Origin of the sequence: Collinsella sp. CLA-AA-H302, from assembly GCF_040093305.1 — a bacterium.
GTDB lineage: Bacteria > Actinomycetota > Coriobacteriia > Coriobacteriales > Coriobacteriaceae > Collinsella.
In genome coordinates this window covers 229,828-287,498 of sequence record NZ_JBBNJW010000002.1, presented here as the reverse complement: position 1 = coordinate 287,498, position 57,671 = coordinate 229,828, and the positions used below count along the sequence as shown (strand labels likewise).

Genomic DNA, 57,671 nt, shown 5'->3' with positions numbered 1-57,671 from the left:
TTTCCAGTTGATGTATGAAACAGGGACGTTACACTGTCCCTAGATACCAAGCAAGCAGGGAAGGCCAAAACCTCCCCTGCTTGGGATCAAAACCGCTCTATGTAAGGCGGTCTATTAGGCCTGTACGTACTTGCCGTCGGTGATGACGTACGCCGTGGGGTCCTTCTGGACCTGACCCTTATCGTTCCAGGTGAGCTTGCCGGTCAGACCGTCAACGGTAATCTTGAGCATAGCCTTAGGCAGCTTCTCGGCGACCTCGGTCGGGTCGGCGTCGACACCAAGACCGGCCTCCTCGAGGGCCTCGGCCACCGCGTGCACGCCGTCGTAAGCGTCGGCGGCAAACTGGTCCGGAGTCTCGCCATACTTATCCTTGTAAGCGTTGACGAAGTCGGCGTTCTTCTCGTCGTCGGCGGAGAACGGGGTCATGAGCAGCAGACCCTCGGCAAGAGAGGTGTCGAAGCCCTCAACGCCCAGGATGCCGTCCATGCCGTCGCAACCCATCATCTTGACGTCGTAGCCCATGTCCTTGGCGTTCTTGAGCAGGACGGACGCTGGCGTGTAGTAGATCGGCGCAAAGATCATGGTGGCGCCGGCCTGCTTGGCCTTGGTCAGCTGGTTGGTAAAGCTCGTGGCGGAGTCGTCCTTAAAGGTCTCCTCGTCAACAATCTCGAGCTTGGATTTAGCGGCCTGAACCTTAAAGGAATCTGCGATGCCCGAAGAATAGGCGTCGCCGGAGTTATAGAACAGTACGAACTTCTCGTCCGCATACTTATGCGCCAGGAACTTGGCAGCGTTGACGCCCTGGTTGGGATCGGTAAAGCAAACCTGGAAGACGCAATCCTTGCCCTTGGTGACGTCCTCGGAGGACGCGGACGGAGTGATCATGAACGTCTCGGGGTCGTTACCGCACTCGGCGGCAACGGCCACCGACGCGCCTGTGGTGGTCGGGCCGACGAGGGCCTGCATGCCCCAGTCGAGCAGGGTGTTAAAGGCGTTGACGGCCTTCTCGCCGTCGGCCTGATCGTCCTCAGCCTTGCTGGCAAGCGGCAGCTCCTTGGTCGAGAAATCCTTGCAGCCAAGCTCGACACCCTGGGTAACGGACTTGCCGTAGGACGCGTTGGCGCCGGTCAGCGGGCCGATGGTGCCGATCTTAAACGAAGCGTCGCCCGAAGCGGAACCGCTGTCGCCGCCGTTGGAGGAGCAGCCAGCTAGAATGGACATCGCCCCCAGACCTGCTGCGCTCGCGATAACGCTCCTGCGATTCATAACAGGGTTCAATGACTTACCGGTGAGGCTCGACATGCGGCTCTCCTCTCAAATCTCGTCGGGTTTCGGTTACCCAACAGGCCATCCTTCGCCGTGTTCGGCGTTCGCAAAATAGTAGACGCTTTAGTTGAGAAAAGTGGCGATTATTTCAACTATTCTTTTGTTTTGTCCGTTTATCCATAATTATGCGTATTTCTATTGGTTTATGCAGTTTAGCCACTTTATTGTGTGAAAGTAATGTTTCCATTCTGTTACAAGCTTCCCTGTCCTGATTAAAACGGCCTCACCGGTAGCGCTTTATACGCACTTAGGCGGCGATGTACTTGCCGTCCTGGATCACATAGGCTGTAGCGGGCTTCTCGACTTGGCCCTCGTCGTTCCACGTGAGCTCGCCCGTCAGGCCCTCGATCTTGATCTTGCGCATGGCCTTGGCAAGATCGCCGGCAATGTCGGCGCCGTCGGCCGTAATATCGATGTCTGCCTTATCGATAGCCTCGACAATCGCATGGACGCAGTCATAGGCATCGGCGGCAAACTGGTTGGGCGTCTCGTCGTAGGCGTCCTTATATGCCTTGACGAAGTCGGCGTTCTTCTCATCGTCGGCAGAGAACGGGGTCATGAGCAGTACGCCCTCGGCAAGGGAGGTGTCGAAGCCCTCAACGGAGAGCAGGCCGTCCATGCCGTCGGTACCCATGAGGGTCATGTCGTATCCCATGTCCTTGGCGTTCTTGAGCAAAACGGACGCCGGCGTGTAGTAGATCGGCGCAAAGATGAGCGTGGCGCCGGCCTCCTTGGCCTTGGTGAGCTGGTTGGTAAAGCTCGTGGAGGAGTCGTCCTTAAAGGTCTCGGTATCGACGATATCATGTTTGGACTCCTTGGCCTGCTCGGCAAAGGCATCGGCAACACCCGAGCTGTACGTATCGCCGGAGTTGTAGAACAGGGCGATCTTGGCGTCTGCATACTTCTCGGCCAAAAACTTGGCAGCACTCGCGCCCATGGTGGGGTCGGTAAAGCAAACCTGGAAAACCGTGGTCTTGTCCTTGGTGACGTCGAGGGACGAAGCAGAGGGCGTGACCATGAGCATATCGTCGGCGATCTCGCCCGAGACAGCGACGGCGGCACCAGTCGTGACGGGGCCGACGAGCGCCTGCATGCCCCAGTCGCACAGGGTATTGAAGGCGTTGATAGCCTTCTCGCCGTCGGCGACGTCATCCTCGGACTTAAGCAAGAGTTTGAGGTCCTTGGTCGAGAAATCCTTGGCGGCAAGCTTGGCACCCTTCTCGGCCGAAACGCCATAGGTTGCCGCGGCGCCGGTCAGAGGGCCGATGACACCGATCTTGAAGGTCTTGCCGTCATCGGCGGTGCCGCCGTCCGAGCCACCCGACGAGCAACCAGCGAGTGCGGCGGTGCTGCCGAGCGCCGCAGCGCCGGCGAGAAAGTTCCTACGGCTGAGCGTGCTGTTGATGTTGAACATGGTGTCCCCCTTTTTCGCTGGCCGCGGTGCGGCCGTCTTGCGGTACAGGGCAAACCTTATGGCGCAAACGTTGACAGTTTGTTACGGAAGTCCGTTTGTAGCGAGCGTGTTTCCAATGTTTCCGCAGCGTTTCGGGGGTGCCGTTTTGTGCGGCTCCTGTTGCCTGGCGAGCACGCGCCCCCGGTTCACGCTAGAATGCACTCAACCTTTAAGCGGTTTATCCATCCATAAGATGCACGAAGGAGTTATCTATGAGCGAACCCCTGCGCACCGTGAACGTCGGTCTGATCGGTCTGGGAACCGTCGGCGGCGGCGTGGCCCGTCTGATCAAGAGCCACCACGATGAGTACCTGGCAGCCTACGGTATCGACCTTAAGCTGACCCGCGCCTGCGCGCTTGCTTGGGAGCAGGCCGAGGCGGCAGGCATTGAGCGCGAGGCCTTTACGAGCGACTGGCACGATGTCGTCACCGACCCCGCCGTCGACATCGTCGTCGAGCTGATTGGTGGCGAGCATCCCGCAACCGAGATCTTCACCACTGCCTTCGAGAACGGCAAGCATGTCGTCTCCGCCAACAAGGCCCTGCTGGGCCGCCATGTCGAGACGCTTGCCGAGAAGGCGCGTGCGTGCGGCGTGCAGATTAAGTGCGAGGCCAGCTGCGGTGGCGGCATCCCCATTGTCAGCACACTCGAGCACGACCTGGTGGGTAACAAGATCCTGACCATCGCCGGCATCCTCAACGGCACCACCAACTACATCCTGTCGCGCATGGACGCCGAGGGCGCCGATTACGCTGACGTGCTCGCCGACGCACAGGCTAAGGGCTATGCCGAGGCCGACCCGTCCGCCGACGTCGACGGCTTCGATGCCGCCAGCAAGACGGCCATCCTCGCCTCCATCGGCTTTGGCACCCGCGTTACCACCGATGATGTGTACCAGCAGGGTATCCGCACCATCGGCGCCGAGGACATCGCCCAGGCCCGCGAGCTCGGCTACACCATCAAACTGCTCGGCATCGCCCGCAACACCGACGCTGGCGTCGACGTTCGCGTGCATCCCACGCTGATCCCCGCAGACCATATGCTCGCCAAGGTCAACGGCGCCATGAACGCCGTCTACGTGGTAGGCGACGCCGTGGGCGAGACCATGTTCTACGGCGCGGGCGCAGGCTCCTTCCCCACCGCGAGCGCCGTCGTGGGCGATATCCTGTCGCTCTCCGAGCAGATCAGCCGCGGCGTGGCTCCGCTGCCCGAGATTGAGCCCTATGGCCACAACCTCACCTTTAAGCCCATGGACGAGCTCCAGACCAAGTACTATGTGCGCCTGAAAGTCGCCGACCGCGTGGGCGCCCTGTCCGAGACGGTCGACATCTTTGCCAAGCACAACATCTCGATCTCGCTCATCAACCAGGTCGAGGACGGCAAATCGGGCGTCAGCGATGCCTGCTCGGTCATCTTCCTGACGCACCGCGCGCTCGAGAAGGACGTCCAGGCTGCCGCCGCCGAGCTTGCCAGCGTCGGCTGCGTGGCCGAGGTCGCCAACGTCCTGCGCATCGAGGACGTTGAGGCTTGGACCGAAGGCGTCATGGCGAACTAGCCCAACGCTCGCCTAGCAATACGCGCCTTGAGGGCTCCCGTCCGATGTGGGACGGGAGCCCTTTTGTCACCTGCCCTAAGCACAACGGCAAAGCATATTTGCGCGAGCCGCTCATCGGTAACGCGGGCTACCGTTCACCGATATGCAAACGCGGCCGATTCCGACTACCGCTACGCTGTGCTGCGAATGTCCGCCCGCGATGAGAGGAAGCACCATGTTGCTCGAGGGCAAGAAAGCAATCATCACCGGAGGCACACGCGGTATCGGCTATGCCATCGCCTGCCGTTTTATCGAGGAAGGCGCTGCCGTCACCGTCTTTGGCTCGCGCCAGGAGACTGCCGACACGGCCGTTGAGAAGCTGACAGCCGCCTATCCCGACGCCAAGGTCTGGGGTCGCTCCTGCGATCTCACCTCGCTCGAGGCCGTGACTGAGGCCTTTACACAGACTGCAGCCGACATGGGCGGCTTGGACACGGTCGTCAACAATGCCGGTATCTCCCAGCGTTCACCCCTCTTGGACTACACGGCCGAGGAGTTCGCCAAAGTTATGGACCTCAACGTCGTCGCCGTCTTTAATGGCCACCAGGCTGCCGCCAAGATCATGACCGAGGCCGGCCACGGCGGCACCATCACTACCACAAGCTCGATGGTCGCCAAGTACGGCCAGCCCTCCGGCGTCGGTTACCCCACGTCCAAGTTTGCCGTCAACGGTATGGTCCAGTCGCTCTCGCGCGAGCTCGCTCCCATGGGCATCCGCGTCAACGCCGTCGCCCCCGGCGTGACTAAGACCGACATGGTCGCCAACCTGCCCGAAGAGGTCATCAAGCCCATCATCGCCACCATTCCGCTGGGTCGCATGGGCGAGCCCGAGGATGTCGCCAACGCCTTTGTTTTCCTGGCGAGCGACATGTCCTCCTATGTCACGGGCGCCGTGCTCCCCGTCGACGGAGCCGCCCGCTCCTAAGGAGCCACAAGCTTTGGCTTCAAGCTTCAACATAGCTCAACCAAAAAGGCGCGCCGTCTGAATCAACTGCAGACAGCGCGCCTTCTCCTGTTATGAAAGGGAAACTATGTCCCAGTATTTCGGATCAGAACGGGGCACGGTTTCCCCCAGGACCTCCTTGCGGAAACTGCATCCCACTCTGAGCGCCCATTCCGGGACACAGCTTCCCAACGGCCCCCGTTTCGGAAACCACATCCCGTTCCGAGCCTTCAAAGCGGGACGCGGCTTCCCCGAGAAAGTATCGACTACTTACCGTCGTCGTCTTCGGCTTCTTCGCGCGCATAGAGCTCCAGCATGCGGCGGCGGTATTCGCGCACAGCGAGCTTGGCGCGCTCCAGGCGGCGGCGCTCACGCGGAGTCAGCTCGGACGGGTCGACCTCGTCTCCATAGGTCTTATCGGCAAGCAGGTGCGCCGCGTCCACGATGCGGGCATCGATGTGGCCGCTCGCTGCCTCGGCGGAAAGACGCTCGGCAATCGTATCGAGCGTAGGCAGGCCCTCGAATACGCGACCATGGCCATGCGAGGTCAGCAGCTCGTGCTCGCGCGCGAGCAAGCTCGCTAGGTCGTGGTGGGCGCGCAAGATGTCGAGCGCATCGGATGGATGCTCGGCAACCTCTGCCACGGCGGCGACCGGTGCGGCATCCACCACGCGGTAGAAGAGCTGCGCGAGCAATGGCATCAAGAACACCGTGATGGCACCGGCGGCAACCATGACCGACGCAATATCTTGCGACAGCGCGCCCGCGTTGACGGCAACGCTCGTAACGGCAACGATGATCGGCAGCGCCGTGGTGCAGTACAGGGCCACGGTAATGCGACCATACGCCGACACATCGCGCGTCGCAGGACAAATGCTCATGGAAATAAGAATGGGCACGGCACGAATAATCAACAACGCCACGATAAAGCCCGCGAGCAAGCCCGGGCGCGACGCCACGGCCGTCAGGTCGATCTTTGCGCCCGACACGGTAAAGAACACCGGAATCAAAAAACCGTAGGCCAGACCGTCGAGCTTGGTCTCGAGCGTATGGTTGCCCTCGGGGATGATATAGCGCAGGACAAAGCCAGCGGCAAAAGAACCCAACACGATGTCGAGATCAAAGACAGCCGAGAATGCCACGAGCGTGACCAGGATGAGCACCGTCAGGCGCACGAAGGTCTGCGACGTGGTATCGGCGCGCTCCTCAACAAATGCAAAGAAGCGGCTGCCGACGCGCTTGGAGCGGCTCGGGACCACGGCCAGCAACACGCAAACCACCGCAAACAAGCCAAGGATAACGAGCGTTTGGATGCCAGTGCGGGCAGACAACAGCACCGACATGGCGAGCACGGGACCGAGCTCGCCCCAAGTGCCATACGCGAGAATCGAGTCGCCCACGCGCGTGCCGGTGAGCGAGCGCTCACGCATGATGGGCACAAGCGTACCGAGCGCCGTCGAAGTGAGGGCAAGCGTCACGGCGATACCGTCGAAATGACTGACTGAGAACCACGGGGTAAAGCGCACGGCAAGCCAGGCGATACCAAACGTGACGACCCACGTCGCCAAGCCGTAGCGCCCCTCGACGCCCGTGATGCTCTTGGGGTCGATCTCAAAGCCGGCAAGCAGGAACAAAAAGGCCAGGCCCAGCTCGGACACCAGCGAGACCTCGGCATCTACATGGATGACGCCGAGCATATGGGGTCCCAGTACCGCGCCGAGCACGAGCAAAAAGACCGTCTCGGGAACGGGTTTTCCGGGAATCGCCGAGGCGATAAAAGGACTCGCAAAGGCCACGAGTGCGATGATGGCGAGCGAAACGAATGCCATGTGATGCCTTTCTCTTGTTTGCGCTTCACTGTAGCACCCTCGCCGTCCTCAACGCGCCGCGAGCTGTCGTATCATAGTGAGGTTTACAAACATGTGGCTCAAGGCGACCGCAGGGCAGACCCCGCAAACCGACCGCTGCCGCATACCGTACCGTACGCCCAACCGATCAGGAAGGCAGGAACCAATGGTCTCTCGTATCTACGTGGAGAAGAAACCCGGGTTCGACGTCGAGGCTCAGCAGCTCAAGGGCGAGCTGACCGAAATTCTCGGCATCAAGGGCATCGAGGCCCTGAGGATTATCAACCGCTACGACGTCGAGGGCATCGACAAGGAGCTTTTCCGGTCCTGCGTGCCGACCGTCTTTAGCGAGCCCCAGGTCGATGTGACCTACGACGAGCTCCCCGCAAGCGATGGCGCCGTCTTTGCCGTCGAATTCCTGCCTGGCCAGTTTGACCAGCGCGCCGACTCCGCCAGCGAGTGCGTGCAGCTCATCAGCCAGGGCGAGCGCCCCGCCGTGCGCTCCGCCAAGGTCTATATGATCTCGGGCGCTCTGGACGAGGCCGCCATCGATGCCATCAAGCACTACGTGGTGAACCCCGTCGAGGCGCGCATCGCCTCGCTCGACCTGCCCGAGACGCTGTACATGGAGACCCCCGAGCCCCAGCCCGTCGAGGTGCTCGACGGTTTCCGCGAGCTCGACGAAGCCGGCCTTGCCGCCTTTATTTCCGAGCGCGGCCTTGCCATGGACGAGGCGGACATCGCCTTCTGCCAGCAGTACTTCCGCGATGAGGATCGCGACCCCACCATCACCGAGATCCGCGTGATCGACACCTACTGGTCCGATCACTGCCGCCACACCACCTTCGGCACCGTCCTGGACGACGTGACGATCGACGACGCCGTGGTGCAGCAGGCCTTCGACCGCTACATGGAGATGCGCCACGAACTCGGTCGCGACACCAAGCCCGTCTGCCTCATGGACATGGGCACCATCGGCGCCAAGTACCTCAAGAAGACCGGCGTCATGACCGATGTCGACGAGTCCGAGGAGATCAACGCCTGCACCGTCAAGGTGAAGGTCGATGTCGACGGCGAGGACCAGGACTGGCTGTTCCTCTTTAAGAACGAGACCCACAACCACCCGACCGAGATCGAGCCCTTCGGCGGTGCCGCCACCTGCGTGGGCGGTGCCATCCGCGACCCGCTTTCGGGCCGCAGCTACGTGTACCAGGCCATGCGTGTCACCGGCGCCGGCGACCCCACCGTCCCCGTGTCCGAGACGCTCGAGGGCAAGCTGCCGCAGCGTAAGCTCGTGACCACTGCTGCCGCCGGCTACTCCAGCTACGGCAACCAGATCGGCCTTGCCACCGGTCAGGTCAACGAACTCTATCACCCCGGCTACGTCGCCAAGCGCATGGAGGTCGGCGCCGTCGTGGGCGCTACCCCGGCAAACCACGTGCGTCGCGAGTGCCCCGCCCCCACCGACAAGATCATCCTGTTGGGCGGCCGCACCGGCCGTGACGGCATCGGCGGTGCCACCGGCTCCTCCAAGACCCAGAACACCGAGTCCATCGAGACATCGGGCGCCGAGGTCCAGAAGGGCAACGCCCCGGTCGAGCGCAAGCTGCAGCGCCTGTTCCGCCGCGGCGATGCCTGCCGTCTGATCAAGCGCTGCAACGACTTTGGCGCCGGCGGTGTCTCGGTCGCCGTAGGCGAGCTTGCCGACGGCCTGTATGTCGACCTTGATACCGTGACCAAGAAGTACGACGGTCTTGACGGCACCGAGCTCGCCATCTCTGAATCCCAGGAACGCATGGCCTGCGCCGTCGCCGACGGTGACGTCGAGGAGTTCATGGGCTACGCCGCCGAGGAGAACCTCGAGGCGACCGTTATCGCCGAGGTTACCGCCGAGCCGCGCATGCGCATGGCCTGGAACGGCGTCGCCATCGTCGACCTGTCCCGCGAGTTCCTCAACTCTAACGGCGCACCCAAGCACCAGGTCGCCCACGTGTGCGCCCGTAGCGTGTGGCAGCCCAGCTGGGCCGGCACCACGCTTGCCGAGCGCATGACCTCGCTCGTCACCGACCTCAACGTCGCTTCTAACAAGGGCCTTTCCGAGCGCTTCGACTCCACCATCGGCGCCGCGACCGTGCTCATGCCCTTTGGCGGCAAGACGCAGCTCACCCCCAGCTCGGCCATGGTCGCCAAGTTCCCCGTGGACGGCGAGACCACCACGGCGAGTGCCATGGCATGGGGCTTCAACCCTTATCTGATGGAGGCCGACCAGTTTGCGGGCGCCTACCTGTCCGTGGTCGAGTCCATCGCCAAGCTCGTGGCTGCCGGCTTTGAGCACAAGCGCGCCTATCTCTCCTTCCAGGAGTACTTCGAGCGTCTGCGCACCGAGGCCGAGCGCTGGGGCAAGCCCACGGCAGCCGTCCTGGGCGCCCTCATGGCCCAAGTCGACCTGGGTGCCGGCGCCATCGGCGGCAAGGACTCCATGAGCGGCTCGTTTGAGGACGAGGCCGGCGAGCTCAACGTTCCGCCGACCCTGATCAGCTTCGCTGTCGCCGTGGGCAAGGCGGCCCGCGCTGTCTCCCCCGAGTTCAAGGGCCTCACACACCGCGTCGTCCGTATCGCCCCCGCCACCTATGGCGAGGACTACCGCCCCGATGCCCAGCAGCTGCTCGCCGCGTTTGACGCCGTCGAGGCGCTCACCGCTACCGGCGACGCCCTGGCCGTCTCCACGCCCGGCTACGGCTGCGGCGCCGAGAGCCTCTTTAAGATGTGCGTCGGTAACCAGATCGGTATCGAGCTTGCCGAGGACGTGGACGTGGAGAGCCTCTTCACCCCGCTCTACGGCAGCTTTATCGTCGAGCTCGCCGAGGACGCCGAGCTGCCCGAAGTCGCCGACGGCGTTGTCGTCGAGCCCCTGGGCACCACCGTCGAGGGCTATGTCATCGACACCGGCTCCGAGGTCATCGAGCTCGCCGAGCTCCAGGAGGCCTGGGAGAGCGGCATCGAGGGCGTCTTCACCTACCGCAGCGCCGGCGAGACCCCCGAGGTCGAGACCATCGACTTCCGCGCCAAGGATATCCACGTGTACGGCGGCGCCAAGATCGCCCGCCCGCGCGTGATCATCCCCGTGTTCCCCGGCAACAACTGCGAGTACGACAGCGCCCGCGCCTTCCGTGCCGCCGGTGCCGAGGCCGACACCTTCGTGATCAACAACCTCACGCCCGAGGCCGTCGCCGAGAGCACCCACGAGCTTGCGCGCCGCATCCGTGCAAGCCAGATCGTTATGATCCCCGGCGGCTTCTCGGGCGGCGACGAGCCCGACGGCTCTGCCAAGTTCATCACGGCGTTCTTCCGCGCTCCCGAGGTCACCGAGGCAGTCCGCGACTTGCTCAAGGCCCGCGATGGCCTGATGCTGGGCATCTGCAACGGCTTCCAGGCCCTGATCAAGCTCGGCCTGGTGCCCTATGGCGACATCGTCGACGCCACGCCCGATGCGCCCACGCTGACCTTTAACACCATCGGCCGCCACCAGAGCCGTCTGGTGCGCACTCGCATCTCGTCCAATCTGTCCCCGTGGCTGTCGCAGTGCAGCCTGGACGACCCCTACACCGTCGCCATCAGCCACGGCGAGGGCCGCTTTGTCGCCAACGACGAGGTACTCGCCCAGCTGATCGCCAACGGCCAGGTCGCCACGCAGTACGTGGGCGAGGACGGCAAGCCCAGCATGGATCTTTCCGTCAACCCCAACGGCTCCGTACTCGCCATCGAGGGCATCACGAGCCCCGACGGCCGCGTCCTGGGCAAGATGGGCCATGCCGAGCGCCGCGGCGACAACCTGTACCGCAACGTGCCCGAGCATGTCCCCGGCGATAAGTTCATGCCGATCTTTGAGAGCGGCGTAGCCTACTTCGCTTAAAGCTTTCCCATCGGGTACAATCCCCTCGGGTAACAACGCCCGCCACTGGCACACCCGGTGGCGGGTTCTTTTTTTGCTTCGCGCATACAGGAAGGACATCATGGAAAGCTGCAAGCCGCATCTCGCCACCCTGCCTGGACTCATCCTGGGCTGTCTTGTTTGTTGCGCGCTCTGGGGGTCGGCTTTCCCCTGCATCAAAATCGGCTATGCACTCTTTGGTATCCCGGCACACGATAGCGCCTCGCAGCTGCTCTTTGCAGGTTTGCGCTTCACGCTTGCCGGTATCCTGGTTATCGCCGGTATGAGTGCAGCCCAGCGCCGCCCGCTCGTCCCACAGGTACGCGACATTAAGCCCATCTGCATCCTGTCGCTCTTCCAGACTATCGGACAGTATTTCTTTTTCTACCTGGGACTCTCGCGCGCCAGCGCCATGTCGAGTTCCATCATCGAGGCCAGCGCCAACTTCCTCGCAATCCTCTTTGCCGCCCTGGCATTTCACACCGAGAAGCTCAATACGGCCAAGGTGCTTGGCTGTGCGCTGGGCTTTGCCGGCGTCGCGCTCGTCAACCTCTCGGGCGCAGATGGCACCTTTGGCTTCAGGCTCGATGGCGAGGGCTTTATCCTAGCCTCCACTGTCGCGGGTGCTCTTTCGACCTGCCTGATCGGCATCTTCTCGCGCAAGCATGACGGCGTCTTGCTCGCCGGCTGGCAGTTTTTAGTCGGAGGTTTGGTCCTTACCGCCATCGGGTTTTTGATGGGTGGCGCGCTCTCCCCCACCGCGATCATCCCCGCCATCGCACTCATTATCTATATGGCACTCATTTCCGCCGTCGCGTACTCGCTATGGTCGCGTCTGCTTGCCGTCAACCCCGTCAGCCGTGTGTCGGTCTTTGGCTTTATGAATCCAGTCTTTGGCGTACTGTTGAGCGCTCTGCTGCTCGGCGAGGGCGCTGGCACGAGCCCTGTTACCGTACTTGTTGCCCTGCTGTTGGTCTGCGGCGGCATCATCATCGTCAACAGGCCCAAAAAGGCCTAGCGAGCTCACCTTTTTAGGGAGGATGTTCGCACACTTTAGCTTAATGGAGTACATCGGAGAGCCGAGGGCCGCCATGCACGCAAGCTTGCACCCCTTTATCTAGCGTATCTGGATGCCAGCTTTCTTTTTCTCGGCCTTGACACGGTAGAGCTCCGCATCGGCAGCGCGAAGCAAGTCTTGCCAGGTATCGACGCCATCACCAACCCGTGCGTAGCCGATGGACATCCGCAACAGATACGGAACCTCGGCGCGCGCGAGCTCATCGTTGATTGTCGCGCACAGATGCATGATATCCTGTTCCGCCACTGCCTTTTGGAGCACCACGAACTCATCGCCACCATAACGTGCGATAAAGCCGCCAGACGCCGAGCAGACTTCTTTGAGCGCAGCGGATATGACCTGAAGAGCGTGGTCGCCCTCCACATGCCCATAGCGATCGTTAATCTGCTTAAAGCCGTCGGCGTCCATCATAAGCAGATATACATCTTCGGCCTGATCCACATTTGAGAAGAGCGACAGCATATAGGTCTCAAAACGGTTGCGATTGTTAAGTCCAGTCAACGGGTCGGTCGAGATGAGCTGCTCCTGGTAGATGATGTAGAGCAGCAACATGCTAATCATTATGCCGACACAAAGGCCGGGCACCGAGTATACGACCTGAAAGGTACCGCCCACCAGGGCCGGAATGGCGAAAAATGCCAAGGTTCGATAGATGGCCTTCGTCTGCAGGCTCTCGACCCTGCGAGATTGCACAAATGCATGCAGGGACGTATGTATAACGTAACAGTAGCTGACGATGGGCTGGATCATATAGGCAAAGCCGCGACGATACACGCCCTGCGAATCGATATAGAACAGGGCGTGCGTCCAGTAACTGGTAAACGCCAGCACGACCACCAGAGCCGTAGGCAACGCTACAAGCACCACCCTATAGCGCGAGGTCAAAAGGCGAGAACCCTGCACCGTCTCGGAATAGATAAACCAAATGAGACACGCGATAGCAAAGAGCGAAAACGAAACCGCGTTGGAAATCCAGTTGGCAGCAATGCCCAACGTGCCGTCCACACCGTCCGAAAGCGTCCAGATCATATCGAATAATATGTACGCGGCAGAGGTGTAGCCAAGCATGCTAAACAATAGCTGCTGGGTGCTCGAGAACAAGGAGCGACGACTTCGCACGGCAAGCCCGATAAGAACAATCATGCATAGCACGAATATCTCAATCTTGAGTGCCTTAACCACTAGCGCCATCCCTTCAATACCCAAGTGGTCAGAATCGCCCAATTCGAATCAGGGCAATAAACACCCCTTTACTCCGCAGGGGTAAAGGGGATAATAGCAGAGCGCCCGAACATCACTGCAAAACAGTTTCTGTTCGGGCGCCCATACGGCGCGAATTGCACACGCCGGCATCATTGATGGGTATCGATTGCTACTCGCCATCGATGTCAGTCGCGACGGCCTCCTCGATGGCCTCGACACCGACAGGCGACAGATCCTCCTTGCCTTGGCAGAACTTCTTGTCGACCCAGCCAGTCAGAATCGGAGCCATGATCGCCGTGATGATAACGGCGGTGGCGATCTGAGCGTACGCGGTGGGCGCAAGCTCGGCGTAGCGCGGTGCGACCTCGGCGAGGGCAACCGGTGTGGTCATAGCCGTGCCGGCAATGGTGGAGCAAGCCACAGCGGCCTTGCCATTGCCGCCGCACAGACGCTCGAACGCAAAGGTGATGGGACCGACGACAAACAGCGTGACAAGGCCCAGCAAGATGCCGGAAATACCGCCGGTGATAAAGCTCGACAGGCTCATGGACGCACCGAGCTGAAATCCGATGACGGCAATCGCGGGATTGGCACCGGGAACCAGCAGGTTCTTGATAAACGGGAACAGGTTGCCCAGAACCATGCCAATAACGAGTGGCAAGATGGAGCCGATAATGGTGCCAATGGGAATGTTGGCGAGGCCGGAAACACCGAGGATGATCATCGTGACGGCGGGGCCAGCCGTAAAGAACAGGATACCGACGGCGCCCTGCTCGGACTCATCGCCGAACTCGCCCATGATGCCCGTATAGAGCGCCATGTTGCAAAACGTGATGCCGCCGATGATAGACACGGAGCTCAGACCCAGGAAGTTGTCGTTAAAGCAATATGCCACGCCCAGGCCGAGAGCCGCTGCGACGACCAGCTTGGGGATCAGCACGACGATACCGGTCTTGATGGCACCCGGCGTGGACTTAAAGCTGATGCCGGCGCCCACAAACAGCAGGATCGCGGCGACGATGGTATTGGAGCCGCCGCGGCAGGCAGCCGTAAAGAAGCCGCCGATCTCAAAAACCCGCGGGCAGAAGGTGTTGAGCAAAAGACCGACGATCATCGGATAGATCATGATGTCGCCCGGGATGCGCGGGACCTTGAATTTCTTTTGCTCGTTGGCGGTCGCTTCCTGTGCCATGAAACCCCCATTTCCGCTGACGGGGTACAAAAGCCCACGTCACGCTTTGCTACAGTAAAGTTTGACCATGGTACCAGAAGAAATAGACCAGCTCGGTGAAAAACTCGACAAGTTGGGATGGAACGAGATTCGGCGCCCGCGACGCCACCCCTATATAAGGCTCAAGACGATATAGAGTACGATGCCCGAGACGCAGCACCACAGCATCGATTTTGTCTTGACCGCCACGACCACGACGCCGGCGGCCGCAATCCAGGGAACCAAGGCAGGCCAGAGCCCCGCGTCGAACGCGCCGGGACTCACCAAGTCGTTGGCGACCAGCGCGGCAAAGGCAGCGGGCGGGATATAGCCCAGGGCCTCGGTAATACGGGGCGACAGGGTCCGCCCGCGCAAGGCGAACGCTGGCGCGATGCGAAAGAACGCGATAGCAGCCCACGACGACAGCCACAGAACCAAGAACTCGTTAACGGGCATCGCGGGCACCTCTTCCGTCAAATACAGCATCGCACGCCAGCGCAATGGTAATGCCGACCACGACGCTTGCCGGCACGGCAATATTCGTGAGGCCCAAGAACTTGCATACGGCGACGGACACCGCGCCCGAAACCGCCGCGACAACGTTGCCGCGCGACAGCCGCTGCGAAAAGAGTAGACAGATAAAGAGCGACGTGCAGACGAAACTCGCAATAGCGGTGGGAACATCGACAACGGCACCGACGATGGCACCCATCGTGCACGAAGCGCCCCATGTCGCGATGAGGATCACGTTGAGCACGAAGGATTCGCGCGGGCCCCAATCCTCCCCCTCAACCAGCTTGGCAAGCGAGATGCCGTATGCCTCCTCGGTGAGCGTCGCGGCAACAGCCAGCGTCTGACGCTTCGAGGCGCCCGCCAGATGGGGTGCGATCGATGCCGAGTAAAGAGCGAAGCGCGAGGAGATGGCGGCGACGCTCGCGATAATCGAAGGTGCCGGTACGCCCGCCAGCCAAAGATTGCAGATCATAAACTGGCCGCTGCCCGTCACAAACGTGCTGCTCAGAGCAAAGACCATCCAGGGCTCCATTCCCGTCTGCCCCATGATCATTCCGCACGGCGCGCCTATTGCAACATAGGTAAGCATCACTGGCCAGACGATTTTAAAGATCCTAAGGACCATGCCACTCCCATTCTGGTAAGTCGTCTGCAGCGCGCCTTGCAACGCAGCAGAAATATCAACCGGTGGCAATAAAGTTCACCTACAATTGCCACCGGATCGAAAGACACAACTTTTTAGGAAGTCATTATGACAGCTATCGATCGAGACCGGGCGCGCGCGGCCTTCAAAAGCTACACCGATGCCTACGACGCCACTAACCCACGCATCGCGCTCAAAATCGAGCATACGTACCACGTGGCCGAGGCATGCGATGCCGTAGCGCGCGAGCAGGGCTGGTCGTCAGAAGATATTGACCTGGCATGGCTTTGCGGCCTGCTACACGATATGGGCCGCTTTGAGCAGTTGCGGCGCTGGGACACCTTTAAGGACGCCGAGAGCATGAGCCATGCAGCGCTGGGCATCGAGGTCCTCTTTGGCGAGAATCCCGCCGATGCACCCGCCGTAACGAGCATCCGCGACTTTATCGATGACCCGGCAGAAGATGAGCTCATCCGAGCGAGCATCGCCTATCACAGCGATTTCCGTCTACCCGCACAGCTCGACGAGCGCACGCGGAGCTTCTGCGACATCGTGCGCGATGGCGACAAGATCGACATTATGCGCACCATCGCCGACAGCACCGTCGACACCGTCCTCAAGGTGGATGAGGACACGTTTCTCGCCAGCCACTTCTCGACACCGGCGCTTACCGCCTTTGACGAGCACCGCTGCGTCGCGCGCGATGAGCGCGATGAGCCCGCCGACTTCTTGGTGGGGCTTATCTGCTTTATGTTTGAGCTCGTCTATCCGGCAAGCCGCGCGCTGGCGCGCGAGCAAGGCGATATCTACCGCCTGCTCGACGCGCCCTTTGGCATTACGCGGCCCTTTACCGACCCCGCCACGCAGGCAACCTGGAGCCGCCTAAAGGACGAGATGCGCGACTGGCTGGCGCGTGCCTAGCGCTCAAACTGGGCCAGCAGCTCCTCGACGACCTCGACGGCATCACCGACAACCTTGTACTGGGCAGCACCAAAGATGGGGGCATCCGGGTCCTCGTTGATGGCGATAATGCACTCCGCCCCACCGATGCCGGCAAGATGCTGGATGGCGCCCGAAACACCGATACTCACGAGAAGCTTGGGCGAGACCGATACACCCGTCTGGCCAATTTGGTGGCGATACTCCAACCAGCCTGCCTCCACAATGGGACGCGTGCAACCAAGCTCGGCACCCAGGGCATCGGCGAGCTTTCGCATCAGGGGCAGATTCTTCTTGGAGCCGATGCCGCGGCCCACCACGACCAGACGCTCGGCATCGGCAATTGAGGCCTGCTGTCCCCACTCCTCGGCGGGAATCGAGATCTCGACGCGGGCCTTAACGTCATCCGCAAGCACTACCTGGGTAATCGTGCCGGAGCGGCTATAGTCAAACTCGGGCGCCTTAAAGATGCCGGGGCGCACCGTTGCCATCTGAGGACGGTGGTTGGGGCAGATAATGGTGGCCATCAGGTTGCCGCCAAACGCCGGGCGCGTCTGCTGCAGCAGACCCGTCTCCGTATCCATAGAAAGCACCGTGCAATCGGCCGTAAGACCCGTCTGCAAGCGCACGGCCACACCGGGCGCCAGCTCGCGACCAAAGGCGGTCGCGCCGTACAGAATGGCCTCGGGCTTGCGCTCGGCTACCAAATCGCAGATCAAGCGAGCGTAGACCTCCGCGTCGTTCTGACGCAGGCGCTCGTCACGACAGACCAGAACTTCGTCCGCACCGGCGCAAATCAGATGCTCCAGGTCCCCGAGTGAGCCCTCGGGGCTCATGCCGACCAGTGCCACCAGACGGCAGCCGCGGGCATCGGCAAGCTCGCGCCCCTTGCCCATGAGCTCGAAGGCCACGGATGCAACGGCATCGTGCTCGTCAGTCTGCACGAAGATCCAGATGTCTCGATATGCGTCAAGGTCTGCCGCGCCGGCGGCCTCGTCGCGCTCAATCGAGATGGCGTTGACGGGGCAGGCGTCGACGCACCCACCGCACAGGATACAGCCGTCGGTTACGCGGGCACAGCGATTGGGGCGCTCACCCTCCACCACAATGCCGCCCGAGGCGCAGGCGCGAACGCAGCGACCGCAGCCGATACAGGCTTCGCTATCGATAATCAGCCCGCTCATCTATGCCATCCCCTCAATAATCTTGGCAAGTTTTACCGCCTGCTCGGACGCCGTTCCCTCAACGGCCTCGCACGTTTGGTCACGGTCGGGCACAAACGAGCGCACGACCTGCGTCGGTGATCCGGCAAGGCCGCAACGCGAGGGATCGGCGTTTACGTCGGCAGCGCTGGCCACACGCACGTCTGCATCCTCGGCCGCGCGAATACCGGCAATACTCGGCATGCGCAGCTGGCCAATCTCCTTGGCGGTCGTCATCGCACACGGCATCTCCAGGTACACCGTCTCCTCGCCGGCATCGCAGCCGTGGACGAGCGCCAGCGCGCCACACGTCGTAAATCCCGCGCTCTGCACACAGCTCACGTCGGTCACGCAGGGGACCCCAAAGGCGCCGGCCAGCTCGGGGCCGATCTGGGCCGTATCGCCGTCCACTGCCATCTTGCCGCAGATGAGCAGGTCAAAGTCCTCATCGAGTGCCTCGATGCCGCATTTGAGGGCATAGGTGGTGGCTAGGGTATCGGCGCCCGCAAAGGCTCGGTCGGTCAGCAGCAGCGCGTCGTCGGCACCGCGGGCGATGCAGTCGCGCAGCAGCGATTCGGTCGCGGGGATGCCCATCGACACCACCGTCACACGCACGTCCATGCCAAAGCCGATAAAGTCGTCCTTCAGCGCTAGCGCACATTCGAGAGCACTTGCATCGAAGGGATTAATGACCGCCTGCTTGCCATCACGCACGATAGTATTGGTCTTGGGGTCCATCTTGACCTCGGTGCTTCCGGGCACCGCCTTGACGCACACCACCATATGGAAATCACTCATCTTCACGCGCCCCCTTTCTGGACGAGTTCATCCAAGAGCTTCTCCGAAAACAGGTTGCCGCGACCCAGCTGGCCGGCAGGATCAAGCTGGAGTTTGAGACGCGCCGACTCGACCATGGCTTCGTGGCCGTACATCGTCTCCAAGAAGCCCGCCTTGATCTTGCCGACGCCGTGTTCGGCAGAAACGGCACCGCCCATGGCCGTGACCTCGGAAGCCCACTGGGCAAAGAGCTCTCCACCACGACGGTAGTCTTGCGTATCGCGCGGCAGGATGTTCACATGCAGATGGTTGTTCCCGATGTGTCCCCAGGCAGCAGACTCAAGCCCGCTTTCGGCCAGCGTGCGGCGATAGAGGGCCACGACATCGGCAAGGCGTGCATTGGGCACCGACATATCCGATCCCAGCTTGGTAATGGTGGGGTCGGTGCGGCGACGCTCGTCAATGAGCATGTTGACGCTCTCGGGCACCGCGTGGCGGAAGAACCGCTGGCACTCGCGATCGACTTCGGTGCGGGCGACCCATGTCGCATCGTCGCGGCCGCCCGCAAGCTCCAGCACCCATCCCAGGTGGTACAGCTCCTCGGTCGCCTGCGCCTCGTCATCGCAATCGAGCTCCACGTAGACACATACCTTGGCCTCTTTGTCGAGCGCCGGCAGCGAGGCAAACGCTGTCGACTGCTCGCGCTGGCGACGCAGGATATCCAGGGCGCCAGCATCGAAATACTCAATAGCGGCGGCATGGGACAGCACGGGACGCACGGAATCGGTAAAGGACACGGCCTTGTCTTCGCTATCGAAAAAGCAACTCACACCCCATACGACCGAAGGTGCCGCCTGCAGGGCGATCTCGAGCTCGGTAATGACGCCGAGCGTGCCGCACGCACCGATAAAGAGGTCGATGGCGTCCATATCGTCCGCAACGAAATAGCCTGAGGCATTTTTTGTCTCGGGCATGGTATAGCCGGGAAGATCGAGCTCGAGCGTACGGCCCTCTGCCGTCACGAGCGACAGGTGGCGGCCCTGGGCAAAAGCCTCGCCGCGCTGAAGCTCAAGCAAATCGCCATCAGCCAGCGCGACGTGGAGTCCCGTGATATGCGGGCGCATGGGGCCGTAAGCGTAGCTGCGGGCGCCGGAGGCGTTGCATGCCGCCATGCCACCCAGACAGGCAGATGCCTCGGTGGGATCGGTGGGAAAGAACTGCTCGGGGGACTCTTGGAACTCCTCGTAGGCCTCAAGCGATGCCTGGTCCCAACCAGCGGTCGGCAGTACCTTCTTGCTCAGCTGCTTACGCAGCTCCGAGAGCACAACGCCCGGCTCCACGCGCAGCAGAAATTGGCCTTGTTCATCGCGGCGAAGGCCCAAGTAGCGATTCATACGGGAAGTATTGAGGATATGCCCACCGTGGGGCACGGCACCGGCGGCAAGGCCGGTTCGGGCGCCCTGAACCGTTACCGGGACACGCTCGGCATGGAGCGTTTCCAAAATGGCACGGACCTCGTCTTCCGTTGTCGGAAACGAGATGCTCGATGCTTCGCCCGATGCACGAGATTCATCGCGGCCATACTCTTCGAACTCATCGGTGAAGGGTTTAATGGTTGCAGACACGCGAACTCCCCCTTTAGCTAACTACAGTGTTTGCAGGGAGATGTTACCGCATCGTTTCGTCGACGTGTTCGAGACCGTCTCCATAATTGGCGATTTTTACGTTTGTGCAATTCGGCGAACGGCAAGGCTTCCTCGGCAGACGATGCTTTTGACACATATCGCCCCGCCGTCGCCGACCGCTCGATTGTCGCTCGAAAAAAGTTGAAGTAATTTTTTCCACCTTTTACCTGCGGAGATGTCAATCCGTCAAGCATTTGGTCAGAAATTGGTCAAGTAGCGGCTGATACGGTCGGCGTCGACAGCCAAAACCGATAGAAGTTTTGGCCCCAGAAGCAGGGAGGTTCCCATGGCATATTACTGGCCCCAGTACGGCGTCGCCATCGAGGTCGACGACGATCCCTATCTCCTGCCTTTCGACGAAGAGGCGTTCCCCGATACGGCGGTCTACCACGTCACCACCGATGTTATCTGCGACCCCGAGTCGTTCTCGGCGCTCGCCCACCACATCGCGCGTATCCACGACATCGAGCTCCCTCACGACTTTGACGAGCTCATCTACTCGCGCCGCCTGATGCTTCACATGCTCTTTGGAGCGGACCCGTCCACGTTCGCACGTGTCTACACCACCAAGGACGCCGCATGAGTGCGAAGAAGCCGCCCCGCCTCGCAGGACTGGGGCGTCGCAAGAAACTCGTCGTTGTCTGTCTGGCTATCGTCTGCGCCCTCATCGCCGTAGGGCTATACGCCTGGCAGTCGCAGCCCGTGCCCGAAGCGGGCGCCTCAGTCACGACGGCAGAGGGTAAATCGCGACAAGAAATCCAAGATGAGCTCGATGCCATCGTCCGCGACAACATGATGACGATTTCGGTCGCGCCGGTCGCTCAGCTACAGGAGGACGGCAAGCTGCGCGTCAACGTGCAAAACGTCCAAGACAATAAATTTCCCCAGCGATTCCGCGTCATCCAAAACGACGAGACCATGTACGAATCCGGTGTGGTCGAGACCGGCAAGACAATCGAGACGTGCCCCGCCGGCGACATCAAAGAAGGCGAGGCATACATCGAGATCCAGGCACTCGATGCCAAGACCCTCGACAGCCACGGCAATCCGACACGTGTCAAGGTACGGGTTGAGCAAGCCGAGAACTAGCTTTTTCGACCGACGCGGCACCGCACGCAATTCACCAGCATTCGTCCAATCATCGCGGGGACGGCCCGCGGCGAATAGAAAGGAACGACCATGGACATCACCAGGAACATGAACGGAGCCAGAGCGCTCGTCGTGGGCGCAGGGCTCGCGCTCGCGCTCGCAATGGGCGCCGCCCCGACGCCAGCTCTGGCAGCCGGGCGCGTTGGAACCACAAAAGTAATGGTCAGGACCGAGATCGACAACGTAGAGTTCAAAGTTCCGACGGTTATTCCCTTCGTCGCCAAGGCCGACGGCACGCTTCAGGGCCCCTCAGAAGACGCGACCACCATCGACAATCATTCGGCCTACGGCATCCATGTCACCAACATGAAGATCGACGCCATGAACACCTGGACCATTGCCGCCGACGCCAAGGCCGGAACCGCGCAGAATTCCATCGACTTTAAGGTCGGCCCCAGCGGCGCACTCCAGAACGCCAGCGCCGCAATGCAGGAGACGGGCCTCGATCTTTCCAAGAATGCAGCCTTCGACATGGGCTACCAGGGCATTGCCGGCGGCACGGACATAATTAAGCTCAAGACAAGCGGAAACGTCGCCCGCGTCACGCGCGACATCTTCCGCGTAACCGGCGAAGGCGATCAGGTCGCAACGATCACCTGGACGGTCGAGCCCGGTGCGCACACGGCATAAGGCCGTCGCCCTGGCCGCCGCCGTCAGTATCCTAGCGTTTGGGCCAGCCATGGCCTTTGCCCAGCAAGAACAGGCGCAGGCCGCCACGCAGGTGACGGTCGACCTCTCGGAGCTCGACCGCGGCTGCCGCGAGGAACCGTTGGCTCAGACAGGCGACAGACGATGGCTCTTGGCAGCAGGCGCCACGGCAGCAGGCGCGGGAACCGCCGGCCTCGGTCTGCACATCAAACGCAGCCAGAAACGAAACACGGACAGGCCACACTAAATTAGCTAAGGAGACCCCATGGCATCGAAGAACCTTTTGCCCGTCGTCGCACTCTGCGGCGCGCTCGCAACCGGAACGCCTGTCGCCGCTTGGGCGACTCCCGTCATGGCAGACTCCTTACCAGCAGCCCTAAGCTCCGCACCAAATCCGTCGAGCGCCATTGCGTGCAAGCGTTTTTCGTTCGCACAGGCCGCAATCTCAACCTCGGGATGCCTTCGTCGTAATACGGACGGCTCGATAGTCGTGGATATCAATCGTTCGAACAAGGCAAACGGCTCCCAGGCGGGGTGCGCCGTCTGCACGTGGCGCTCGATTGTGCTCGATGCAGATGGCGATCCGTGCAATTTAGAGCTGCGCATCGACATCGCTTCGGTCGATGACTCGGCGAACGGAGCGAAGGTCGCCTTCGACGGTGCGTTTTTCGAGAAAGGAGGCGGTATATGTCTGGGCTGCGCCGCCGCGAATGCAGACGATGTGCAGCCCACCCTCTCATTCACGGCATCGCTGCGGCTGACCAAGGCGGGCACCGATGCCATCGCGGCGGGAGAAGCATCCCTGCTGTTCTACGCCGCCAGTACCGAAGACACAGACATTCATTTCGAGAAGCCGGCCGGATCGCTCAGCCTTACGCGCGGGACGGAGGCAGGCCCTATTGCGATCGATACCCACACGCTAGGCAGGCAACGCATTCTTGTTGGCCCGGCGCTTCTCGAGATGGAGTGGAACGGATCCGGAGCCGTCGGGATTGTCCCCTCCGCGCTTGACGCCAAGACGCTCCCCTCAAACGACGAACCCATCAACGCAACCATACAAGAAGAGAGCACGGACAAAGAAGCAGGTGCGGGCGACACGCCGTCGCCGACAAACAGCGTCCCAGCTTCTTTCGAAGCACCGAATGAGCCCGCTACCGGTCCAAACGATCCCGAGCTCGCGGACAGTCTGAGGCTTGCTGATCCTCAGGAGATCGATGAAGGTAACTGCTGCGTGCTTGCCGCCCTCGACCACACAGAGGTCATCGATGCTGCAAACATCGAAGTTGCCGCCGCCAATCAGCCCGTCCGCAAGTCGGCCATCATCGCATTTCCCGAATCCATCGAAGTCGTCTATTTGCCATCGGGCGAGGTCGTGGCCCCAACGCTGCTCACCTTGTTGGGCGCCAAGAATACTCGAAACGAAATTAAAAAGGTCACGGTTGTCGACCCTGCAACCACCGCTAAACTGCGTCTATACGCCGTTGCCCCAGACGGAGGCAAGACCTTGGAATTCGATGGCGACACACTTCTAGCCTGGCGACGTCTGGACATTATGCAAGACGTCTCGTATCAGATCGAACTCGAAGGGTTTGATCGTGCCCGCGATGCCAATATCATCGCCGCGGCTATTGAATCCCCGCAGCGGCTTATGACACTGCGCTTTGACTACTACCCCTATGTCCCGACAACCACCTGAGGCTTAAATGCTGCGCATCATTCCTAATACCACTTATATAACGTATTAGATGAGTCGCGATGTGCCTCGCATTTCGTTCTGCTACGATTGCCACGTTGGCATCAATACAGGAGGGCTCATGCCGGGCTTGGGAACAATCATCAACGTTGCGCTTTTAGTTGCGGGCGGTCTTTTGGGATTAGCGGGCAGCCGCTTCATTACACCGCGCATCCAAGACACGCTCATGAAAGCATCGGGGCTGTGCGTCCTGTTTATCGGCCTGGGCGGCACCATGCAAAAGATGCTCATCATCGATGGAAAGGCGCTAGCGACCACCGGTACCACCATGCTCATCGTCTCATTTGCGCTCGGTTCGCTCATCGGCGAGGCCATCAACTTGGAGGCCTCCATCGAGAACCTTGGCGAATGGCTCAAGCGCAAGACTGGCAGTGAGGGCGATAACGAGTTCACCAACGCTTTTGTCTCGACTTCACTCACCGTGTGCATCGGCGCCATGGCCATTGTGGGATCGATCCAGGACGGCCTGCTCGGCGACTGGTCAACGCTTGCCCTCAAGGGCGCACTGGACTGCATCATCGTCTGCACCATGACGGCCTCGCTTGGCCGCGGCTGCATCTTCTCCGCCCTGCCCGTCGCCGTGTTCCAGGGGACGATCACGTTGTTTGCCGGCGCGCTCTCCCCCATCATGACCACAGCAGCCCTCAACAGCCTTTCGCTCGTAGGCTCCATGCTCATCTTCTGCGTCGGCGTCAACCTCATCCGTCCTCAGACCTTCCGCACGGCCAATATGCTTCCCTCCGTCGTCATCGCCGTCATATACGCCCTCCTGTTCTAAATCTATCAACGCAGCGGTATCTCGAACATCTGTTTGATGCTGTGCTATGATATGAGGTCACCGTAGCTGCGTTCGAGAGGAGGAGCGGTGGCCGACCAGGACATCAAGATGCTCATCGAGCGCATTATGGCCGAGGCCCGGACCCATCAGTCCGCCCGCTTCTCAAACGAAACCTACGCAGACGAGCCGATTCTCAAAACCGGCCGACAGATGCAGAATTTCCTCCCCGACCAGTACCGTAAAATGCGCGAGATATCGCGCTGGCAGGATGACCCCAAGGGCGGTGCGGGCCGCTGGCTTTCGGAAGCCGAGCTTTTTTACCGCCAGGGCCTGCTGATGGCCGACTTTGAGGACGACTGTCCCTACAACGGCACCTTTAAGTCGTACTTTCCCACCTACAACGCCATGAGCGACCGGCAACTGCGCGGCTACTTTACCTGGCGTGCCCAAGTGCGCCGCGGAACCGTCGAGGAAACGTCTACGTCCTTTGCCTTTCTGTATCTCTATGAGCTGATCTGCGGCATTGGCGTAGATAATCCACTCGATGGTTTTAACAAGATCAAGGCTTTTTGGGATGTCTATCGCGCCTTCGAGCCCGGCATCGACCGGTTTGCGCGCGTGTGGCTGCAAGATTACGCCGTGTTCCACGGGCTCGACCCCAAGCTGCTTCGCGACTCTAAAACCGTCATGTTCGATAACGCCCTTATCGAACTGCGGCGCGCGGCACGAGACCTTGTACCGGCACCGTCCGGCCAGACCCCTAAGCGTCGCAAAACCTCCGAGCCCACGCTCCCCCTTCCGCCCGATGAGGTGCGCGAGGAGCGACTCATGGCCGCCATCAACGCCCTCTCCACGTACAACCTAAGTAGCTCGCGGCTCGACCGCAGCCATCACCGCGATCTGCGCCACGTGGCGTGCGCCGTGTATGTCCGCATGGCGCGCTACTACGACACGCACCGAAAGACCGGCATCGTGGCAAGTTTATTTGGGGAGGAGACGGCAATGCCCTACACCATGTTTGCCTCGGCCGTATTCTTTGCGCCCGAGCGCCACGAGGACTGCGAATACCGTCTGGACCCCATCCATATCTACCGTTGCCAAAACGGTTTTTGGGAATGCATGCGGATTCACGGCAGCAGACAAAAGAGCAGCAAACTTGGCGAGATGATGCGCGCCTGCGACCAACGCCTGCGCCTAGCCCTGGACCCTGCCCATCCCCTTAAGGAAGAAAAGGTCCCCAAATATCTGGCCAAGATTATCGATGACGAGATTGTGGCATGGCTTTCGTGGGACGCCGCACACCAGCCCGTCAAGATCGATATCGATTTGAGCCAGCTGGGGCACATTCGGAGCGCTGCCGCACAAACGCGCGAAGCGCTTTTGATCGACGAGGAACGCGAGGACGGCGCGTCCGCAGAAGCCGAGGCAGCGGACTCAGGGCAACCGGAAGCCGAGCCCGTAGCCGACGCGACGGTCGAGGCGGTCGAGGCGGCCGCAGGGCAGGACGAGGCCGACGAGCCGACCATATCCACCGAACAGTTTGGTGTCGTGGCACCGCTTCTCGCGCCGACGCCCGCGTTCGCAGCGGCTGTGCCCGCTGACGCCACGAACGAACTCACGCCCGCCGCAGACGCCTATCTCCGCGCGCTGCTCGAGCAGAACACGGCGCAGGCGGCGTCGGCGGTTGAGAGGTCGGGGCAGAGCGAGGACATGCTCGTCGATACCATCAACGAGGCGCTCTTTGACCTGGTGGGCGACACCGTAATTGAATTTAGCGCGGCAGGGCCGCAGATTATCGAGGACTACGAAGCAGACGTGAGAGGATACCTAGACCATGAGTGATACCGCATCCGCAGCACCTCGCGTGCCCAAGCGCGTCGCTGCCGTCATTCTCAACTCGCTCAAGGGCGGCGTGGTCCCGCGCATCGGCCTTCCTTACATCACCGTAGGGCGCGAGGTCGAGATCCGCGCCCTGCTCACCGATCTGAGTCTCATCGCCGACGGTGGCGCGAGCTTCCGCTTTCTGGTCGGTCGTTACGGCGCCGGCAAGAGCTTTTTGCTCCAGACCATCCGCACGCACGCCATGGGCGAGGGATTCGTCGTCGCTGATGCCGACCTGTCGCCCGAGCGCCGCCTGCAGGGCGGTCAGGGACAGGGCCTTGCCACCTACCGCGAGCTCATCCGCAATATATCGACCAAGACGCGCCCCGAGGGCGGTGCGCTCAACCTTATTCTGGATCGCTGGGTCGCCTCGTGTGCCGACGTCGACGAGTCGGTCGTCAATGCCCAACTGGCCCCGCTCGAGGAGATGGTCCACGGCTTCGACTTCACCCGCATGCTCCGCCGCTATCGCATGGCCGCATCCGGGGGCGACGAAGAGGCCATGAGCCGCGTGACCAAATGGATTCGCGGCGAATACCGCACCAAGAGCGAGGCACGCGCCGAGCTGGGCTCCTCGACCATCATCAGCGATGACGACTGGTACGACTACGTTAAGCTCATTGCGCGCTTTTTGGTCTGCAGCGGCTACAAGGGCATGCTGGTGCTCATCGACGAACTCGTGAATCTGTATAAGATTCCCAACGCCATCACGCGCCAATACAACTACGAAAAGATCCTGACCATGTACAACGACACACTTCAGGGCAAGGCGCAGTACCTGGGCATGATCATGGGCGGCACGCCAACCTCCATCGAAGACCGCCGCCGCGGCGTGTTCTCCTACGAGGCCCTGCGCAGCCGACTCGCTCAGGGTCGCTTTGCGCGCGAGGACCTTAAGGACATGCTCGCGCCCATCATCCGCCTGCAGCCACTCACCTATGAGGAGTTGCTGGTGCTCATCGAAAAACTCATGCAGATCCATGCCGGCTACTTTGGCTGGACACCCACGCTTACCGAAAACGACTTGGTGGACTTTCTCAAGATTGAGTTTGGCCGCGTGGGGGCCGACACGCATCTGACGCCCCGCGAGGTCATCCGCGACTTTATCGAACTGCTCGATATCCTGTGTCAAAACCCCGATGCTAACGTGGCCGAGCTGCTGCAAAGCGTCGGCGGCGACGCGTTGGCGCCGGCAACCGCAACAGGCGACACCGATACCGCAGGCGGCGACCGTAACTTCGCCGAATTCGCCATCTAACCTGCCAATAAGCGACAGGTTTATTTTGGCAGGTTTTATCTGGGCAAACGTTGAGACTGTAATGCAGCAAGCCGTTGTCGGCAGCGTTGAGAAATTCGTTTTTGAGAGGAGGCCCCGTGAACGCCTTTGACCGCTACGCCCCGTTTATCCAAGACTTCATCTACTCCCACGATTGGGAGAGTCTGCGCTCCATCCAGGTTGCGGCGGCAGATGCCATCTTCAACACGCAAGACAATGTGCTCCTGACGGCATCCACGGCATCTGGCAAAACTGAGGCGGCCTTCTTTCCCATCCTGACCGAGTTTTGGGAGAACCCGCCCGCGAGCGTGGGCGCCCTCTACATTGGCCCCCTCAAAGCACTCATCAACGATCAGTTCGTCCGCCTCAACGACCTCTGCGAAGAGGCTGATATCCCTGTCTGGCACTGGCATGGCGATGTCTCGCAATCACACAAGGCTAAACTCATCAAAAAACCGAGCGGTATCCTACAGATTACGCCCGAGTCGCTCGAGGCGCTCCTGATCCATAAGCACATGGCGATCCCGCGCATGTTTTGCGACCTGCGCTATGTGGTTATCGACGAAGTCCATTCGCTCATGCGCGGCGACCGCGGCGGGCAGACGCTCTGTCTTATCGAGCGCCTCTCGCGCATGGCAGGCGTGCAGCCCCGCCGCATTGGCCTTTCGGCCACCATCGGCGACCCCGAGCGCACGGGCGCCTTTCTCTCGCAGGGAACGGGGCGCGACTGCGTTATCCCCCGCTTTGAGGAACCGCGCCGCGTGTGGCGCATCTCCATGGAGCACTTCTACAACTCGGGCCCCCAGGCTCAGCAGCGGGAATTCATGGGCACAGGTCCGCAGGAAGCCGAAGTGCTCGCATGCGAGCGCATCGAGGCGGCGGCACCCACAGCGCTGCCGGCCGACACCCAAGACACGCGCCACAGCGGACAGCTCACACAGGAGGAGCGCCGTCAACGTCGCGAACGGGCACAGGATAAGGCTACCTCCGGGAACCGCCGCACTTCCTCGGCCCCCGAGGGCGAAGTCGACATCCCACGAGCGACCGAGCAGGCGCTTCTCAACCCCACCGACACAGCGCCCGACAACGCCGACCCCGGTATGGGCTATATCTTTGAGCATACGCGCGGCCGCAAGTGCCTGGTCTTTGCCAACTCGCGCGAGGAGGCAGAGGCCGTGTGCTCCATGCTGCGCAGCTACTGCGAGAGCCGGCACGAGCCCGACCGCTTTCTCATCCATCACGGCAATCTTTCGGCATCGCTGCGCGAGACGGCCGAGGAACTCATGCGCGATGAGGAGCAGGCGCAGACAACCGTCACCACCTCTACGTTGGAGCTCGGTATCGATATCGGCCGCCTGGAGCGTGCATTTCAGATCGATGCGCCGTTTACCGTCAGCTCCTTTTTGCAGCGCATGGGGCGCACAGGCCGTCGCGACCTTCCGCCCGAGATGTGGTTTGTCACGCGCGAGGAAGAGCCCGAGCCGCGCACGATGATGCCCGAAACCATTCCCTGGAAGCTCCTGCAGGGTATCGCGCTCGTACAACTCTATCGCGAGGAAAAGTGGGTCGAGCCACCCGAGCTCGATCGACTCCCCTACAGCCTGCTCTATCACCAGACTATGTCGACCCTCGCCAGCACCGGCGAGCTCACGCCGGCCAAACTTGCCCAACGCGTGCTCACGCTCAGCTATTTCCACCGTGTCTCGGCCGATGACTATCGCGTACTGCTGCGCCACCTCATCAAGATCGACCACATCCAGGTCACCGAAGGTGGCGGGCTCATCGTGGGTCTCGCGGGCGAGCGCATCATCAACAACTTTAAGTTCTACGCCGTGTTCCAGGAAAACGAGGAGTTTACCGTCCGGAGCGAATCGGCTGAGCTGGGCACGATCGTTAATCCGCCCCCGCCCGGTGAGCGCATCGCCATCGCCGGACACTGCTGGATTGTCGAGGAAGTGGACTGGAAGCGTCACACTGTCTTTGCCACGCAGGTCAAGGGCCGGGTGCCGGCCTACTTTGGCGACTGCCCCGGAGACATTAACACGCATGTGCTCGAGCGCATGCACAAGGTGCTCAACGAGCACGCGACATATCCGTACCTTATGGGTAACGCACGGGCCCGCTTGGCGCAGGCTCGTCATACGGCCGAGATTTCGGGGGCGGGAACCAAGCCGCTCATTAACCTGGGCGGTGATACCTGGGTGCTCTTCCCCTGGCTGGGCAGCTACGCCTTTTTGGCGCTCGAGCGCATGCTCAAGATTAAATGTGCCGCGGAGCTGGGCCTTCGCGGGCTCGATCCGTCACGCCCGTACTTTATGCAGTTTAAGATGAAGGCCGACGAGGAGACGTTCTTTGAGGTGCTCGCCGACGAGGCCGAGAAGGACTTCGATCCCATCGAGCTCGTCTATCCCGGCGAGGTGCCTTATTTTGATCGCTACGACGAGTACGTTCCCGAAGAGCTCGTACGCAAGGGCTTTGCCGAAGGCGTGCTCGACATCGAGGGCATGAAGCAGCGCGTCCTCAGCTGGCGCGACCACACATAAGACGGGACTGACTATTCCCAATAGGCTAGTCGTGGAGAGCAGTGCCGAGGAAGTCGGTGTCGAAGGGCACGGCTTCGGCAAAGGCGTAGTCGCCGTCGCTGGCGATGAGCAGGTAGTTTTCCTCGCCGCCGAACTTCGCATCGCCACATGGGACCACCCAGGCGTGGACGAATACCTCGAGTGCCGTGGCAGCGCAGTCGCGAAGGAACGCCACATCGCTCCCCTCGTTTGCGCTCACGATATTGGCCACGTAGATACCCCCGGGGTTCAGGCTGCCCCGCACCAGGCGCAGCGCCTCAACGGTCGCCAGCTCGCGAACGGGCTCGGCACCGCCAAAGCAATCGCTCACGACCACGTCGTAGCGACGATGGCCCACGCTCGTCACACCCAGATACGAGCGAGCCTCAGCGGTAATCACTCGCAGGCGATCGCCCACCGTGCGCTCCAACTCGTCCAGGTAGAACCAGCGGCGCGCCAGGCGCGTAATCTCTCCGTCATACTCGACGACGTCCATGCGCAAGCCCTCGTGCGACATCAGCGCGAACTTGGGATAGGCAAACCCGCCGCCACCCAGCATAAGCATGCGGTCGATACCATGACCATACGCGTCGCGCATTGCGCCCTCGGCCTCAAACACATCGTCAAATGCACGATAGTACGCAAAGACTGGCTCCGCCCAACGATCGCCAACATAGCTCGCGCTTTGGTAGACGCCGCCCTGTACGAGCACGCGGACCTCGTCACCGCTCTCGTCGTGCACACGCTTCACACGCGCCAACCCGTTGCGAGTACGTGCGACCTGCAAACAGGCAGCGCGAACAGCGACGGCGGCCGCACCAAGCGCCGCAGCTCCCAGGGCAACGCCGGCAACAACACCAGCGGAAACACTCGGCTTGTTCATCTAGAGCTCCTTTTGCAGATAGAGACCATGGTCGCAAAAACCCAGGTGACGATAGTACTCGCGCGTACCGATCGCGCTGATCACGTTGATGTGCGTATACCCCGCATCCCGAGCAATCTGGCACGCACGCTCCACGAGCAGACGCCCCAGACCGTGATGCTGAGCCGCCTGGCCCTGATCGCCCACACGTGCCGCCATACCATACACGTGCACCTCGCGAATCATCGCCTCCTCCGGCCCCGTCGGCAGCTCGTCCGCGTGCGCGGCAACAAACGAACGGTCGGGCAGCGACAGACGCAAAAAGCCCGCGATCTTGCCTTCGGGTGTCACCCACTGCAAAAAGCGCTCGTGCGTCACCGGCGTCTCGTACGCCACGCCCTCGTCAAGGGTCAACTCGCCTAGGTCGGCGCCCGCCGTGCTAATCTCGCGATAGCGGATCTCACGCACCGTCGCACCGTCACCCCGAGCAGCCAGGCGGTTCTCGACGAGCTGACGCAGGTTGGGCTTCTTGTTGCCCACCATGATGTCATCGGAACTAAAGTCGCGAATCATGCGGCTGATGCGGCAGAACGCCGGCGTCACCACGATGTCATCGGCCAACACGTCGAGCAGTTCTTCCTCGGTATAGGGGCGCCACTCGCCACGCTCGTAACAGCCCACCAGACGCGAGCCCTCGATGAGCGCGCACGGGTAGACCTTGACCTCGTCGGGCATAAAGGCGCCCTCGGTCATAAAGCGCTCGTAGTCACGCTTGTCCCCCTCAGGCGTAGCACCCAACAAGTTGAGCATAAAGTGCGCGTGGATCTTAAAGCCAAACAGGCGCGCGAGCGAAAACGCCCGCTCGATCTGCGCCACCGAAATGCGGCGCTCGTTGATATCGAGCAGGTGCTGGTCAAGGCTTTGGATGCCCATCTGTATCTTGGTGCAACCCAGGCGGCGGATGAGCGTGAGGGCCTGCGGCGTTACGGCATCGGGGCGCGTCTCGATAACGAGCCCCACCACGCGATGCTTCGCCGTCTCGTTAATGCGCTGCTGACGCTCGAGCTCCTCCATCGTTGCCGTCTGCCACTCGGTGACCTCGCCCCACGGCGTACCGGGGCCGTACAGACGACGCACCGCACGGTTATAGCCGCCCACGGCAGCATCCACACGTCCCTGCTCGTCGGCAACGCCGCTCGCAAGCTCGGCCTCATCAGTCACAATGCCGGCGGCCCGATAGCGCTCGCGACGCTCTGCTACCACCGGCGGCAGGGCATCGGCGGGAGCGTCATCGAGCAGACGCCCCGCCTCGGCACGGCTGATGCCCGGACGCGCCAACATGGGGTTGGCCGCCACGCCGGCGACGGCGTCGTCATTGAGCGCACGGAAAAGCTCCGACATAAACCATGCCTGATACCCTTGCGGATAGTCGCTCCAGGTACCGCCAAGAACGATAAGCTCGATCTTGTCGGTTGCATGCCCCATTTGCGAAAGCGCGGTCAAACGAGCACTCACCTGCAGATACGGGTCAAAGCAGTTTTGCTCCGCACGGGCGCACGCCGGCTCGGCATGCAGATAGCTCTTGGGCATGCGCAGATCGTTGAGACAAAACAGGCAATCGCCCGAACAGGGCCACGGCTTGGTGATGACGGTAATGGTCGCCACGCCCGAGGCCGTTCGGCGCGGCTTCATACGCAGCACCTGCAGCAGTTGACGTTCCAGATCGGCGTCGACATTCCACCCAGCCCAACGAGCCGGTTCCTCACGTTTAACCCGCTGGTAAAACGGCAGCAGTCGGCGCTTGGCCAGGTCCCGTTTGTCGGCACCCTCGCGGCGCGCCTCGGCATGTATCAGTTTGACGAGGGTCTTGTCGTCCACGGTCTCGCCGCGACGCAGAGCCTCGAGTATGTTCAAAATAATCTGTTCCATGCCCCCATTGTAAAGGCAAAGGCGCCGGAGCCAGTCACGGCCCCGGCGCCTCCATCAAAGAGCATGCCTATATGCACCGACCTCCGAAAACCGCATGTCACTCCGGATCGAACGACATGTCGCCCGAACCGACCTTAAAACGATACGTGGCAGACTTATCACCGTTGTCGAATTCAAGATTCAATATGGTCTCGCCATCGTAGCCAAGCGGAAGGAAATCGCTCTCGAAGTCACCGCTGCCCACGGTGAGGCTCGCCTTAAAGCCCGTAGAGTTCGGAACCGTTATCTCCACATCGCCCGAGTCCACGCTTACGTCCATAGACTTCGCGGGGGCCTGGTAGAGCTCGAACGTCACATCGCCCGAACCTACCTTGGCATTCAGGGTGTCGGTTACAGTACCCGCAAACTCGATGTCTCCCGAGTCCAAAGTCAAGTTGAGGTCATGACACGCAATGTCCGTGACCGTCAGATCGCCCGATCCTACATTCGCTGTAATGCCCACCATGTTATCGGCAACTTCGCGCGGCAGTTCGACGGTAACCGTGCGGTCAATGGCGCGCTCGTCATCGCAATCGAACTGGCGAATCTTGAGCGCAGAACCCTTAACCACGGCCAGATTCTGGGTTGCCGCATCGTAAGCAGCTACTCCTTTTGCGACGCGGCCACTCTCGATGACACGTACCGGCCCGTCGGAAACGCACTTGACCTCAACCGTACCCGACGTCACATCCAAGTCAAGGGATGTGAACGCGTCGGCATCAAACGTTTCGCTCGAAAGCTGTTGAGGCCGAGCGGAATAGTTACCGCTATTCAAGGAATCGTCCTCGTCGAACGCATCGCCCATACCAGACAAGCCGGATACAACATCGTCGAGATCCCACGGGCCATCAAAATGAATCAAAGTCCGCGAAATGCCAAAAACAAGCCCGATGATGAGCACAAACGCTCCGATGCCAATGCCCAAGCGCCTCTTAGACTCATGCGAGAGCTTCATCATTCATCACCTTCTTTGGCACTCGACTCAGTGGTGGTCGCGGCAGCCATGTCAGCGTCAACCGCTGTGGAAACGTCCTCCCCCTTAGTCCTAGCGACCGCCGGCGCCGGACCAACCTGGATATCCCCGCGCGCCCAATCGCCATCGAGCGCACGTGCCGCCCAGTGATAGATGGGGATCGTAAAGAAAATCAGCGCGGCAAAGGGGCCGGCGCCAAACAGGAACATCAGCAAAAAGAACAGCAGCCAGCACACGGCCCAGTACGGGAACGACTGGAACGGACCCTTCACCGGAGTCACGCTGGTCGCACCGGCACCCGTCACCTGAGCCGTCGCCGCATTAGCTGCCTGCGCGCTCCAGCTTGCCGCTTGCGCCGCCTTGGCGGCGGCATCACTCGCCTGCGTTGCCGCCTCGGTAGCACGTGCCGCCGCCTCATGGGTACGGGCGCGCTCCGCCGCCTCGGCCTCGCGCTGACGGGCGCGGTCCTCGTTCTCAAACTCGATATCGTCCTCGATCTCATCGCTCGGATTGAGGAGCTCGTCCAAACTCACGCCATAGAGTTTTGCGAGCGAGATCAGGTTCTCGGTATCGGGCGAACTCTCCGCACGCTCCCATTTACTGACCGCCTGGCGCGACAGCCCCAGCTTTCGCGCCAGCCCTTCTTGGCTAAAACCCTTGCTGCGACGAAGGTCGGCGAGCCGCTGCGCAGTTTCTACATTCATGGTTCCTCCTATGTGATGCCAGCCGTGCCGCCGGACCGTTTTTGTTCTTAAGGCGCCTTGCACAGTTAAAAATCTATCCGCCACCGCCAAAAGCATGCCACCTATTCTAGTGAGATTTTTGACAACCGGCAGTTGCGGGCACATATGAGCTGCGGAAATGTGTCCAAACAAAGCAATGACCCGCAGCTCGGTTGTCCCCGTTGCGGCGTTAACGGTAGTATGGTCGTACTGTTTATTCCGCACCGCCAACGGAGGGAGTCCCGCGCCGTGAACCGCGATTTCGCCTCATCGCTCATCCAGCTCAACAATACGTTCTATCGCGAGCACTCCGCCTCCTTTTCCGATACACGCCAGGCCCCTTGGCCCGGCTGGGTGCGCACCATGGACATCGCGCTCGACCAGCTCGATGTAGCCACGATAGAGCATCCCGTCCGCGTCTTCGATCTTGCCTGCGGCAATATGCGGTTCGAGAACTTTGCCGCCGGCGGCACGCTGGCTGCCAAGGGCGTCGACGGCGCGAGCCCCTCGGCAGATGCCAACTGCCCCTTCGAGTTCTATGGTGTCGACTCGTGCCATGACCTGGCCATCGATGCCCGCGGTCACGCCCTGCGCATTCCCAACCTGCACTTCCAGGAACTCGATGTGCTCGACGCCCTCATGAAGCTCAACCCCGCCGAGACACCCGACGTGCTTTTCGATGCCCCGCTCGCCGACATCTCGGTCTGCTTTGGCTTTATGCACCACGTGCCGTCGTGCGAGTACCGCGTACGCGTGCTCGACGCCCTGGTGCGACAGACACGCCCGGGCGGCATCATCGCCATCAGCTTTTGGGAGTTTATGAATGACGAGCGCATGGCGCGCAAGGCTGTTCGCGCCGAGGCCCGCGCCGAGCTCACCCCGCCGTTTGAAAGTTACGATTCCGCGCAGTTTGAAGCCGGCGACCACCTCATTGGCTGGCAAAACGACCGCCACGCCTACCGCTATTGCCATCACTTTGACGATCAGCAGATCACCGACCTGGTGCGCGGCGTCCGTACGTTCTACAAGAGCGGCGAGGTCCCCGTGCGCGAGCTTGAGCGCTTCCATGCCGACGGTCGCAGCGGCGATCTCAACCGCTATGTGATCCTCAAGCGCCTGTAGGCATCGGCGACTCGCCGCCGAGCCGCATCGCATCTTTCGGGCAAGCTATGCCCGCCCTTTTTCAATCCATTGACGGAACGTGCAGCCATGCGTTCCATACTTATGACCAAGGAGCCTCATGGGAGTCGTCCACGTTCGCACGCCTAAGAACTTTGTGCTCGAGGAGCGCTTGGAGCGCTACGCCGATGCGATTGAGACGAACCCCGAGGCCTATGCCGGAGATTGGCGCGAGGCTTGCGCGCCAGCTGGCAGCAAGCCCTTCGAACACCTGCACCTGGATCTTGGCTGTGGCAAGGGAACGTACCTTGTAGAGCGTGCGGCGCACGAGCCAAACACCCTCTTTATCGGTATGGACCAGGAGCCCATCTGCATCGCCTATGCCGCACAGAAAATCTGCGAGCAGGAGCTATCCAACGCACTCGTCCTGCCCCGAGGCGCCGCAACGTTGCCGCAGCTGTTTGCCGCAGGCGAGCTCGACGCCATAACCATCAACTTTCCCACGCCGCAGCCCAAGGCCAAGTACGCCAAAAAACGACTCGTCCATGTCGACCATCTGATGCTCTACCGCCCGCTCTTTTCAGCCGGCGCCACCGTCACACTGCGAACCGACAGTAAGCCATTGCGCGACTACGCCCTGGGGCAGTTTGCCGCGGCCGGCTACGACACGCTTTGGGTAAGCGACGACGTCCGCCGCGACCATCCCGAGCATCCCGAGACCGAGTACGAATGCCGCACGCGCGAGATGGGTGCCGTCGTCTATGGCATTTGCGCCACACCCGGCGCGCAGCCCAGCAATGAACAGCTCGCGGCGGGCCGCGCGCAGGAGCAAAGCCTTGTCTGCTACCTGCCCGAAAACCTCGATGAGCTCACCTATGTACCTCTGGGCATGGAAGAGGCCGTCGAGAACTTTAGAAACCGCGCCCGCAAAGGCAAAAAGCGCCTTCCGCAGGAGTCATAGGGGCTTTTGACAGTCACGTCGCCAGCGAGCAAGCGCAAATAGGCACCGACGAACGACCCTCAAGCCTAAGTGAGTAGACTTTTTAGCAATAGCCAAGCACAACCCGCATAGGAACAAGTAAAACCGCAGGTAAATCCCTTACGCAAAAGCCATGTGCTGGCGAAATCGCAAAAAGTCTACTCACTTAGCTCGCGGCCGCACCAAACGGCTGAGCAGGACGCCCATTTCCTGCATTTTCTTTCGCGCTGGCACCCCGCGCCGCCGCTACGCCATAATAGTTGGCGGACAATCGCGAGAGAAAGCAAACACATGGCACAGACCACGACAGATATCGCCGCCAGCACCGTCTCCGGCGCCGGAGCCGCCAGTTCATTCTCGGGCGGCACGGGAACCGAAGCCGAATTCGGCTCACTCGGTGCGCTCTCCCCCACCTGGTGGGAGCCCGAGGACGGCAGCGAGCCCGAACCATGGCTCACGCCCGATCAGGCCTTCGAGCGCTTCTTTGAATGGACGAGCGATCGCGGCATTGAGCTGTGGGATCACCAAGAAGAGGCTCTCATGGACCTGGCCGCCGGAGATCACGTCATTTTGGGCACGCCGACCGGATCGGGTAAATCGCTCGTCGCGCTGGGCATGCTCTTTATGGGCATGGCGCAGGGCAAGCGCTGTTATTACACGGCCCCTATCAAGGCCCTGGTCAGCGAAAAGTTCTTCGATCTGGTACAGGTGCTCGGCCGCGATAACGTCGGTATGATCACCGGCGACACGCATATCAACACCAAGGCGCCCGTCATCTGCTGCACGGCAGAGATCCTTGCCAACGACGCACTGCGCGAGGGCGAAGATGCCGATGTGGGCTGCGTCGCCATGGACGAGTTCCACTACTTTGCCGACCCCGACCGCGGCTGGGCCTGGCAGGTACCGCTGCTCACCCTGCCCCACACGCAGTTTATGCTCATGAGCGCCACGCTCGGCGATGTCACTGCCATCGCCGCCTCACTCGAGGAGCACACCGGCGCTGCTTGCGACTTGGTCATCGATGCCCCGCGTCCTGTTCCGCTGAGCTACGACTATGTGACGACCTCCCTCGAGGGCACGGTCGAGCTCGCCATGCGCCGCGGCGAGGCCCCGCTCTATATCGTGCACTTTAGCCAGGATGCCGCCCTTGCGACGGCACAGTCGCTCGCCAATTTTGGCATCGCTAGTAAGGAGCAGCGCGAGGCCATTAAGGAAGCTGCCAAAGGCACGAGCTTCTCGACGGCTTTTGGCAAGATTCTCAAGCGCCTGCTTGGATGCGGCGTCGGCGTGCATCATGCTGGCATGTTGCCGCGCTATCGCCTGCTGGTCGAGCGCTTGGCGCAGCAGGGCCTGCTGCCCGTCATCTGCGGCACCGATACGCTCGGCGTCGGCATCAACGTACCCATCCACACCGTGGTGCTCACCGCGCTCACCAAGTTCGATGGCTACAAGATGCGTCGTCTGCGCGCCCGCGAGTTCCATCAGATTGCCGGTCGCGCCGGCCGTTCGGGCTTCGATACCGAGGGCATGGTCATCGCCGAGGCCCCGGAGCACGAGATCGAGAACGCTAAGCTCATGGCCAAGGCGGGCGACGACCCCAAGAAGCTCCGCAAGATTAAAAAGAAAAAGGCCCCCGAGGGCTTTGTCACCTGGAACAAGCAGACCTTTGAGCGCCTGATCGAGACGCAGCCCGAAACACTCAAGCCGCGCCTTCGCATCACACACTCCATGGTGATTAGCGTGGTCGAGCAGGGCGGCGACGCTCGCGCCCGCGTGCACGACCTCATAGAGACAAGCCTGCAAACGCCCGAGGAAAAGGCGAAGCTCGAGGTTCGTGCCGACGAGATCTTCGCCACGCTCATCGACTCCGGCGTCGTCGTGCGCACCGAGGTGCCGCCCGCACCCGACACCCCGACTGACGCCGCACCAGACATCGACTATGCGCTGACGGTCGATCTGCCCGAGGACTTCGCGCTCGATCAGCCGCTCTCGCCGTTCTTACTTGCCGCATTGGAGCTGCTCGATCCCGAGAGCGAGACCTATACCATGGATCTGATCTCAATGGTCGAGGCAACGCTCGAGGATCCCAAGCAGGTGCTGCGCGCACAGGAGCGCGCCGCACGCGATCGCGCTATGGCCGAGATGAAAGCCGACGGCATTGAATATGAGGAGCGTCTGGAGCGCATTCAAGACGTCACGTATGAAAAGCCGCTCGAGGATTTGCTCGACGCCGCCTTTGACAAGTACTGCCAGGAAGTGCCCTGGGCCAACGACTATCAGCTCTCTCCCAAGAGCGTCCTGCGCGATATGCTCGAAAGCGCGAGCGATTTTAAGGGCTACATTCAAAAGCTCGGCATCGCCCGCTCCGAGGGCATTTTGCTGCGCTACCTGGCAGAGGCCTATCGTTCGCTCGACCGCACCGTGCCCATCGAGAAGCGCGACGAACGCCTGCGCGACATTATCTCGTGGCTGGGCTTTGTGGTGCGCTCGGTGGACTCGAGCCTGGTAGACGAGTGGGAGAACGCCGGCAACCCGGCAGCCCTCGATGCCGCACCGCCACAGGGCATCGACGAGGTCGTGGCGGACCGCCGAGGCTGCACGTTGCTGGTGCGCAACGCACTCTTCCGCCGCGTGACCCTTGCCGCTCGCGAGCACGTTCGCGACCTGGGCGAGCTCGACGACGACTGGGGCATGAGCGAGATCCGCTGGCAAAAAGCACTCGACGCTTACCACGAGCAGCACGAGGAAATCCTCACCAACGGCGACGCCCGCAGCGCCGCGATGTTTTCCATTGACGAGTCCGACGAGAAGACCGCGCACGTATGGCACGTGCACCAGATCTTTGCCGACGAGGATGGCGACCACGATTTTGGCATCATGGGCGATGTCGATCTGGACGCCACGCAAGACGGCGGCGAGGTCATCTTCAAAAACTACCGCGTCGGCTTTATCGAGGACCTGCTCGAGGACTAGCCGAACATACTGGAACGAAACGAAGCGGGGCCGTTGGCAATATCGCCAGCGGCCCCGCTTTTGCACGATCCGCTATGCCCTACTCGGCATCCTCGACCTCATACGAATCCGCCTCGGCCGGCTTATCGTTTGTCTCTGACGCAGCCCCGCGCGCCTCGTCAAACGCCGCCTTCATGGTCTTGTTGCCCCACGTGAGCTTGCGAATGGTAAGATCGTCGGCTTTCTTGTTGGCTAGGCGCAGATTGTTCTCGGAGGACAGCAACGCCTCCTTGGTTTTCTGTAGATGGCTAATCGTCTTGTCGATCTCATCAATCGCCGTTTGGAACTTGCGGCTCGCGATCTCGTAGTTGCGACCGAAATCATTCTTGAACTTTTCCATCTTGGCTTCGAAGTTCGTGACGTCGATATTCTGCTGTTTGTACTCCGCCAGCTCCTGCTTATAGCGAAGCGAACCCATGGCGGCGTTGCGCAGCAGCGTGATCATGGGAATGAAGAACTGCGGGCGGATTACGTACATCTTCTCGTAGCGATAGCTCACGTCCACGATGCCGGCGTTGTAAAGCTCGCTCTCGGGCTCGAGCAGCGTGCAGAGCACCGCGTACTCACAGCCTTTCTGGCGACGATCGTGATCGAGTTTCTTAAAGAAGTCCTCGTTTTTATGCTTGGTCGCAGTCTCGTCGTTCTCGTTTTTCATCTCGAACATAATCGAAATGACCTCGTTGCCGCTCGCATCGCACTCGCGGAAGATAAAGTCGCCCTTGGTACCCTCGGACGCATCGTTATCTTTCTCGAAGTACGCGTTGGGAAACGCCGTCATGCGCAGACGGTTGAACTCAGTCTCGCAGTGCTGCTCGAGCGACTCGCCCACCATCTTGGTGGACAGGCGGACCTTCATGTCCTTAAGGCGCTCAATCTCTTCATCCTTGTAGCGAATCAGGTCATCGCTCGCGCGCTTGGCCTGCGCGAGCTCGAGCTCGTGTGCCGCCTTGGCTTGCTCCTCGCGAGAATCGCGCACCGCCAGCTCGCTCGTCAGCTTGGCACGTGCCTCATCGCGCTCTCGTTCCGCCGCGGCGACCGCCTCCGACAGGTTCATTTTTGCCTTCAGCTCCTGCTCGCGCAGCTGCGCACGCAGGCCCTCGGCCTCCTGCTCAGACTGAGCCTTTGCGGCGGAAAACTTCTCCTGCACCGTCGCACGGTAGTCAGCAAGTGCGCGCTCGGCCTCGCTGCGAGCGGCATCGAGCTCACGCTGCGACTCGGCCGCAGCAGCGGCAAGCGCCATCTCCTGGGCCCTGTCCGCCGCGGCAAGTCTGGCCTGCAGCTCGGCAATCTGCGCATCGCGTGTGGCTAAATCGTTTTGAGCGGCATTGCGCGCCGAAGCCTCGGCAAGCTTGGCTTCGTCATCCTTGCGTCCCAGCTGCGCACGCAAATTGTCGATCTCGCGCTGAAGCTCGGCATTCTCCTTTTGAGCGTCGGCACGGGCCTCAACCGCCGCGCGCTGGCTTGCGCTCTCGCGCTCTGCGGCAGCGCCCTCGAGCTTGGCGCGCAGCTCGTAAAGCTCGGCATCGCGCTTGGCAACCTCTTGTGCCAGCTGTTGAGCTGCAGCGTTCTTCTGCTCGGTAAGTTGAGCGTTGCGCTGAGACTCTGCCTTTTGCAAGGCAGCCGTCGAAAGCGAGCGCTCAAGCTCCAGCGCCTGCTCGCCCTCACGCTGGACTGCCTTCACACGCTCATCCAGGTCGCGCGAAAACTCGGCATTGCGCACTTGTTTGACAATCTCCGCATAGCCGGACGCATCGACCTTAAAAACTTCGCCACAATGCGGGCACTTGATCTCGTTCATAGCAGCTCCTCGATGGACGCAAATTTCAACCGCCTACACTCTACCGCGCCGCACGGACAAAAAAGGCGCCGCTGCCAGAATGGCAACGGCGCCAGAACCACCACAAAGGCGCCCCTTTGTGGTGGCTTGTGTCCCTACAGGTCGCGGTAGTCAATCAGACAAAGATCGGGCTGAGACTCAAGCCAAGCGCGAAGCTCGGGGTCGATCAGCGCATCGACTTCCTTGGTGCGATCGGTCGTAAGCGAGCTGTTCTCCAAGATAAAACGATCGAGATAGCCCGGATGGCACACAAAGACGACCGTCTCGCCGTCCGCCATCTCGCGAACCGTCCGCATAATCGAGTCCTTGGGTTCGTAGCCCGGCTCCATCGAGTGCATCACCATGCGCAGGTCGGTGGCACCGCATCGCACAACCGCCGTGGGGTCGAAGCTCGCCTTCTGTTCCTTAAGGCCCAGTTCCTGAGCAACCGCCGAGATCGCTCGGTTAAGGTTTTTGCTCATGACGGCATGGGCCTCAAAGTAATCGGGTTCGCGGCCCACAATCTCTACAAAGCGGTCATGCTGCGCGCGGATCTCGATGCAAGCCTCATCAAAGTCGATCAGTTCTTCGCCGCGCTTAAAATGCTCGCGGAAGGTACGGCTGCTATGGAACTCACCGCTCTCGTTGAGCATACTCGGAATGAGCTCCGGGTCGGCACACGGCTTGCCCAGGCACACGTTGGTATGCTGGCCCACCGCAATGCCGGCGTCCGCCACGAGCGACCAGCCACGCTCGGCCTCGGGCATATTGGGCATCAAACCCGCCGAGCGCACCAGACCCTCATTGATGCTGCGGGCAATCCCCAGGTTAACGGCATACGAATAACCGATATCGTCGGCACGAATGAGCAATTGCTTCATATTGACCCCCATCTACGGAAAGGGGCACTTGAAGCGTAGCCAAGTGCCCCAGATAATTGTCCTACCAAACGGATGCTTTAGGCCTTGGCGGCAGCAGCGTCCTCGTCGAGCTGCTCCTTGGTAAAGCCAAAGAGGTAAGCGATGACGGCTGCGGAAACAAACGCAGCGCCCGAGGCAACGCATCCCCAAACGAGATTAGCAGTTCCGCCGGCAACAAATCCAGTAACGCCCAGAATATTAGTCGCGCCCAAAACATACGTGGTCACATTGGCGAGAGCCGCGATCAGACCGCCGATGGCACCGCCGGCAACCATGGCACCTAGGCAGCGGGTGTACTTAAAGCCGCAGCCATACAGCGCGGGCTCCGTCACACCACCGACAATGCCGGAGAGCGAGAAGCCAAGCATGGCACCCTTTTCGTCGGTCTCCTTAAGGCGCAGGAAGGCGCCGAAGGCCATACCCCACGTGGCGAACTGGGCGATACCGCCCGCGACCATAACGCAAGAATCAGAGCCCAAGGTGAGCAGCTGCACAATGCCCAGGGTAAGCAGAACCTGATGCATACCGGTCATAACCAAGAACTCCCAAAGCGCGGCAATGGCGACGAGGGAGAGGATCGTGACGATGCCGCCAGTGTTACCGAGGCCGAACATAAAGTTGCCGACCAGGTTGCCCAGAATGGAGCCAATCGGAGCCAGAGCGCACAGAGAAACGGGGATCATCGCAGCCATGGTGCACACGGGCACAAACACCGTGGAGAGCATGTCGGGGATGATCTTTTTCATGAACTTCTCGACGACCATCAGCACCGGCATAGATAGCACCATGGGAAGCACGGTCGCAGAATAGTTGTTCAGCTGAGCCGGGAGCACGCCGTAAACCATCGTGGTCGTAGCTCCCGAATCTGCGGCGGCGTTGACCAACGTCATGAACTCGGGGGCAATGAGCACGCCGCCGAGCATCATGCCAAGCGGCTGGCTGCAGCCAAGCTGTTTTGCGGCAGCCCAGCCCAGATAGACAGGAAGGAAATAATAGCCAGCGTTGTAAATCCAGTTGTAGAAGAAATTGTAGATGTCGGAATCGGCAGACCAGATACCGAGCATGCCGTCGCCGCAAAGTACGGCAATGGTACGGAACATGGCGGCACCCATGATGATGGGGATCGTCATGACCATAGTCTTGGACAGGTAGTTGAGGGTCTTCTTGCCCGCAGTCTTGATCGTCAGCGGCTCCTTGGTACCGCCGTCGAGGTCCTCGTCAATTGAGCCTTCGCCCTTGACGCCCAGCGCAATGGCGGCGTCATAGACCTTCGGCACGTTCTGGCCAATGATGACCTGATACTGGCCGCCAGACCACTGTGCGCCCAGCACGCCCTTGATCTTCTTTACTTCATCGTCATTGGGAATGGACTGATCCTTGAGGTTCAGACGCAGACGGGTCATGCAGTGCGTCGCGTTCGTCACATTGGAGGCGCCGCCGACGGCAGCAAGCACGTCCTCGGCAATCTTCTTGTTATCGACAGCCATGTCGAATCCCTTCTCTTCCAACTAAAAGCCGTGGGACTTCACGGCACCAAGACGCACGATTCCGCTCGCGCCTGCGCAGCGCGCGATATCAGTTGGCAAGAGATTGATTTGCATGTGATTCCCGGGTGGATCGACATGAAAAAAGCCCCGCGCACAACCGACAGAGACCCAATTATGGTCTCGGCAGAATCGGTAGTGCCTCTCGGAGCTGCGCCGTGAGTAACACCCAACACACGGCGAGTATATGCGGCAGATGCGTTCATTGCGGCTCAGATTACCGACGAACGGTAGCAAACGACCCGCAAACGGTCGCCATGACGGAAAGGAAATGCCAGAGAGCTTATTTATCCTAGTTGACGGAAGCCACGCGGTTCACATGCATGATCAGATAGACGAGTTCTTCTTGGGCCAATGGCTCGCCAAAGGCCTCTTGAATCAGATCGTCGACACGATGAGCGCAACGCGACGCCGCCGGATACTGCTCCACGAGCACGTCGTAAAGACCGGAGTTCTCGGTATCGATCGGCTCTTTCTTTGCCACGCGGTCGAGCAGATAGCGTACATGAGTGGCAAAGCGAGTAAAGGCGAACGACGAGCGATCAACCTTCACACCCAACTCTTCTTGAATAATCGCGACCGTCATATCGAGCAGATGCTCTTCATGTTGTTCAGCCAGCACGCGCCGCTCGCTCGGCTTAACCGATGCGTTGACAATCGACATGGCAATGCCCGCGGCCTCGCTTCGGGGCATACGCACGCGAAAGCTTTTCTGAATGCCGCGAACGGCCAGCTCGCCCAAGCGGTATTCGATGGGATGCAGCTGCTCCAGATCGCGCTCGAGCGGCAACGACACCACCATATGTTCGCGGGCGCGCTTAATGGCAAACTGAATATGGTCTGCCAATGTAATGGGAAGGTTAGGACTCAATTCGTACGAAAGCTGTCCGGTCGCGATATCGGCCAGCTGAGCAGAAAACTCCAGCACCTCGGGATCGACCTCATCGATAAACGCCAGGTACTTTGAATCAATGCCGTAAAAGGTACGCGTGATGACATCCAGGTCGACTTCATGCGGCATATCGCCAAAGCCGATACCACGACCCAGCGCGATAAGTTGACGCCCCGCGCCGTCTTCGCAGATGGCAGCGTTATGGTTAATGCGCTGGATAGCCCTCATGGATTCATCGCTCCTACTGAAACGCGCCGCACAGACCATCCGCGCGGCGCGTTCATTCTACCTGCACTTACAGCTACAGTCCAAAGAAGCCTAGGATTTGGTCACGGCTTACGGGCTTGTAGTTGTTGGCATCGAGGCCAACGTCGTAGCGAAGGACTGGACGCTCGCGATCGCGATTGCGCGTATTGGTACGGTCTCCCCTGCTGTGGATGTGCCCGTGCAGCATGATGGCGCCGCGCGCCTTGCCGTTCCAGCTGAGCATGGGGTAATGGCTCATTACCAGGCGATGGCCCTTAGCGTAACCGGGGGCGACCTCCAGATAATCGCGCACCTCATCCCAAATGTGCGGCGCGTCTGGATCTTCCCAGTCGCCGTCATGGTTACCGCGGATGAGCGTTACGTTCTGACATTCAATGCGCTCGCGCAGGCGCACCGCTTCCGCCATGGGCAATCGATACGTAAAGTCTCCCAGGATATAGAGGCGGTCGTCCACAGCCACGCACTCATTGATGGCATCGATGACCTTGCGGTTCATCTCCTCGACCGAATCAAACGGTCGATCCATGTCGTGCAAGATATTCGTATCGCCCAGGTGCAGATCGGCGGTAAACCACATCATCGTCTCTGTCCTCATTTCGCAGCGCGTACAAGACTTGTTTAGTATACAGACGCAGCGATGCGACAGTTACCCAAAGAGCCCGTCCAACAGACCTCGGCGGCGCTTGTCTTGCTTTTTCGAAACGTCATCCTGAGCCTTCTTGCCCTGCCGCTTTTTGCAATCTTGCTCCAGTTCATCGTCATCGAGCAGCAGATCCCACTCAAACGGATCATCTACCAGATCGAACAAGTCATCGTCATCAAACACGTGCGCCTCCATTACCGATTAGAGAGCATCCACAACATAGTTGAGAAGTCTACGGGCCCGTGCGGACACAAATTCATCCTGTCTGCGTCTTTCAATCGTTTGCCGCAACGCTTGCGCGACGGAACGCTTGCAGATAAGATAGGAACATGGATGGCACCCGTGGCAGCGGGTCTTGCCAACTCCGATACACATTTTCATCGTGAGAAGTGGCCGTCTTCGCTTACGCGGGGGCGGCCACTTTGTTTTTCCCTATGCCATCTGAATCTAATGCACAAACATGCGCACGAACTTGTGCTTCCAGTTTGCATAAGGAGCGTAGCGGAATGGCACGTCCAGCCACGTTGCCTTGTTCACGATGCTCTTCTTGTGGCTAAACGTATCGAAGCTCTCGCGTCCATGGTACTGTCCCATACCGCTCGCACCCATGCCGCCAAAGCCCATATGGCTCGTAGCCAGGTGCATGATCGTGTCGTTGACGCAGCCGCCGCCAAAGGGCACGTAGCGCACAAAGCGCTGCTGAACTGCGCGGTCTTGGCTAAAGATATACAGGGCCAACGGCGTCGGGCAATCCGTAATAAACGTCTCTGCCTCGTCTAGGCTCTCAAACGTCAGCACCGGCAAGATGGGGCCGAAAATCTCCTCCTGCATCACGGCGTCATCGGGGGACACGCCATCCAAAATCGTCGGCTCGATCTTGAGCGAAGTCTCGCGCGCGGTACCTCCAAGCACGACCTTATCGGGATCGATCAGCCCGCGCACGCGCGCAAAATGCTTGGCGTTGACGATATGCCCGTAATCCTCGTTATCGAGCGGATGCTCGCCAAACATACGATGGACTTCCTCCTTGATGAGGCCCAGCAGCTCGTCGTGCACGCGCGCATCGACCAGCAGGTAGTCGGGCGCCACGCAGGTCTGCCCCACGTTGAGCCATTTACCAAAGGCGATACGCCGCGCCGCGACCTTCAAGTTTGCCGTCGCATCCACGATGCAGGGACTCTTTCCGCCCAGCTCAAGCGTCACGGGCGTAAGATTTTTACTTGCGCGCTCCATGACGAGCTTGCCGACCGGAACGCTACCGGTAAAGAAGATCTTGTCCCAGCACTCGTCGAGCAGTGCTTCGTTCTCGGCGCGCCCGCCCTCGACAACCGTCACCAGACGCGGATCAAACGCCTCTTCACAGATCCGCTTGAGCACCGCACTCGATGCCGGAGCATAGGCACTCGGCTTGATGACCACGGTATTGCCCGCGGCAAGGGCGCCGGCGAGTGGCTCGAGCGTCAGCAAAAACGGATAGTTCCAGGGCGCCATGATGAGCGTGACGCCATAGGGCACGGCTTGCGTTTTGCACACGCTCACGGCGTTAGCGAGGTCGCACGGGCGCAGGCGCGGACGACTCCATCGAGTCACGTGCGCAATCTGATGACGGATCTCGGAAAGCGAGGTGCCGATCTCGCACATATAGGCTTCGTCATGTGACTTGCCCAAATCGGTCTTGAGTGCATGGGCGATATCGGCCTCGTGGGCCCGCACCGTATCGCGCAGGCGCACGAGGGCGCGGCGTCGAGCATCGACATCAAATGTGGCGTGCGTCTTAAAATAGGCGCGCTGATCGGCAACGATGCGCGCAATTTCCTCGGTGTTCATGGACCCTCCTAGTTCTCGCCCTCAAACATACCACCTGCAACGACCTCGTACATACGCTCGAGCTCCAAACGGTCCATCAAAAGTGGAACGGGGTATAGCGGATTGGCCTCGGCATCGGCATGGGCCGCCATCTGCGGAATGTCGGAGCGGTGAATACCCGAGACATACTTGGGGATTCCCAGGGTCTCGTTCATGCGGTCGACCCAATCGATAAAGGCCTCGGCCGCCAGGCTGTCCTGCGCGTTAGCCGGCGCGATACCGGCCATGCGGGCGAGATCGGCAAGCTTGGGAGCGGCAGCGTCACCATAAGCGCGAAGCATGTGCGGCAGGATGATCGCGTTGGCCAAACCGTGTGGAATTCCGTATCGGCCGCCCAGACTGTGCGCGATGGCATGCACATATCCAACATAGGAGCGCGTAAAGGCAACACCCGCCTTATACGCCGCCGAAAGCATATTGCGGCGCGCACGCATGTTACCGCCATGCTCATAGGCCTCCAGCAAATTGTCGTGGATGAGCTGAACCGCCTGACGCGCCATCTTGCGCGTGTAGGACGTGGTGCTACGGCCGATAAAGGCCTCGACAGCATGCGTCAGGGCATCCATACCCGTCTGCCCCGTAATGGACGCCGGCAACCCACGCGTAAACTCGGGGTCGTGCACCGCAAAACGTGGGATGAGTACAAAGTCGTTAATGGGGTACTTGTAATGCGTCTCGTCATCGGTAATTACCGCCGCAAGCGTGACCTCGCTTCCCGTGCCTGCCGTGGTGGGAACGGCGATGAGCAACGGCAGGCGACGATGAATGCGCAACAGGCCGCGCATCTTGTTGATGGGCTTGTTTGGCTGCGCGATGCGTGCCCCCACGCCCTTGGCGCAGTCCATGGCCGAACCGCCGCCAAAACCAATAATGGCCTGGCAGGCGTTCTCTCGATACAGGGACGCTGCTTCCTCCACATTCGAGACCGTGGGGTTCGCACGTGTTTCGGCATAGACCGCAGCGCTAATTCCCTTGGACGCGAGCGCTGTCTCGAGCGGTGCCGTGAGCCCCAGACGGGCAATGCCGGGATCCGTCACGATAAGAACATGCTGTATTGAACGCTTTTGAAGCACTGCGGGCACTTCCTCAGCGTGCTCTAAAATGCGTGGCTCGGTATAGGGCAGCACCGGCAATGCGATGCGAAAAACCGTTTGATACGTTCGGCACCAGGCGCGGCGGGCTAGATGCATAAAGGAAACTCCTTCATTTGTTGATAGGTCAACATTTGCTCGACCGATTGTACTCATCGGAGGTCGCACGAGGTCTAGCAATCGTTAATCAATCAACATCTACACATGCCCAAAATTGTTTTATTAAAAATCATTCCTAATAGGCTTCACATTCGGTCTCATTTATGGATAATAGAACCCGTCAAGACGCACGTCCGGAGAGGGCCCTTACGGGACCGGGCGAGCGCACCATCGCCATCGATCGAAAGGATCGAATTATGAAGTTTGTTTGCCCCGTTTGCGGTTATGTGGAAGAGTTCGACGGCGACCAGCTGCCCGAGGATTTCAAGTGCCCCCAGTGCGGCGTTCCCGGTTCTCGCTTCCTGAAGCAGGAGGAGGGCCAGCTCGAGTGGGCTGCCGAGCACGTCGTGGGCGTCGCCAAGATGGAGGGCGTCTCCGAGGACATCGTTGCCGACCTGCGCGCCAACTTTGAGGGCGAGTGCTCCGAGGTCGGTATGTACCTGGCCATGGCTCGCGTCGCCCATCGCGAGGGTTATCCCGAGATCGGCCTGTACTGGGAGAAGGCTGCCCACGAGGAGGCCGAGCATGCCGCTAAGTTCGCCGAGCTCCTGGGTGAGGTCGTGACCGACTCCACCAAGAAGAACCTCGAGATGCGCGTTGAGGCCGAGAATGGCGCCACCGCCGGCAAGACCGATCTTGCCAAGCGCGCCAAGGCCGCTGGTCTCGATGCCATCCACGACACCGTTCACGAGATGGCTCGCGATGAGGCCCGCCACGGCAAGGCTTTCGCCGGCCTGCTCAAGCGCTATTTTGGCTAAGCCAACCGCCTGAGACATAACCTCTAGCTCGATGAGGCCCGGACCGTATTGGTTCGGGCCTTTTTCGTGGGCTTATTGCAGCTGTTCTTGAAGAACGATGAGCGACTGAGGGCTCAGGTCGTCGTATTGTATGAGGACGCGAGATGGGGCGTTCTTAGTCGATGCCCGATCACCCGTCCACAGGCAATCGGCGATGTTGACATAGGAAATACGAGCGTCAGCGAGAGCCTTCGCGAAACTCTCCCCCGCCTTGCCCTCGGCCAGGGCAACGGTGCAGTAAAGGCCCGCGTCTGCATGCTCGATCGAGACCTCCCCTGCCGAAAATGCTTTCCGTACAAGCGCCGCCAGGTCATCACGCGCCTCGCGAGCACGAACGCGCACGCGGTTCACATGCCGCTCGTAATCACCCGATTCCAGCAAACGAGCCAAAGCGACCTGGTCAACAGAACTCACCGACGAGGCGTAAAAACCAAGGTTGCGCCTAAACCGTTCCATCAGCTCATCGGGCAGCACCATGTACGCTAGACGCAACGCCGATGACAGGCTCTTCGAAAACGTGTTGGTGTAGATAACCGACTGGGCGGCATCGATTGACGCGAGCGCGGGAATCGGCTTGCCGGCAAGGCGAAACTCACAATCGAAGTCGTCTTCGATGAGATACCGACCTGGTCGCTCGGCGGCCCAACTCAGCAGCGCATAGCGACGCGCAATGCTCGTCACAAGGCCCGTCGGATACTGATGGGACGGCATCAGGTGAAGGACGTCGGTCCCGCTTTTCTGCAGAGCGCTCAAGTCCACGCCCTCATCATCCAACGGGATATGTCGAACTTTGCAACCCATAGCCTGATAGATGCGCGTCAGGCGCAAATAGCCCGGATTCTCAACGGTATACACCTTGTCCGCGCCAAGCAACTGAACCAACATGGTATCGAGCAACTGGGCGCCCGCACCGATAACGATGTTGTTGGGGTCGACATTCATACCCCTTGTCCCGCGCAGATGGTGAGCGATTGCGCATCGTAGTCGAGCGGTGCCCTGCGCCGGTGCGGGCGAAAAGATTTCACGCTCGTCTTCGGACGTCAGCGTCGCCCGTAGCGCACTTTGCCAAAGCCGCGCCGCCTCCAAAGCGGAAGGAGAAAGTGCGTCGAATCGCTCTGCCTGCCCCATGGCATCATGCGCGCTGGGACCAACAGGGACAGCATCTCGGTCGATATCCCCCGCAGCCAAAGCCAAAACCGGCGCATCCGGAAGCTCGCACGCGTAGTAGCCACGACGCGGCATTGAGCAAATATAACCCTCGGCAAGCAACTGGCTATATGCATTCTCGATGGTAATGACACTGATACCCAGATGACTCGCAAAGGCGCGCTTAGACGGTAGATGCTCCCCTGCCGCAATGCGCCCGGCAACAATATCATCGCGAATTTGCTGGTAAACATACTCATAAAGCGATGCTTCGCCGCGTAGTTCCAAATTGTAGTCAAGCATGGGTCTATCACCTGACCTTATCGAATCATTCAATCTGGCATTAGCCTGACCTTGTTATTATCTCGAAAACTGAGTATTTCGCCATACCCGGCTCCCCGATAGGATGTTCCGTCCAGCACTGTACATGCCAACCAAGGGAGCAACCATGACAGAACAGACCAGCAAGGCCGATCGCGTCAAGCTCAATCGCGAGCTCGCGCAGATGCTCAAGGGCGGCGTCATCATGGACGTCACCACGCCCGAGCAGGCACGCATCGCCGAGGAGGCGGGCGCCTGCGCCGTCATGGCGCTCGAGCGCATCCCGGCCGACATCCGTGCCGCGGGTGGCGTCTCGCGCATGAGCGATCCCAAGATGATTAAGGGCATCCAGGAAGCCGTCTCCATCCCCGTTATGGCCAAGTGCCGCATCGGCCACATTGTCGAGGCGCAGATCCTGCAGGCCATCGAAATCGACTACATCGACGAGTCCGAGGTCCTCTCCCCTGCCGACGATGTCTATCACATCGACAAGACCCAGTTTGACGTGCCGTTTGTCTGCGGTGCCCGCGATCTGGGCGAGGCGCTTCGCCGCGTTGCCGAGGGCGCCACGATGATCCGCACCAAGGGCGAGCCGGGCACGGGCGACGTCGTTCAGGCCGTGCGCCACATGCGCAAGATCCAAAAGCAGATCCGCGACGTCGTTGCCCTGCGCGACGATGAGCTCTTTGAGGCAGCCAAGCAGCTGCAGGTTCCGGTCGAGCTGGTGCGCGAGATCCATGCCACGGGCAAGCTTCCCGTCGTGAACTTTGCCGCTGGCGGCGTAGCGACCCCCGCCGACGCCGCGCTGATGATGCAGCTGGGCGCCGAGGGCGTCTTTGTCGGCTCGGGCATCTTTAAGAGCGGCGACCCCGCCAAGCGCGCCGCCGCCATAGTCAAGGCCGTGGCAAACTTCACCGATGCCAAGCTCATCGCCGAGCTTTCGGAGGACCTGGGCGAGGCCATGGTGGGCATCAACGCCGACGAGATCGAGATCATCATGGAGGAGCGCGGGCGCTAGTCCGGCAGAAAGGATCGCACATGAGCGATTACGCAGACCAGACGGTCGCCGTGCTGGCGGTCCAGGGTGCTTTTGCCGAGCACGAGGCGAGGCTGTCCGAGCTGGGCGCACGTTATATTGAGCTGAGGCAGGCGGCTGATTTGAAGCAGAGCTTTGACCGCCTGGTCCTCCCCGGCGGCGAGTCCACCGTTCAAGGGAAGCTGCTTGATGAGCTGGGCATGCTCGAGCAGCTTCGTGCCCGCATCGCTGAAGGCATGCCCGTCCTGGGCACCTGCGCCGGCCTGATTCTGCTGGCTCACGACCTTGCCGCCCATGACGATAAGGGCACGCCGCGTTTGGCAACCATGGATGTACTTGTCGAGCGCAATGCCTACGGCAGGCAGCTCGGCAGCTTTCGAACCAAGGGGCAGGTAGCCGGCATCGACGGTGAAGTGCCGCTGACGTTTATCCGCGCGCCCCGCATCGTCGAGGTCCACGGCGACGCCAAGGCCCTGGCAGAGGTCGATGGCCGCATCGTCGCCGCCCGCCAGGGCAACCAGATCGGCGTAACCTTCCACCCCGAACTCGATGAAGACACCCGCCTCCACGAACTGTTCCTGCAAATGTAGGCATCGAAAGCAACAAACGAAACGAGAGTGGATAATCTCCCACTTTGAGCTTGAATGCAGACTCAAACCGGGAGATTTTCCACTCTCATGCTATGTAGTCATTGGGGTCGCTCTTAAACGACTACTCAAACAAGAACGTTCCCAATGACTACATTGCGATAGACAACCACGTTTGCTCAGATAAAACCGACCAAAATAAACCTGTCCCTTTTTGGCAGGTTTTGATCAAGGCAACGCCGATGTTTTGGCAACGCCAGCGAGCGCCGCCCAGGGCGAACAAGTTGGCATGAAAAAGGCAAGGCATAGACCTTTTGGTCATGCCTTGCCTTTTGAATGACAAATTGTCGCCCTGGGCGGTGCGCAGCGTCAACTAGTTACGCGGTTCGTAGAACCGCGTAACCCCTAGAAACGGTTGCCGCGGAAGCCGCCACCGTTGCGGCCGCCACGGTCGCCACCGCGACCGCCGCGGTCGTTACCACGGTTGCCGCCGAAGCCACCACGGTTGCCACCGCGATCGCCATAGCCACCACGGTTGCCACCAAAGCCGCCGCGACCGCCACGGTCGCCGCCACGGTCACCAAAGCCGCCACGGCCACCGCGATCGCCACCGCGACCGCCGCGGTCACCGCCACGGCCACCGCGATCGCCAAAGCCGCCGCGACCGCCACGGTCGCCGCCACGGCCACCGCGCTCGTCACGGCCGCCGCGAGGACCGCGGTCCTCGTCCAGGCCCATGGCGACGAGCGGAGCGATAACCTTATCGAGAGCGGCCATCAGCTCGGTGGCCTCCTCGTAAGAAAGCTCGGGCAGGAGCTTCTCCTTCTTGTTGGCAAGCTCGACCAGGCCCTCAGCGGCATCCTCGGCAGCGAAGACGACGATCTTGCGCATATCGCCCTCGGCGTCGTCGATGCGGCCGACCAGATCGGCAGCCTCGGCCTCGGCCATCAGGCCATCGAGCTCACGAAGGCGCATGCCCAACAGGTCGGACATCTCCTTCTGCTCCATCTTGGGCTTGAGGTCAAGAAGCTTGATGGCGCGCTCGATGTTCGCCATGCGCTCAGCCTTGGCCTCCTCCTCCTTGGAAATAGCAAAGCGACGGCTGCGCAGCAGGCGGGCGGCCTTCTGCATCTTGTCCATCAGCTCTTCATCATCGTAATCAGCGGCGGCCTCGACAACCTCGGCCTCCTCCTCGGCGGAAACCTCGTCAGCAGCCTCAACCTCGGCAGCTTCGGTCTCCACGGTCTCGACTGCCTCGACCTCGGCAGCCATGGTCTCGTTCTCGGTCTCGTTCATGATCTCTTCGTTCTCAGACATGAGACTCCTTCTTGGCCCTCTCGGGCATCATCGCCCCATTCGCGGGGCCCGTCGCGCACTCTTTGCGCTTTAAACATTCATGCCTCTCGGCAAAACGTCCATTAGTTTATGGCGTCGCCATCCAATCTAGCTGCAGAATCTATGTGCACACATTAATGCGACATGTGCGACTCGCGGCGGGCGTACACCAGCGACACCGCGAACCCGACCATGGCAATTACAGCCGCCACACGCACGGCAGCTGCAAATCCAATCGCCTGGGCAACGTCCGCCGCAACGCCAGTGGCGCCGGCAACCGCCGAAGAACTCGAAAGCAAACCGATAAATAGCGATGGACCAAACGACGCGGCAATCATGTTCCACGTGTTGAGCAATGCCGTTCCGTGAGGATGTTCAGCGGCAGGCAGCGTCTCCAAGCCGGCCGTTTGCGAGGGGCTCAGCACCAAACCGACTCCGGCATACACCACAACGGTCAGCGCCACGACGACGCCGATGTTCATGCTTGCCGCCGTCATCGAGATGGCAGTCTGCCCCACGGCAATCAGGGCAAAGCCGACCGGCAGCAGTGGCCATGCGCCACGGGCGTCCATCACACGTCCGCCCACAATCGAGGTCACGGCGTTGCAGGCAATCGCCGGCAAAATGAGCAAGCCCGCAACAAGTGCGGTCATGCCGTATGCGCCCTCAAAATAGAGCGGCAACAAAACACTCATCGAGAACGTTGTCATCATCGACACCACCACAAGCAGGCACGCAGGCCAAAAACGAACGCTCGCCATGGGACGCACGTTAAGCACCGGATGCTCGAGCTCGAGCTGACGGGCCGCAAACAAGCCGAGCAGCACAAGGGCGGCGAAGAGCGTCACGATGCCGGAAATCAGATTGGTCGAGAACTCGCCTACGGAATACACAAATGCCGTAATGCCGGCAGCGAGCAAAACAACCGACAGAATATCAAGCGTGGTGTTCGAGCGCTCTCCGACATTCTGAACAAGCTTTACGCCCGCCGCAGCGACCGCAATGCCGCCCACCAACGGCACTACGAACACCGCTCTCCAGCCAAACAACGTGCACATAAGACCACTGATCACAGGTCCAAACGCCGGCCCCAGCGTAATGCAGGCACCGCCCAGACTCAGATACAGACCGAGCTTCTCGCGCGGAGCGCAAGATAGCACCACATTCATCATGAGCGGAAACAAGATGCCCGATCCCGCAGCCTGCAAAATGCGACTTGGCAGCAAGACGGTAAACGTTGGGGCGACCAGGCACAGGACTTCTCCGGCGACCATGCATCCGCATGCGAAAAACAGCAGCCTGCGCGTCGAGAAACGACCGGAAAGAAAGGCCATGATGGCCGTAAAGATCGACGTCACGATCATGTAGCCCGAAACAAGCCACTGCGCCGTGGTGGCACTCACCGAAAAGGCCGCCATGATGTCGTGCAACGCCACGTTAATGATGTTCTCGTTAAACGCGGCAACAAAGGCCGCGATATACATTACGGCGAGAAACGCCGAAGTGGCCGATGGCGCTACTTGAACTTGTTGCTGAGATTTGCTCCCCATGCATTTCCTTCCTCTTGGAACGACAGTCGTATCGCCCCAGAGGAACAGTCCAGGGCGAGGATGAGCCCTAGACTTACGCCAGACGCCGCACGCGACGAGTCTGGCAACATGGTCCAACGTCGAAAGATTGTAACGCGGACGCGCAGCTTTCCTTCCGCGCTATTATTAAAAGTCCACGAAAGCACGAGACATGAGGAGCCCGCCATGATTAAGCCCATCATGAAATCCAAGTTCTTTTTGCGCCTGCCTTCCGAAGACGCGGCCCCCGATGACGCCGTGACCGGGCAGGACCTCCTGGATACGCTCCATGAGCATGAGCACGAGTGCGTGGGCCTCGCCGCCAATATGATTGGCGTGCGCAAACGCATCATCTGCGTAAAGGACGGCAACAGGGCGCTCCTGATGTACAACCCTCAAATTCTTGAGCAGGTCAATGCCTATCAGACGAGCGAAGGATGCCTTTCGCTGGTTGGAGAGCGCCCCTGTACCCGTTATCGCCGCATTAAGGTGGAGTATCTGGACGAGAACTTCGTCCACCGCATCAAAAACTTCTCGGGCTACACCGCCGAGATCATCCAACACGAAATCGACCACTGCAACGGCGTCGTGGTTTAGGCCACCTGCCAAAATGAGGGTACCGGAGGCCTCCCTATGGATATCAGCCGCTTCGGCGAATTCGCCATCTTAGCGCAGTCACGCACGTTTCTTGATGCGGCGGAACTGCTTTTCATGTCGCAATCAACCCTCTCCAAGCACATCATGGCAATGGAGCACGAACTCGGCTGCAAGCTCATCGATCGAAGCAAGCGCCACGTAACACTCACCGCGCAAGGTGAAGCGCTCCTCCCCTATGCGCAAAAAATTGCGACGCTTCAGCATCGCTATCTTGCCGCCATTCAAATAGGTGCAGATGAGCCGCTCGAGCACCTCACCGTCGGTTCTATCCCCATTATGACCCCTTATGGGATTACGGACGCCGTCATCGATTTTCAGCAGGCGAACCCCTCATATTCTGTCGAGCTCATCGAAGGCGAGGGCGACACACTCAAGCGCATGCTCCTGCACGAGGACATTGACCTGGCCTTCATCCGCGACAGCGGCGCCATCGAGCCGGAGTTCAAAAAGATTCCCTTTACGACCGACCGGCTCGTGGCCGTCCTTTCGCTCGACCATCCACTCGCCGAACGTGACACCGTCGAGATAGACGACCTTATCGACGAGAATTTCCTCATGCTTCCCCAAGGCTCGTTCGTAAGCGAGCTCGTCCTTTCCCTTTGTCGCAAAGCTGGATTTGGCCCACGTGTTACGTTCACCGGCAAACGAGCCGAGAACATCATCTCTCTTGTCGCACGCGGCGCCGGTGTCTCATTCCTCATGCGCAAGCCGGCGGAATCGCTTGCCAGCGGAAAGGTAGCCCTGGTGCCGCTTGAGCCCGCGACGACCTCCGAGGTCAGGCTCTACCTCAAGCGGAACGCCGCGCACTCGCAGGCGGTCGTCTCGTTCATCGGCTTCCTCCCCTACCGTCAGCTCCTGCAGGGCGACCGTGCGTCTTCCACCGCGGCACGACCGTCATAATCCCCGTTGCTCCACAACCGCAGGCTTGTGTCCGCAAACACGCTGACAACGGCACAAAACACAAATATGCCTCGGGCGGCACGTCACCGTCCGAGGCAAA

At 60.6% G+C, this 57,671-nt stretch carries 47 protein-coding genes; 22 read left to right on the top strand and 25 right to left on the bottom strand.

Annotation, left to right across the window (positions count from 1 at the left end; translation table 11 throughout):
- Nucleotides 1–114 precede the first annotated feature (114 nt).
- Both AAAV21_RS02520 and AAAV21_RS02515 read right to left on the bottom strand, forming a co-directional pair.
- Nucleotides 115–1,302 (bottom strand): ABC transporter substrate-binding protein, encoded by a 1,188-nt coding sequence (locus AAAV21_RS02520; protein ID WP_349107236.1) that lies wholly within the window; start codon nt 1,300–1,302, stop codon nt 115–117.
- Nucleotides 1,303–1,573: 271 nt separating this feature from the next.
- On the bottom strand, nt 1,574–2,740 hold the full coding sequence (locus AAAV21_RS02515; RefSeq protein ID WP_349107234.1) for an ABC transporter substrate-binding protein: 1,167 nt from the start codon (nt 2,738–2,740) through the stop codon (nt 1,574–1,576).
- A 251-nt stretch (nt 2,741–2,991) separates the two neighbouring features.
- Here AAAV21_RS02515 and AAAV21_RS02510 point away from each other — a divergent pair, with 251 nt between their 5' ends.
- Both AAAV21_RS02510 and AAAV21_RS02505 read left to right on the top strand, forming a co-directional pair.
- On the top strand, nt 2,992–4,335 hold the full coding sequence (locus tag AAAV21_RS02510; RefSeq protein WP_117645709.1) for a homoserine dehydrogenase: 1,344 nt from the start codon (nt 2,992–2,994) through the stop codon (nt 4,333–4,335).
- Between the two features lie 214 nt (nt 4,336–4,549).
- Nucleotides 4,550–5,299: an SDR family NAD(P)-dependent oxidoreductase gene (locus AAAV21_RS02505; protein ID WP_117645711.1), complete on the top strand. Its 750-nt coding sequence runs from the start codon at nt 4,550–4,552 to the stop codon at nt 5,297–5,299.
- Between the two features lie 284 nt (nt 5,300–5,583).
- On the opposite strand, the gene AAAV21_RS02500 is transcribed toward AAAV21_RS02505, so the two are convergent.
- Complete coding sequence (locus AAAV21_RS02500; RefSeq protein WP_117778880.1) at nt 5,584–7,146, bottom strand: cation:proton antiporter; 1,563 nt, start codon at nt 7,144–7,146, stop codon at nt 5,584–5,586.
- Nucleotides 7,147–7,330: 184 nt separating this feature from the next.
- On the opposite strand from AAAV21_RS02500, the gene AAAV21_RS02495 reads away from it, so the two are divergent.
- Together AAAV21_RS02495 and AAAV21_RS02490 are read left to right on the top strand one after the other, a co-directional pair.
- Nucleotides 7,331–11,077, top strand: coding sequence for a phosphoribosylformylglycinamidine synthase (locus AAAV21_RS02495; protein WP_349107231.1), 3,747 nt, complete (start codon nt 7,331–7,333; stop codon nt 11,075–11,077).
- Between the two features lie 100 nt (nt 11,078–11,177).
- Nucleotides 11,178–12,113 carry a DMT family transporter gene (locus AAAV21_RS02490; RefSeq protein WP_349107229.1) on the top strand — a complete coding sequence of 312 codons (936 nt, stop codon included), beginning with the start codon at nt 11,178–11,180 and terminating at the stop codon, nt 12,111–12,113.
- A 99-nt stretch (nt 12,114–12,212) separates the two neighbouring features.
- Here AAAV21_RS02490 and AAAV21_RS02485 read toward each other — a convergent pair whose 3' ends face one another.
- The 4 genes from AAAV21_RS02485 to AAAV21_RS02470 all read right to left on the bottom strand — a co-directional run bounded on the left by AAAV21_RS02485 (nt 12,213) and on the right by AAAV21_RS02470 (nt 15,688).
- Nucleotides 12,213–13,355, bottom strand: coding sequence for a diguanylate cyclase (locus AAAV21_RS02485; protein ID WP_349107227.1), 1,143 nt, complete (start codon nt 13,353–13,355; stop codon nt 12,213–12,215).
- Nucleotides 13,356–13,545: 190 nt separating this feature from the next.
- A complete protein-coding gene (locus tag AAAV21_RS02480) occupies nt 13,546–14,568 on the bottom strand; it encodes a 2-keto-3-deoxygluconate permease (protein WP_349107225.1) in 1,023 nt (340 codons plus the stop codon).
- A 150-nt stretch (nt 14,569–14,718) separates the two neighbouring features.
- Nucleotides 14,719–15,042, bottom strand: coding sequence for an AzlD domain-containing protein (locus tag AAAV21_RS02475; RefSeq protein ID WP_035137063.1), 324 nt, complete (start codon nt 15,040–15,042; stop codon nt 14,719–14,721).
- Nucleotides 15,032–15,688 carry an AzlC family ABC transporter permease gene (locus AAAV21_RS02470; RefSeq protein WP_349107258.1) on the bottom strand — a complete coding sequence of 219 codons (657 nt, stop codon included), beginning with the start codon at nt 15,686–15,688 and terminating at the stop codon, nt 15,032–15,034. The genes AAAV21_RS02475 and AAAV21_RS02470 overlap by 11 nt, the downstream gene beginning before the upstream one ends.
- 162 nt (nt 15,689–15,850) lie before the next feature.
- Here AAAV21_RS02470 and AAAV21_RS02465 point away from each other — a divergent pair, with 162 nt between their 5' ends.
- On the top strand, nt 15,851–16,663 hold the full coding sequence (locus AAAV21_RS02465; protein ID WP_349107224.1) for an HD domain-containing protein: 813 nt from the start codon (nt 15,851–15,853) through the stop codon (nt 16,661–16,663).
- Here AAAV21_RS02465 and AAAV21_RS02460 read toward each other — a convergent pair.
- Genes AAAV21_RS02460 through AAAV21_RS02450 form a run of 3 tightly spaced genes read right to left on the bottom strand, consistent with a single transcriptional unit; the run spans nt 16,660 to nt 20,285 of the window.
- Nucleotides 16,660–17,865 (bottom strand): electron transfer flavoprotein subunit alpha, encoded by a 1,206-nt coding sequence (locus AAAV21_RS02460; protein WP_117563499.1) that lies wholly within the window; start codon nt 17,863–17,865, stop codon nt 16,660–16,662. The two genes, AAAV21_RS02465 and AAAV21_RS02460, sit on opposite strands and share 4 nt — an antisense overlap.
- Nucleotides 17,866–18,681, bottom strand: coding sequence for an electron transfer flavoprotein subunit beta/FixA family protein (locus AAAV21_RS02455; RefSeq protein WP_349107222.1), 816 nt, complete (start codon nt 18,679–18,681; stop codon nt 17,866–17,868).
- Between the two features lie 2 nt (nt 18,682–18,683).
- Nucleotides 18,684–20,285, bottom strand: a complete 1,602-nt coding sequence (locus AAAV21_RS02450) for an FAD-binding oxidoreductase (RefSeq protein WP_349107220.1) — start codon at nt 20,283–20,285, stop codon at nt 18,684–18,686.
- Between the two features lie 346 nt (nt 20,286–20,631).
- Here AAAV21_RS02450 and AAAV21_RS02445 point away from each other — a divergent pair, with 346 nt between their 5' ends.
- The 9 genes from AAAV21_RS02445 (at nt 20,632) to AAAV21_RS02405 (ending at nt 30,373) form a co-directional block, all read left to right on the top strand.
- Nucleotides 20,632–20,928, top strand: coding sequence for a hypothetical protein (locus AAAV21_RS02445; RefSeq protein WP_089573322.1), 297 nt, complete (start codon nt 20,632–20,634; stop codon nt 20,926–20,928).
- Entirely contained in the window at nt 20,925–21,434 is a 510-nt protein-coding gene (locus tag AAAV21_RS02440) for a hypothetical protein (RefSeq protein ID WP_099431401.1), read from the top strand. The genes AAAV21_RS02445 and AAAV21_RS02440 overlap by 4 nt, the downstream gene beginning before the upstream one ends.
- Before the next feature lie 90 nt (nt 21,435–21,524).
- Nucleotides 21,525–22,124, top strand: coding sequence for a hypothetical protein (locus AAAV21_RS02435; RefSeq protein WP_349107217.1), 600 nt, complete (start codon nt 21,525–21,527; stop codon nt 22,122–22,124).
- Entirely contained in the window at nt 22,108–22,389 is a 282-nt protein-coding gene (locus tag AAAV21_RS02430) for a hypothetical protein (RefSeq protein ID WP_161194601.1), read from the top strand. Before AAAV21_RS02435 ends, AAAV21_RS02430 begins: the two co-directional genes overlap by 17 nt.
- Before the next feature lie 18 nt (nt 22,390–22,407).
- Complete coding sequence (locus AAAV21_RS02425; RefSeq protein WP_349107215.1) at nt 22,408–23,838, top strand: hypothetical protein; 1,431 nt, start codon at nt 22,408–22,410, stop codon at nt 23,836–23,838.
- Between the two features lie 118 nt (nt 23,839–23,956).
- Complete coding sequence (locus AAAV21_RS02420; protein WP_349107214.1) at nt 23,957–24,673, top strand: DUF554 domain-containing protein; 717 nt, start codon at nt 23,957–23,959, stop codon at nt 24,671–24,673.
- Nucleotides 24,674–24,760: 87 nt separating this feature from the next.
- Nucleotides 24,761–26,515 (top strand): TerB N-terminal domain-containing protein, encoded by a 1,755-nt coding sequence (locus AAAV21_RS02415; protein WP_349107212.1) that lies wholly within the window; start codon nt 24,761–24,763, stop codon nt 26,513–26,515.
- Nucleotides 26,508–27,812, top strand: a complete 1,305-nt coding sequence (locus tag AAAV21_RS02410; protein WP_349107210.1) for an ATP-binding protein — start codon at nt 26,508–26,510, stop codon at nt 27,810–27,812. The genes AAAV21_RS02415 and AAAV21_RS02410 overlap by 8 nt, the downstream gene beginning before the upstream one ends.
- A 116-nt stretch (nt 27,813–27,928) precedes the next feature.
- Nucleotides 27,929–30,373, top strand: a complete 2,445-nt coding sequence (locus AAAV21_RS02405; protein ID WP_349107209.1) for a DEAD/DEAH box helicase — start codon at nt 27,929–27,931, stop codon at nt 30,371–30,373.
- Nucleotides 30,374–30,398: 25 nt separating this feature from the next.
- On the opposite strand, the gene AAAV21_RS02400 is transcribed toward AAAV21_RS02405, so the two are convergent.
- The 4 genes from AAAV21_RS02400 to AAAV21_RS02385 all read right to left on the bottom strand — a co-directional run bounded on the left by AAAV21_RS02400 (nt 30,399) and on the right by AAAV21_RS02385 (nt 34,898).
- Nucleotides 30,399–31,274, bottom strand: coding sequence for a fused MFS/spermidine synthase (locus AAAV21_RS02400; RefSeq protein WP_349107208.1), 876 nt, complete (start codon nt 31,272–31,274; stop codon nt 30,399–30,401).
- Nucleotides 31,275–33,182, bottom strand: a complete 1,908-nt coding sequence (locus AAAV21_RS02395) for a tRNA uridine(34) 5-carboxymethylaminomethyl modification radical SAM/GNAT enzyme Elp3 (RefSeq protein ID WP_349107206.1) — start codon at nt 33,180–33,182, stop codon at nt 31,275–31,277.
- Between the two features lie 97 nt (nt 33,183–33,279).
- Nucleotides 33,280–34,176, bottom strand: coding sequence for a DUF4097 family beta strand repeat-containing protein (locus tag AAAV21_RS02390; RefSeq protein WP_349107204.1), 897 nt, complete (start codon nt 34,174–34,176; stop codon nt 33,280–33,282).
- Nucleotides 34,176–34,898: a helix-turn-helix transcriptional regulator gene (locus AAAV21_RS02385; RefSeq protein ID WP_118065539.1), complete on the bottom strand. Its 723-nt coding sequence runs from the start codon at nt 34,896–34,898 to the stop codon at nt 34,176–34,178. Before AAAV21_RS02385 ends, AAAV21_RS02390 begins: the two co-directional genes overlap by 1 nt.
- Before the next feature lie 267 nt (nt 34,899–35,165).
- Between AAAV21_RS02385 and AAAV21_RS02380 the strand changes: the two genes are divergently transcribed.
- The 3 genes from AAAV21_RS02380 to AAAV21_RS02370 all read left to right on the top strand — a co-directional run bounded on the left by AAAV21_RS02380 (nt 35,166) and on the right by AAAV21_RS02370 (nt 39,987).
- A complete protein-coding gene (locus AAAV21_RS02380) occupies nt 35,166–36,038 on the top strand; it encodes a hypothetical protein (RefSeq protein ID WP_349107202.1) in 873 nt (290 codons plus the stop codon).
- A gap of 118 nt (nt 36,039–36,156) precedes the next feature.
- Nucleotides 36,157–36,996 carry a methyltransferase gene (locus AAAV21_RS02375; protein ID WP_349107200.1) on the top strand — a complete coding sequence of 280 codons (840 nt, stop codon included), beginning with the start codon at nt 36,157–36,159 and terminating at the stop codon, nt 36,994–36,996.
- A gap of 309 nt (nt 36,997–37,305) precedes the next feature.
- Nucleotides 37,306–39,987, top strand: a complete 2,682-nt coding sequence (locus AAAV21_RS02370) for a DUF3516 domain-containing protein (RefSeq protein ID WP_349107199.1) — start codon at nt 37,306–37,308, stop codon at nt 39,985–39,987.
- Nucleotides 39,988–40,066: 79 nt separating this feature from the next.
- Here the strand turns inward: AAAV21_RS02370 and AAAV21_RS02365 are convergent, their stop codons facing one another.
- The 8 genes from AAAV21_RS02365 to AAAV21_RS02330 form a co-directional block, all read right to left on the bottom strand.
- Entirely contained in the window at nt 40,067–41,824 is a 1,758-nt protein-coding gene (locus AAAV21_RS02365; protein WP_117817295.1) for a DUF2130 domain-containing protein, read from the bottom strand.
- Between the two features lie 134 nt (nt 41,825–41,958).
- On the bottom strand, nt 41,959–42,723 hold the full coding sequence (locus AAAV21_RS02360) for a ChbG/HpnK family deacetylase (protein WP_349107196.1): 765 nt from the start codon (nt 42,721–42,723) through the stop codon (nt 41,959–41,961).
- A 77-nt stretch (nt 42,724–42,800) separates the two neighbouring features.
- On the bottom strand, nt 42,801–44,249 hold the full coding sequence (locus tag AAAV21_RS02355; protein ID WP_349107194.1) for a PTS transporter subunit EIIC: 1,449 nt from the start codon (nt 44,247–44,249) through the stop codon (nt 42,801–42,803).
- A 349-nt stretch (nt 44,250–44,598) separates the two neighbouring features.
- The gene (locus AAAV21_RS02350) at nt 44,599–45,426 is read right to left on the bottom strand and encodes a PRD domain-containing protein (RefSeq protein WP_349107193.1); all 828 of its coding nucleotides are present in this window, start codon (nt 45,424–45,426) and stop codon (nt 44,599–44,601) included.
- Nucleotides 45,427–45,499: 73 nt separating this feature from the next.
- On the bottom strand, nt 45,500–46,045 hold the full coding sequence (locus tag AAAV21_RS02345) for a metallophosphoesterase (protein WP_349107191.1): 546 nt from the start codon (nt 46,043–46,045) through the stop codon (nt 45,500–45,502).
- A 66-nt stretch (nt 46,046–46,111) separates the two neighbouring features.
- Nucleotides 46,112–46,291: a hypothetical protein gene (locus tag AAAV21_RS02340; protein ID WP_349107189.1), complete on the bottom strand. Its 180-nt coding sequence runs from the start codon at nt 46,289–46,291 to the stop codon at nt 46,112–46,114.
- Nucleotides 46,292–46,555: 264 nt separating this feature from the next.
- On the bottom strand, nt 46,556–47,935 hold the full coding sequence (locus AAAV21_RS02335) for an aldehyde dehydrogenase (RefSeq protein WP_349107187.1): 1,380 nt from the start codon (nt 47,933–47,935) through the stop codon (nt 46,556–46,558).
- An 8-nt stretch (nt 47,936–47,943) separates the two neighbouring features.
- Nucleotides 47,944–49,164, bottom strand: coding sequence for an iron-containing alcohol dehydrogenase (locus AAAV21_RS02330; RefSeq protein ID WP_349107185.1), 1,221 nt, complete (start codon nt 49,162–49,164; stop codon nt 47,944–47,946).
- A 254-nt stretch (nt 49,165–49,418) separates the two neighbouring features.
- On the opposite strand from AAAV21_RS02330, the gene AAAV21_RS02325 reads away from it, so the two are divergent.
- Nucleotides 49,419–49,982, top strand: coding sequence for a ferritin family protein (locus AAAV21_RS02325; RefSeq protein WP_070097113.1), 564 nt, complete (start codon nt 49,419–49,421; stop codon nt 49,980–49,982).
- Nucleotides 49,983–50,054: 72 nt separating this feature from the next.
- Here the strand turns inward: AAAV21_RS02325 and AAAV21_RS02320 are convergent, their stop codons facing one another.
- On the bottom strand, nt 50,055–51,503 hold the full coding sequence (locus tag AAAV21_RS02320) for a PLP-dependent aminotransferase family protein (RefSeq protein WP_349107184.1): 1,449 nt from the start codon (nt 51,501–51,503) through the stop codon (nt 50,055–50,057).
- Nucleotides 51,504–51,615: 112 nt separating this feature from the next.
- Here AAAV21_RS02320 and pdxS point away from each other — a divergent pair, with 112 nt between their 5' ends.
- Both pdxS and pdxT read left to right on the top strand, forming a co-directional pair.
- Nucleotides 51,616–52,506: a pyridoxal 5'-phosphate synthase lyase subunit PdxS gene (gene pdxS, locus AAAV21_RS02315; RefSeq protein WP_349107182.1), complete on the top strand. Its 891-nt coding sequence runs from the start codon at nt 51,616–51,618 to the stop codon at nt 52,504–52,506.
- A gap of 20 nt (nt 52,507–52,526) precedes the next feature.
- Nucleotides 52,527–53,114 (top strand): pyridoxal 5'-phosphate synthase glutaminase subunit PdxT, encoded by a 588-nt coding sequence (pdxT, locus tag AAAV21_RS02310; protein ID WP_349107180.1) that lies wholly within the window; start codon nt 52,527–52,529, stop codon nt 53,112–53,114.
- Between the two features lie 402 nt (nt 53,115–53,516).
- Here the strand turns inward: pdxT and AAAV21_RS02305 are convergent, their stop codons facing one another.
- Together AAAV21_RS02305 and AAAV21_RS02300 are read right to left on the bottom strand one after the other, a co-directional pair.
- The gene (locus tag AAAV21_RS02305; RefSeq protein ID WP_117774394.1) at nt 53,517–54,428 is read right to left on the bottom strand and encodes a hypothetical protein; all 912 of its coding nucleotides are present in this window, start codon (nt 54,426–54,428) and stop codon (nt 53,517–53,519) included.
- A 152-nt stretch (nt 54,429–54,580) separates the two neighbouring features.
- Complete coding sequence (locus AAAV21_RS02300; protein ID WP_349107179.1) at nt 54,581–55,996, bottom strand: MFS transporter; 1,416 nt, start codon at nt 55,994–55,996, stop codon at nt 54,581–54,583.
- Between the two features lie 204 nt (nt 55,997–56,200).
- On the opposite strand from AAAV21_RS02300, the gene AAAV21_RS02295 reads away from it, so the two are divergent.
- Both AAAV21_RS02295 and AAAV21_RS02290 read left to right on the top strand, forming a co-directional pair.
- The gene (locus AAAV21_RS02295) at nt 56,201–56,611 is read left to right on the top strand and encodes a peptide deformylase (protein ID WP_349107177.1); all 411 of its coding nucleotides are present in this window, start codon (nt 56,201–56,203) and stop codon (nt 56,609–56,611) included.
- A 36-nt stretch (nt 56,612–56,647) separates the two neighbouring features.
- Nucleotides 56,648–57,571 (top strand): LysR family transcriptional regulator, encoded by a 924-nt coding sequence (locus tag AAAV21_RS02290; RefSeq protein WP_117776055.1) that lies wholly within the window; start codon nt 56,648–56,650, stop codon nt 57,569–57,571.
- The last annotated feature ends 100 nt before the right edge of the window (nt 57,572–57,671 follow it).

Excerpts from the sequence above, each read along its gene's own strand:
- AAAV21_RS02520 (WP_349107236.1), bottom strand. The coding sequence starts at position 1,302 with ATGTCGAGCCTCACCGGTAAGTCATTGAACCCTGTTATGAATCGCAGG.
- AAAV21_RS02515 (WP_349107234.1), bottom strand. The coding sequence starts at position 2,740 with ATGTTCAACATCAACAGCACGCTCAGCCGTAGGAACTTTCTCGCCGGC.
- AAAV21_RS02510 (WP_117645709.1), top strand. The coding sequence starts at position 2,992 with ATGAGCGAACCCCTGCGCACCGTGAACGTCGGTCTGATCGGTCTGGGA.
- AAAV21_RS02505 (WP_117645711.1), top strand. The coding sequence starts at position 4,550 with ATGTTGCTCGAGGGCAAGAAAGCAATCATCACCGGAGGCACACGCGGT.
- AAAV21_RS02500 (WP_117778880.1), bottom strand. The coding sequence starts at position 7,146 with ATGGCATTCGTTTCGCTCGCCATCATCGCACTCGTGGCCTTTGCGAGT.
- AAAV21_RS02495 (WP_349107231.1), top strand. The coding sequence starts at position 7,331 with ATGGTCTCTCGTATCTACGTGGAGAAGAAACCCGGGTTCGACGTCGAG.
- AAAV21_RS02490 (WP_349107229.1), top strand. The coding sequence starts at position 11,178 with ATGGAAAGCTGCAAGCCGCATCTCGCCACCCTGCCTGGACTCATCCTG.
- AAAV21_RS02480 (WP_349107225.1), bottom strand. The coding sequence starts at position 14,568 with ATGGCACAGGAAGCGACCGCCAACGAGCAAAAGAAATTCAAGGTCCCG.
- AAAV21_RS02475 (WP_035137063.1), bottom strand. The coding sequence starts at position 15,042 with ATGCCCGTTAACGAGTTCTTGGTTCTGTGGCTGTCGTCGTGGGCTGCT.
- AAAV21_RS02470 (WP_349107258.1), bottom strand. The coding sequence starts at position 15,688 with ATGCTTACCTATGTTGCAATAGGCGCGCCGTGCGGAATGATCATGGGG.
- AAAV21_RS02465 (WP_349107224.1), top strand. The coding sequence starts at position 15,851 with ATGACAGCTATCGATCGAGACCGGGCGCGCGCGGCCTTCAAAAGCTAC.
- AAAV21_RS02460 (WP_117563499.1), bottom strand. The coding sequence starts at position 17,865 with ATGAGCGGGCTGATTATCGATAGCGAAGCCTGTATCGGCTGCGGTCGC.
- AAAV21_RS02455 (WP_349107222.1), bottom strand. The coding sequence starts at position 18,681 with ATGAGTGATTTCCATATGGTGGTGTGCGTCAAGGCGGTGCCCGGAAGC.
- AAAV21_RS02445 (WP_089573322.1), top strand. The coding sequence starts at position 20,632 with ATGGCATATTACTGGCCCCAGTACGGCGTCGCCATCGAGGTCGACGAC.
- AAAV21_RS02440 (WP_099431401.1), top strand. The coding sequence starts at position 20,925 with ATGAGTGCGAAGAAGCCGCCCCGCCTCGCAGGACTGGGGCGTCGCAAG.
- AAAV21_RS02435 (WP_349107217.1), top strand. The coding sequence starts at position 21,525 with ATGGACATCACCAGGAACATGAACGGAGCCAGAGCGCTCGTCGTGGGC.
- AAAV21_RS02425 (WP_349107215.1), top strand. The coding sequence starts at position 22,408 with ATGGCATCGAAGAACCTTTTGCCCGTCGTCGCACTCTGCGGCGCGCTC.
- AAAV21_RS02420 (WP_349107214.1), top strand. The coding sequence starts at position 23,957 with ATGCCGGGCTTGGGAACAATCATCAACGTTGCGCTTTTAGTTGCGGGC.
- AAAV21_RS02410 (WP_349107210.1), top strand. The coding sequence starts at position 26,508 with ATGAGTGATACCGCATCCGCAGCACCTCGCGTGCCCAAGCGCGTCGCT.
- AAAV21_RS02400 (WP_349107208.1), bottom strand. The coding sequence starts at position 31,274 with ATGAACAAGCCGAGTGTTTCCGCTGGTGTTGTTGCCGGCGTTGCCCTG.
- AAAV21_RS02395 (WP_349107206.1), bottom strand. The coding sequence starts at position 33,182 with ATGGAACAGATTATTTTGAACATACTCGAGGCTCTGCGTCGCGGCGAG.
- AAAV21_RS02390 (WP_349107204.1), bottom strand. The coding sequence starts at position 34,176 with ATGAAGCTCTCGCATGAGTCTAAGAGGCGCTTGGGCATTGGCATCGGA.
- AAAV21_RS02385 (WP_118065539.1), bottom strand. The coding sequence starts at position 34,898 with ATGAATGTAGAAACTGCGCAGCGGCTCGCCGACCTTCGTCGCAGCAAG.
- AAAV21_RS02375 (WP_349107200.1), top strand. The coding sequence starts at position 36,157 with ATGGGAGTCGTCCACGTTCGCACGCCTAAGAACTTTGTGCTCGAGGAG.
- AAAV21_RS02370 (WP_349107199.1), top strand. The coding sequence starts at position 37,306 with ATGGCACAGACCACGACAGATATCGCCGCCAGCACCGTCTCCGGCGCC.
- AAAV21_RS02365 (WP_117817295.1), bottom strand. The coding sequence starts at position 41,824 with ATGAACGAGATCAAGTGCCCGCATTGTGGCGAAGTTTTTAAGGTCGAT.
- AAAV21_RS02360 (WP_349107196.1), bottom strand. The coding sequence starts at position 42,723 with ATGAAGCAATTGCTCATTCGTGCCGACGATATCGGTTATTCGTATGCC.
- AAAV21_RS02355 (WP_349107194.1), bottom strand. The coding sequence starts at position 44,249 with ATGGCTGTCGATAACAAGAAGATTGCCGAGGACGTGCTTGCTGCCGTC.
- AAAV21_RS02350 (WP_349107193.1), bottom strand. The coding sequence starts at position 45,426 with ATGAGGGCTATCCAGCGCATTAACCATAACGCTGCCATCTGCGAAGAC.
- AAAV21_RS02345 (WP_349107191.1), bottom strand. The coding sequence starts at position 46,045 with ATGATGTGGTTTACCGCCGATCTGCACCTGGGCGATACGAATATCTTG.
- AAAV21_RS02335 (WP_349107187.1), bottom strand. The coding sequence starts at position 47,935 with ATGAACACCGAGGAAATTGCGCGCATCGTTGCCGATCAGCGCGCCTAT.
- AAAV21_RS02330 (WP_349107185.1), bottom strand. The coding sequence starts at position 49,164 with ATGCATCTAGCCCGCCGCGCCTGGTGCCGAACGTATCAAACGGTTTTT.
- pdxS (WP_349107182.1), top strand. The coding sequence starts at position 51,616 with ATGACAGAACAGACCAGCAAGGCCGATCGCGTCAAGCTCAATCGCGAG.
- pdxT (WP_349107180.1), top strand. The coding sequence starts at position 52,527 with ATGAGCGATTACGCAGACCAGACGGTCGCCGTGCTGGCGGTCCAGGGT.
- AAAV21_RS02305 (WP_117774394.1), bottom strand. The coding sequence starts at position 54,428 with ATGTCTGAGAACGAAGAGATCATGAACGAGACCGAGAACGAGACCATG.
- AAAV21_RS02300 (WP_349107179.1), bottom strand. The coding sequence starts at position 55,996 with ATGGGGAGCAAATCTCAGCAACAAGTTCAAGTAGCGCCATCGGCCACT.
- AAAV21_RS02295 (WP_349107177.1), top strand. The coding sequence starts at position 56,201 with ATGATTAAGCCCATCATGAAATCCAAGTTCTTTTTGCGCCTGCCTTCC.
- AAAV21_RS02290 (WP_117776055.1), top strand. The coding sequence starts at position 56,648 with ATGGATATCAGCCGCTTCGGCGAATTCGCCATCTTAGCGCAGTCACGC.